Genomic DNA, 57671 nt, shown 5'->3' on the forward strand with positions numbered 1-57671 from the left:
GCCTTGCGGGCCTCCTCCTGGGCCTTGATCTCGGCCTCGGAGAGGGGCAGGAGCCGGTCGAGCCGGTGGCGGACGACCGTGGTGATCGCTTCCGCCTCCTGTCCGGCGTCCACCACCAGGTAGCGGGCCGGGTCGGCCGCCGCGAGGGTGAGGAAACCGGAACGGACCCGGTCGTGGAACTCGGCGGGCTCGGACTCCAGCCGGTCGGGCGCCTCGGTGAAGCGTTCCCGTGCCGTCTGCGGATCCACGTCCAGAAGCACCGTCAGATGCGGTACGAGCCCACTCGTCGCCCAGCGCGAGATCCTGGCGATCTCGGTCGGGGCGAGGTCCCGGCCGGCACCCTGGTAGGCGACGGACGAGTCGATGTAGCGGTCCGAGATGACGATCGCGCCGCGCTCCAGCGCCGGCCGGACGACCGAGTCCACGTGCTCCGCCCGGTCGGCGGCGTACAGCAGCGCCTCCGCGCGGTTGGACAGGCCGGCCGACGAGACGTCCAGCAGGATCGAACGCAGCCGCTTGCCGATCGGGGTGGCCCCCGGCTCGCGCGTCACGACGACCTCGTGGCCCTTGGCACGGATCCATTCGGCGATCGCCTCGACCTGGGTGGACTTGCCGGCTCCGTCGCCACCCTCCAGGACGAGGAAGAAACCGTTCGCCGCGGGGGTGACCGCGGGGTCGCCGCCGCGCAGCGCCTCACGCAGGTCGCGGCGCAGCGGGACACCGGAACGGTCGTCGGTCTTCGCGAGGACGATCACCGCGACGGGAAGCAGGAGCGCGCCGATGAGCATCAGCGCGAAGGCGGCGCCTCCGTGCGCGAAGACGAAGTCGCCGGATCCCAGCCGGTGCCGGCCGATCGCGGCGGCGAGCAGCGGGCCGCCCACCGCGCCGAGCGCGACCAGAACCCGGACGACCGCCTGGAGGTGCTCGGTGTTCCTGGCCTGCCGGGAGGCCTCCGTCTCCTGGGCGATGACGGCGTGCCCGATGTGAGCGGCGACCCCTGCGGCGTAACCGGCGAGCAGCGCGATCAGCAGCCCGGTGGCCGTGTCCGGTACCAGGCCGAGCGCGAGCAGCGCCACGCCCGTGACGGCGACCGCCAGAGCGAGCAGGCGGCGCCGCGACAGGGCGGGCAGCACCTTCCGCGCGGTACGGATACCGAGGGCGGTGCCCCCGCTCAGGGCCAGGATCAGCAGGGCGAACGTGGCCGGTCCGCCGCCGAGGTCGGAGGCGTGGAGCACGGAGACGGCGGCCGCGGCGGCGATGGCGCCCGCGACCGCGGAACACGCGGCGACGACCAGCGGGATGGTGCCGGTGCGGCCCTTGTCGGTGCCCGCTCCGGCGGTCGGCCGGCGCAGACCCTCCAGGGGCGAGCGCGGGCGGGGCGTCCGGGTGGCCGGGAACTGGAGGAAGTACAGGGTCGAGACGGAGGCGGAGAAGAGTCCCGCCGCGATGTAGGAGCCGAGGGCTGCCTGGTGGAAGGAGAACCAGTCGAAGCCGGTACCCAGAAGTTCACCGATCAGCGCGGCGACCACCAGCACGGCCGCGGCCGCGGGCACCGCCAGGAAGTTCGTCCGCAGGGAGAGCCTGCGGAAGGCGTCGAGGTGATCCGGCAGGGGGCGCACGGCGGCACCCTCCGGGGGCGGGGCGGGGAGCAGCGCGGGAGCGGCGCTCTCCTTGGCGATCGCCCACAGGCGTTCACCGGCACCCGCCACGAAGACGGTGATGAGGATCATCATGAGTGCCTTGTCCGGCATCCAGTCGATCCACAGCGGCGCGACGACCAGCAGGGCGAGCCGCAGCCCGTCCGTCCCGATCATCAGCCACCGCCGGTCGACCGGACCGCCGGGCGCGGTGAGCGCCGTCAGAGGCCCCAGGAGTACGGCTCCGAAGAGCACGGTGGAAAGGATCCGGGCACCGAACACGGCGGCGACGGCAAAGGCCGCCCCGCGGTATCCGGCGCCGAGTGAGCCCTCGAGGACCGCCGCTTGCAGCGACAGCAGCACAAGCACGAGAAGGGCGAGTGAATCGCCGATACTGCCGACGAGCTGGGCGCTCCACAACCGCCGGAGCGGGGGAACACGCAACAGGGCTCGTACGGCGCGCTCGCGTGAGTCTGCGGCAAGTGTGTCGGAGGTGGGGCTCACGACCGGTGGCTGCTCGGCTCGCGTCATCCGCCCAGCCTATCGGCAGCGGCGCGGTGCCCGGGGGCCGCGTCCGAACATATGCCCACCGGGCACACGGGCCGCACGACGGGAACGCCGGAGGGGCCGGAAGGCCCGGGCAGGAGCCCGGCCCTTCCGGCGTTCCGTGTGTGTCCGCAGCCGCTGCCTCCGCCCGCACGGACGGTGGCAGCGGCGGCCGGTGATCCTCGCCGCCCGGCGGACGATCAGCTCACCGCGCAGGGCGGCCGCACGGCCGGACCGGGCCTCAGCCCTCGTCGGAGGAAGCCGTGGCGGTCTTCTTCGCCGCGGCCGTCGCCTTCTTCGCGGGCGCCTTCTTGGCGGTCGTCGTCTTCTTGGCGGCCGTCGTCTTGGTGGCCGCGGTCTTCTTGGCGGTCGCCTTCTTGGCCGTGGTCGCCTTCTTGGCCGTGGCCTTCTTGGCCGGAGCCTTCTTGGCGGTCTTCTTCTTCGCCGGCCCCTTGGCCCGCTTCTCGGCGAGCAGCTCGTAGCCGCGCTCCGGCGTGATGGCCTCGACACTGTCGTCGGTCCGCAGCGTCGCGTTGGTCTCACCGTCGGTGACGTACGCGCCGAACCGGCCGTCCTTGACGACCACCGGGGCGCCGCTCACGGGGTCCGTGCCCAGTTCCTTCAGCGGCGGCTTGGCGGCGGCCCGCCCGCGCTGCTTCGGCTGGGCGTAGATCGCGAGCGCCTCGTCGAGCGTGATGTCGAAGAGCTGCTCCTCGGACGTCAGCGAACGCGAGTCCGTGCCCTTCTTCAGGTACGGGCCGTAGCGGCCGTTCTGCGCGGTGATCTCGACACCTTCGGCGTCCTCGCCGACCACGCGCGGCAGCGACATCAGCTTGAGCGCGTCGGCGAGCGTCACCGTGTCGAGCGACATCGACTTGAAGAGGGACGCGGTCCGCGGCTTCACCGCGTTCTTGCCCGTCTTCGGCGTGCCCTCGGGCAGCACCTCGGTGACGTACGGACCGTAGCGCCCGTCCTTCGCGATGATCTGGTTTCCGCTGACCGGGTCGGCGCCGAGTTCGAAGTCTCCGCTCGGCTTGGCCAGCAGTTCCTCCGCGAGTTCCACGGACAGCTCGTCGGGCGCCAGGTCCTCCGGCACGTCGGCGCGCTGGTGGCCCTCGGAGTCCTTGTCGCCCCGCTCGATGTACGGGCCGTACCGGCCGACACGGAGCTTGATGTCGTTACCGACGGGGAACGAGGAGATCTCGCGGGCGTCGATCGCGCCCAGGTCGGTCACCAGCTCCTTCAGACCACCGAGGTGGTCACCGTCGCCGTTGCCCGCGTCGGAGGCCTTGCCGGCCCCGGCCGTGTCGTCGTCCGCGCCGAAGTAGAACCGCCGCAGCCACGGCACGGACTGGGCCTCACCCCGCGCGATGCGGTCGAGGTCGTCCTCCATGCGGGCGGTGAAGTCGTAGTCGACGAGCCGGCCGAAGTGCTTCTCCAGCAGGTTGACCACGGCGAACGAGAGGAACGACGGCACCAGGGCCGTGCCCTTCTTGAACACGTAGCCGCGGTCCAGGATGGTGCCGATGATCGAGGCGTACGTCGACGGACGGCCGATCTCGCGCTCTTCCAGCTCCTTGACCAGCGAGGCCTCGGTGTAGCGGGCCGGAGGCTTCGTCGCGTGACCGTCGACCGTGACCTCGTCGGCGGTCAGCGCGTCGCCCTCGGCGACCTGGGGCAGCCGGCGCTCACGGTCGTCCAGCTCGGCGTTGGGGTCGTCCGCGCCTTCGACGTACGCCTTCATGAAGCCGTGGAAGGTGATCGTCTTGCCGGACGCGGAGAACTCGGCGTCCCGGCCGTCGCTCGCCCGGCCACCGATCTTCACCGTGACGGAGTTACCCGTGGCGTCCTTCATCTGGGAGGCGACGGTCCGCTTCCAGATCAGTTCGTAGAGCCGGAACTGGTCACCGGTGAGACCGGTCTCCGCGGGGGTGCGGAAGCGGTCGCCGGAGGGGCGGATCGCCTCGTGCGCCTCCTGCGCGTTCTTGACCTTGCCGGCGTACGTGCGCGGCTTGTCGGGCAGGTAGTTCGCCCCGTACAGCTGCGTGACCTGCGCCCGGGCCGCGGAGACCGCGGTGTCCGAGAGGGTCGTGGAGTCCGTACGCATGTAGGTGATGAAGCCGTTCTCGTACAGCTTCTGCGCCACCTGCATCGTCGCCTTGGCCCCGAAGCCCAGCTTCCGGCTCGCCTCCTGCTGGAGGGTCGTCGTGCGGAAGGGCGCGTACGGCGAGCGGCGGTACGGCTTCGACTCGACCGAGCGGACCGCGAACGTGGAGTCGGCGAGCGCCGCGGCCAGGGCGCGGGCGTTCGTCTCGTCCAGGTGCAGCGTCTGGGCGGAGCCCTGTTTGAGCTGTCCGTCGGGGCCGAAGTCGCGGCCCTGGGCGATACGGCGCCCGTCGACCGCGCTGAGGCGGGCGGTGAGCGTCGAGGGGTCGGAGGCGTCACCGGTGCGGCCGGTGGCGAAGGTGCCGGTCAGGTCCCAGTACTCGGCGGAACGGAAGGCGATGCGTTCGCGCTCCCGCTCGACCACGAGACGGGTGGCGACGGACTGCACCCGGCCCGCGGACAGCCGCGGCATGACCTTCTTCCACAGGACCGGCGAGACCTCGTAGCCGTAGAGGCGGTCGAGGATGCGGCGGGTCTCCTGGGCGTCGACCATGCGCTGGTTGAGCTCGCGCGGGTTGGCGACGGCGGCACGGATCGCGTCCTTGGTGATCTCGTGGAAGACCATCCGGTGGACCGGGACCTTGGGCCGCAGGACTTCCTGGAGGTGCCACGCGATGGCTTCGCCCTCGCGGTCCTCATCGGTGGCGAGGAAGAGTTCGTCGGATTCGGCGAGGAGCTGCTTGAGCTTCCTGACCTGGGCCTTCTTGTCTGCGTTGACGACGTAGATCGGCTGGAAGTCGTTTTCGACGTCCACACCGAGGCGGCGTACCTCACCCGTGTACTCGTCCGGCACCTCGGCGGCGCCGTTCGGCAGGTCGCGGATGTGCCCGACGCTCGCCTCGACGACGTATCCGGGGCCGAGGTAGCCCTTGATCGTCTTCGCCTTGGCAGGCGACTCGACAATGACGAGTCGGCGGCCTGCGGTTTCGCTGGTCGGGGACAACTTCGCTCTTCTCTCCGGTCGGCACTCGTGGGCATCCGGGCAGCGTTCTGGCGCTGCCCGCGGTGCTGTCGCTGCGGAGTGTGACGGTACAACCCGCCCCCGTGTCAAACGGCAAAAGCCCGCAACGGCCACTCGAACGGTAACCCGACTTCCGCCATTCCTGCCGCCCGGACCGCCCGGCCCACCCCTCACAGGGCTGTGGCCCGCGGGCCCCTGAGGCTTGCCGGGGGAGCTGCCGGACTGCTGTCGGACGGCCACCGGACCTGCCGGACGGACGGATCAGACGCGGGTGAGGCACCACACGCCGAGAACGAGGAAGAGTACGCCGAAGAGCGTGGCCAGAACGGTGGAGGCGACGGGGCTCACACCGAGAGCCACCGGCGCGCGCTGGATGGTGCGCGCCCCGGTCCAGACGAGGAGGGCGGTGCCGAACAACGCGAATGCCGCACCGGCGAAGACCGCGGTGACGCTCTCCATGTCCGTACCCCTCACGCTCTTCCCCTCGGCTGCCGCCGCGGGCCCGTACGCCGCCGTGGCTCGCATGGCCCACATGGCCGTCGGACTGTGCGGACGGCTCGGCAGAGGGGAGGCTGCCAGCCCGGGACGTCGTGGGTACGAACCCGGGATGAACGCCGCACGGCGGCCCGGCGTACCGGCAGGAGCGGAACCCCCGCACGGCGCACCGGAGTCGCGAGGGGAGAAGGGCGAGAAGCAGCCGCCCGGACAGGAACCGGGGCCCCGCCCGAGCGGCCGGGCTCCTGGAACCGGAACCGGAACCGTCCCGGACACGCCGGGCAGCCGAAAGCGGAAACGGCCCGATCGACCGGGCAACCGGAAGCGGAACCGGTCCGAGCGGCCGGGCGCCCGGACGCGGAACCGGTCCGAGCGGCCGGGCGCCCGGATGCGGCCGGGAAGGCGTTCACGGCCGGCTGCGCCGTCTGATCACCGCACGGGCTCCAGAAAGCCTTCCTCGACCAGCAGCCGGATCGCCTGCGGGGTGCGGTCGCGCAGCAGCACCGGGTCCTCGGCCATCAACTGGGCGATGGCGTCCAGGATCCTGCCCGCGGGCAGCGAACCGTCACACACACCCGCGAACCCCGCGCCGACGGCGTCGACCTTGGTGGCCCGGCGCATTCCACGGTGCTGACGCAGCACCACATGCTCGGGGTCCTCGGCGCCCGGCAGCCCGACCTGCTCCTGCACGACCTCCTCGGCAAGGGTGAAGTGCGCGGAGAGGAGGGCCGCGTCGTCGTGCTCACGCAGGTAGTCCTGGCGTGCGAAATGCGCCTCCACGGCCGACCCGAGGGGCTGTTCCACCGCGTGCGGCCACTCCTCGGCCACGATCGAGGGATTCACGGCCGCGGCGGCGGACTTCCGGAGTGTGATCCATCCGAAGCCGACAGCCCTGGTGCTGCGGGCCTCGAACTCGTCCAGCCAGGCTTCGTACCGCTCGGCGTACAGGTCGGGATCCGTGCGGTGGTCGCCGCTGTCCCGCAGCCACAGCTCGGCGTACTGGGTGACGTCCTGCACCTCGCGCTGCACGATCCAGGCGTCGCAGCCGGCAGGCACCCAGGAGCGCACCCGGTCCTGCCATTCCTCACCCTCCACGTGCTGCCAGTTGGCGAGGAACTGCGCGTAACCGCCTTCGGCGAGGTGTTCCCCGGCCTGCTGCACGAGAGTCCGGCACAGATCGTCACCTCCCATGCCTCCGTCGCGGTACGTCAGTCTCGCGCCCGGCGAGATGACGAAGGGCGGGTTGGACACGATGAGGTCGAACGTCTCCGCACCGACGGGGTCGAAGAGGGACCCCTCCCGAAGGTCGGCGGGGGCCGCTCCGGACAGGGCAAGGGTCAGACGGGTGAATTCCAGAGCGCGCGGATTGACGTCCGTGGCGGTGACCCGGCCGGCGTGCGAGGCGGCGTGCAGGGCCTGGATCCCGGAACCCGTGCCGAGGTCGAGCGCCGAGGTGACGGGCTTGCGCACCGTGATCCCGGCGAGCGTGGTGGAGGCCCCGCCGACGCCGAGCACGACGCCCTCCTCGTGCGAGCCGATGCCACCGGCACCGCCGACGGCGCATCCCAGGTCGGAGACGATGAACCAGTCCTGCCCCTCGGGCCCGCCGTAAGGACGGACATCGACGGTGGCGCGGACCAGGTCTCCCTCGTGGACCACCCAGCCGTCGGCCACGCACTCCTCCAACGGGAGCGCCGCGGCGGCCGCGGCGGCCGGCACGGGGCGCTGCAGCAGGAACAGCCGCACCAGCGTGTCGAGCGGCGAGTCCCCGCGGGTGGCCCGGAGAGCCGGGACGGTCTCGCTTCGGGCGAGCGCGGCGTAGGCGGGCGCGCCGAGCCGTTCGAGGAGGCCATCGGCGGTGAACGCGGCGGCGGTCAGGGCTTCGCGGAGCCGGGCGGCGGATTCGGACGCGGGGAGGCTGGTCGTACTCACCCGACCATTGTGGCCGCTCCCGCCGACAACGGCAGCGGCCCGGCGCCCCACGAGGGGCGGCCGGGCCGCTGTGAGCGCGTCCACGCCGGGCCTGCTCGCCGCACTACGGCGTCCCGCTGCTGCGGCTTCCCGTCACCATGACTTCTCGCTGCTGCGGCTTCCCGTCGCTGTGCGTCCCGCCGCTACGACTTCCCGTCCCTGAGGGCCTCGCCGCTACGACTTCTCGCTCGGCGACGCGGACGGCGAGGCGGGCTCCGACGCCGGGGCGGACGGAGCGGACGCGGGCGGCGCCGAAGCGGTCGGCTTCTGGCAGCCCTTCTGCTTCGCCATCGCGGAGCCGACCTCGCCGGACTGGAGCTTCTTCAGCGCCTGGTCACCGTTGGTGCTGATCTTGTTCAGCTCGTCGGCGATGCCCTTGAGACCGTCGGCGAACTTCGCCTGGTCCTTCGTGTCGAGCGCGTCGACCTTGGTCTTCAGGCCCGCGTAGGCCACGGAGGAGGCGTTGAGCTCCTTCACGGCCTCCTTCTGGGTGGTCTCCCCGCCGTCCACCGGCGGCGCGCCCGCCGACTCCACGGCCGAACCAAGCGCCTTGTACGCCTGCGAGATCTGCTGGAAGGCCGCCGAGTCGGTCTTCTGGACGTCGGCGGGCTTGCTGTTGTCGGCCGTCTGCTGCTGGATCGCGGCGTTGGCGTTCGCGATCTTCTGCAACTGCGGCTGAACCTGGTCGCAGACCTTCTTCGCCCAGTCGTTCACCTTGTTGTCGCTGTCGTCGCTGCAACCCGACAGCGTCAGTACGAGTACCGCACCGCCGGACAGTGCGGCTGCAAGCTTCTTGTTCACCGGATGGGGTCCCTTCCAAGGCTCTCGGCCCCGGAACTTACACGGCAAGTGGACGACAATCAGGCGCCGGGTATCCGATATGTAATCTTTTGAAGCCATTTGCACCAAGAGAAGTGAGGGAGATACCACTCACCCATTCACTCGGACACCTGTACGGATCCATTCCGTGGCCGCCGCCCTCCGGGACCTGGGAACGGCGGACACCACGTCAGAGCATGGCGCCCACCGTTCCTCTGATCGGACGTCACCCGGAAGGAACTCCTGCCGGGACCGACGGGATCACCGGAGAGCAGCGGGCCCGGTGGACGTGGCAGGGCCGTCACCAGCACCCGCGCCACCGCCACCGCCGGTCGGACCGTCGCTGTCACCCACGGCGATTCCCCGTCGCTTGGACACGTGGACCGCGCCGACGACGACCACCACGGCGATGACGGCGACCAGGGCTCTGACGCCCGGGCTCGCGTCCTCCCCGTAACTGAACTGCACCACCGCCGGGGCGATCAGCAGCGCCACGAGATTCATCACCTTCAGGAGCGGGTTGATGGCCGGGCCCGCCGTGTCCTTGAAGGGGTCGCCGACCGTGTCACCGATGACCGTCGCCGCATGGGCGTCACTTCCCTTGCCCCCGTGGTGACCGTCCTCGACGAGCTTCTTGGCGTTGTCCCACGCGCCACCGGAGTTGGCGAGGAAGACCGCCATAAGGGTCCCGGTGGCGATGGCACCCGCGAGAAACGAACCGAGGGCCCCGACCCCCAGGGTGAACCCCACCGCGATGGGTGCGAGGACGGCGAGCAGGCCGGGTGTGGCCAGCTCGCGCAGAGCATCCTTGGTGCAGATGTCGACCACGCGTCCGTACTCGGGTTTCTCCGTGCGGTCCATGATCCCCGGGTGCTCCCGGAACTGCCGGCGAACCTCGTGGACCACGGCTCCCGCCGAACGGGAGACCGCGTTGATGGCCAGCCCGGAGAAGAGGAAGACGACCGCGGCTCCGACGATGAGGCCGACCATGTTGTTCGGCTGCGAGATGTCCAGACTCAGCCCGAGCTCCCCCGCCCCTGCTCCCACGTCGTCGACCGCGGTGGCGATGGCGTCCCGGTACGAGCCGAAGAGCGCGGCCGCCGCCAGCACCGCCGTGGCGATCGCGATGCCCTTGGTGATGGCCTTGGTGGTGTTGCCGACGGCGTCCAGATCCGTGAGGACCTGGGCTCCCGCTCCTGTGACGTCCCCTGACATCTCAGCGATGCCCTGGGCGTTGTCGGAGACCGGGCCGAACGTGTCCATCGCGACGATGACGCCCACGGTGGTGAGCAGCCCGGTGCCGGCCAGGGCCACCGCGAAGAGCGCCAGCATGATCGACGTGCCGCCGAGCAGGAACGCCCCGTAGACGCCGAGCCCGATCAGGAGGGCGGTGTAGACCGCCGACTCCAGGCCGATGGAGATGCCCGCCAGCACGACGGTCGCCGGCCCGGTCAGCGAGGATTTCCCGATGTCCCGCACCGGACGCCGACCGGTCTCGGTGAAGTAGCCGGTGAGCTGCTGGATCAGAGCGGCCAGCACGATCCCGATGGCCACGGCGACCAGTGCGAAGACACGCGGATCTCCGCCGTGCGAGGTGATGGCCCCGTCCGTGACGCCGTCGAGCTCGGCGTAGGAGGACGGCAGATGGACGAAGACGGCCACTGCCACGAGGGCGAGCGAGATCACCGCCGACACGAAGAACCCGCGGTTGATGGCGCTCATCCCACTGCGGTCCGCACGCCGGGGAGCGACGGCGAAGATCCCGATCATCGCCGTGACCACCCCGATCGCAGGCACGATCAGCGGGAAGGCGAGCCCCGCGTCCCCGAAGGCCGCCTTGCCCAGGATGAGCGCGGCCACGAGGGTCACGGCGTACGACTCGAAGAGGTCCGCGGCCATGCCCGCGCAGTCGCCGACGTTGTCACCCACGTTGTCGGCGATGGTGGCGGCATTGCGCGGATCGTCCTCGGGGATTCCCTGCTCCACCTTGCCCACGAGGTCTGCGCCCACATCGGCGGCCTTGGTGAAGATGCCCCCGCCGACCCTCATGAACATGGCGATCAACGCGGCGCCGAGGCCGAACCCTTCCAGCACCTTGGGCGCGTCGGCGGCGTAGACGAGCACCACGCAGGACGCACCGAGCAGACCGAGGCCCACCGTGATCATGCCGACCACACCACCGGTACGAAAAGCGATCTTCATCGCCCGGTGCGAAACCGTGGTGAGATCTCTTTCCGGTTCACCCTGCGCGGGAGTCGCCTCCCGCGCGGCTGCTGCCACGCGCACATTGCTGCGGACGGCGAGCCTCATGCCGATGTATCCGGTGGCCGCCGAGAAAAGCGCCCCCACCAGGAAGAACAGCGAGCGCCCCGCGCGCTGCGACCAGTTGTCGGCCGGAAGCAGCAGAAGCAGGAAGAAGACGACCACGGCGAAAATGCCGACGGTACGCAACTGTCGGGCCAGATAGGCGTTCGCGCCTTCCTGGACGGCTGCCGCGATCTCTTTCATGCGTTCGGTACCCTCACCGGCAGCCAGCACCTGGCGCGCCAGCAGCCGGGCCACGACCAGCGCGGCAAGGGCGACGACCGCGATGACGACGACGATCATCCGGTTGCCGTCGGTGAGTACTGCGGATGCGAGTGAGGTGGACCGGCCGGAAGGTACGGAAACGTACGTCAGTTCTGCGAGTGGGGTGTTGACGAACTCCGCCATACGTCCTCCTTGACGCTGAGCGCTCAAGACGTGGACGGATTGTAGGGAGAAGAATCCGATCAAAACAGCGGGTGGTCAATGAAATCGTTTTTCGTCCACCCAATGGCAAATGATCTCGCACACCCTTGGGCCCGAATGCAGTAATGGGACCGGCACATGACACACAAGGAATTCCCGGAGATCACCGATCAGGCGCGAAGGAGCTTGGGCGGCAGGGGCCCCACCCACCGGACCCGAAAGCGGCAGTGCGCGAGGCCGGGCGACGGAGGTCGGGCACGGGGTGTGGGGGGGTTCGGGTTCGGATGCCGACCAGCGGGTGCCGGGTGCCGGACGGACGGTGCCTGAAGGATTGTGCCTGCGGATCAGGGCCTGCGGATCAAGCTTGAGGATCAGGCCTAAATGCTCAAGCCTCAGCGGCCTCGTCCGCCTCGATCTCGTCTCGTCGCGTCGCGAGAGGCCCGCATGATGCGGGTCGTGCAGGGCGGGCGGTCCCGTGCAGGACGGACGCGTCCGGGCAGTGCGAGCGCGTCCGAGGGTCGCGGCGCCCGGTGATCGTGAATCAAGCAGGGGCCGCAGCGGGCTGGTGCATCACGCCGGGCTTGAACGACAGCGCCGGGCGGGGTGAGTCAGGGAAGCATCACGGCCGGAGTCGTCGGCCAAGTCATACGGATCACTCCGCCGTCCGCACCCGTACGGACTTCCACGTCGTCGACCAGGCCACTGATGACCGCGAGGCCCATCTCGTCCTCGCTGTCCGCTTCGGTCTCCGCGACATCCGGGTTTCCGCCACCAGGCGCTCCCGGTGCCGAGGCGTCGCTCCCCGTGGCGAGATGCCCGTCCCCGACCTCGATGGAGAACGCCTTCTCGTCCTCGGTCAGAACGACCGTGACAGGGGCGGCGATGCCATGGCTCCGATGCAGCCCTACGGCGCGGCTGCACGCCTCGCCGACCGCGAGTCTGACCTCGTCGAGCACCGCCTCGTCCACGCCGGCCCGGCGCGCCACTGCGGCTGCCACGAGGCGGGCCGTCCTGACGTGTTCGGGCTGAGCGCTGAAGCGGAGTTCAACGGTTGGCATGCCATCCCCCTCGAACGTATGGACGTGCTTCTCAGGGGCCCGGGCATGGCGCCCGGTACCCCTGCTCTCATTCTCCCCCGGGAACCGACGAAGCCGGCAGCCGACCATGTGGTCGACCGCCTGCTCATGGCGGCCCGACTGCTGCCGCCTGCCGGTCCGTCACCGCCATGCCTGCCGACCCTGGCGGGGCCGGCCTGCACCGACTCAGTCGGTGGCCGCGACAGCCTCGTCGACCGTGGTGTGAATGGGAAACACCTTGGTCAGGCCTGTGATCCGGAAAATCTTGAGAATGCGCTCCTGGTTGCACACCAGGCGCAGCGAGCCCTCATGGGCCCGCACACGCTTCAAGCCGCCCACAAGCACGCCGAGGCCGGTGGAGTCGAGGAAGTCGACGCCTTCCATGTCGACAACCAGGTGGTAGCTGCCGTCATTCACCAACTCGACCAACTGCTCGCGCAGCTTGGGCGCGGTATACACATCAATCTCGCCACCGACCTCGACGACCGTACGGTCGCCACCAGGCCCGGACACATTGCGAGTCGACAGGGACAGGTCCACGGATCCTCCAGCACCTTGCTATCGAGCGGTCGCCCCTCGGTCTCCCCGACGGAGGCCAGGGGACGGATCGCCAGCCGCGATGGCATTCAATCACTTACCAGCAGCCATGCACGACGCCTTGGGACCATTGTCCGTCACGCCAGTGACACACTCGGTGCCGATGGCCAAGAATCACCGCCCCAGTCGACCACCCGGGAACGCAGGCTCGCGCCCCTCTCCCGCAGTGGTTCTCGACCGGCTCGCCGCATCGGCGGGCCGGGCAGCGCGCATCACTCATACGGAGCACTTGCCCCCGCGTGCGGGAACCCATGCCACCTGGCCTGATCGCATCCGGCCAGAAGTGATCTCCGCAATCGGTCAGGCCGGAATCGACCATCCGTGGACCCACCAGGCCGCCGCAGCCGAACACGCGCTGGACGGCGAGTCAGTCGTGATCTCCACCGGGACGGCGTCGGGAAAGTCCCTGGCCTACCTGGCTCCGGTACTGAGTACCCTCCTCGACGGCTCCCATGCCCCGAACGGCCGAGGCACCACCGCCCTGTACCTCGCCCCCACCAAGGCTCTGGCTGCCGACCAGCGCCGGTCGGTGAAGGCACTCGCGACGCCGCTCGGCTCGGCGATCCGGCCTGCGGTCTACGACGGGGACACGCCGGTCGAAGAACGCGAATGGGTGCGTCAGTACGCCAATTACGTGCTGACCAACCCCGACATGCTGCATCGAGGCATCCTTCCTTCCCACCCCCGGTGGGCCTCGTTCCTGCGCGCCCTCCGCTTCGTGGTCATCGACGAGTGCCACACCTACCGGGGCGTCTTCGGCTCCCACGTCGCCCAGGTGCTGCGCCGGCTACGCCGCCTCTGCGCCCGCTACGGCTCCGATCCCGTCTTTCTCCTCGCCTCCGCCACCGCCGCGCATCCCTCCGTCGCCGCAGGGCGTCTCACAGGCCTGCCCGTCAAGGAGGTCGCCGACGACGCGTCGCCCAGAGGGGAAATGGTCTTCGCACTCTGGGAACCGCCGCTGACCGATCTGCACGGCGAGAGGGGGGCTCCGGTGCGCCGTACGGCCACCGCCGAGACCGCCGACCTCCTGACCGACCTCACCGTTCAGGGTGTGCGCTCGGTCGCCTTCGTGCGCTCCAGGCGGGGCGCCGAGCTCATCTCCGTCATCGCCAAGGAGCGACTCGCCGAGGTGGACCGCTCGCTCCCCGGACGGGTCGCCGCCTACCGCGGCGGATACCTGCCGGAGGAACGCCGGGCCCTGGAAAGAGCCCTGCACTCCGGTGACCTGCTCGGACTGGCCGCCACGACAGCGCTGGAGCTGGGCATCGACGTCTCGGGCCTGGACGCCGTCGTCATCGCCGGCTACCCGGGGACCCGGGCCTCGCTCTGGCAGCAGGCGGGGCGCGCCGGGCGCTCGGGGCAGGGCGCCCTCGCCGTCCTCGTGGCCAGGGACGATCCGCTGGACACATTCCTCGTCCACCATCCCGAGGCGCTGTTCGACCAGCCGGTGGAGTCGACCGTCCTGGACCCGGACAACCCCTATGTCCTCGCGCCGCACCTGTGCGCCGCGGCTGCGGAGATCCCCCTCACGGAAGACGACATCGCGCTCTTCGGCCCCACGGTGCCCGAGCTTCTGCCGCAGCTGGAGGCCGCGAAGCTGCTGCGCAGACGGACGACTGGCTGGCACTGGACGCGCCGTGAACGCGCAGCCGACCTGACCGACATCCGAGGCGCGGGCGGCCGTCCGGTCCAGATCGTCGAGGCGGACACCGGCCGGCTGCTGGGGACCGTCGACGAAGCGGCCGCGCACACCTCCGTCCACGAGGGCGCCGTCCACCTGCACCAGGGCCGGACCTACCTGGTCCGAGCCCTCGATCTGGAGGATTCGGTGGCCTTGGTGGAGGAAGCCGTCCCCCCTTACTCCACCAACGCCCGCGACACGACAGCGATCTCCGTGCTGGAGACCGACACCGAGATTCCGTGGGGTGACGGGCGGCTCTGCTTCGGCTCCGTCGAGGTCACCAACCAGGTCGTCTCCTTCCTGCGCCGCAAGCTGATCACCGGAGAGGTCCTGGGTGAGACCAAGCTCGACCTGCCGCCGCGCACCCTGCGCACCCGCGCCGTGTGGTGGACGGTCACCGAGGACCAGCTGGACGCGGCCCGGATCAGCCCGGAGATCCTCGGAGGTGCCCTGCACGCGGCAGAACACGCCTCCATCGGGATGCTGCCGCTCTTCGCCACCTGCGACCGTTGGGACATCGGCGGTGTCTCCGTGCCCCTGCACCCCGACACGCTCCTGCCCACGGTGTTCGTCTACGACGGCCACCCCGGTGGTGCCGGTTTCTCGGAACGCGCCTTCCACACGGCCCGCACCTGGCTCACCGCGACGCGGCAGGCCATCGCGTCCTGCGAGTGCGAGGCGGGCTGTCCGTCCTGCATCCAGTCCCCCAAGTGCGGCAACGGCAACGACCCACTGCACAAACGAGGCGCTGTGCGACTCCTGACCGAGCTGCTCAGGACGGCGCCGCCCGATCCCGGGGAGACGCCCTCGGCGGAGAGCACGGAGGGCCCACGACCGGACGGCGCCGGCTGAGGAACGCACCGCGCGGTTCCACTTCCCGGGCGGAGACAACGGCACCGACGGCACCGCCGGACGGCGAGGCCTGTGGTGGCCCCGCCCTCGACCTGACCTCGGGTGCGTAGGGTCCGAAGCGTGCACGAGCCGTTACGTCGGCGATCTCGCCCCTGACTCCGCAGCGCACGATCTCCGCGCCCTGGGCCGCGGCAACCCTCGTGGCCTCCCCGCAGGCCGCCTCCACACCCCGGAGTGCCTGATCGGCCGCGGCAAGCGCCGCCAGGTCCGCGGCGCCACCGGCCCTGTGACGGGCCGCCACGGCCTGCCCGAGCGCGAGCACCGTCGCAAACACCGCGCAGAGCGTCGCAGTCGTGACTGCCACCCAGACAGTCGCCAGCCCTCGGTCTTCAGCACCTTCTCCGCTCCCTCTCCTCCTCACGGCTCCGCCCCCACGCCCTCCTCCATCCCCATTCCGTCCACCGTCCCTGAAGCGGTGTCCTCCATCCCCACGGATCCGTCCTCCGTCCCCACGGTGTCCTCGGCCAGGGCGACCGCCTCGGCGCTCAGGGTCAGGGCCAGTGCCCCCGGCCCCGGCGTCGGTGCCTCCACCCTGACCCGCCACAGTCCCCCCGCACGCTCCACAGCGACCCGAGCCCTGTCCGGCGCCGACTCCCGGGCAACGGCACGCACCGCGGCCTCGGGCTCGGACCGGGCCGCCGCCCGTGCTCCGGCGCGGGCGGCATCCACACAGCGGATCTGGTCCGCCGCAGCCACCAGCGCCCAGACGAGAGCGAAGACGAACGCCACAAGCACGGTGAGGGCCATGGCGGCCTCCGCCGTCACCGCACCCCGGTCGGCGCTCCTGCGCCCGGCGGCCCCCTCAGAACTTCGCATCAAGGGCGCCCTTGATCAGCGACTGCAACGCCGACAGCACGGCTCCGCTGGTCACCACCTTGTAGAGCACCGCAGCGAATGCGCAGGCGGCGATGGTCCCCACCGCGTACTCGGACGTTGTCATCCCCCGGTCAAGGCCCCCGCAGCCGGCACGCCTGCCGAACCTGGCGCGCCACACACCACGCAGAACACTCAGCGACCGCTCCATGAACTTCCCGCCGATTTCGAGCACGATTTCCAACCCCCATGTCTCGGACGTCATGTTGTTCCACCCAGAACTCTTGATCCGGCGCTACCGGCCGGCATGGAGCCGGCCGGACTCCCGCCTCACGCTCGGGAACCATCGGCCGTCCGGCTCCGGCGCCCAGTCGTGGTCATGCATCGGACCCACGCGTGAGCTCGGCCCGGACCGCTGCCCGACCGCCGGATCGCCCCGCATAGGCGAACGCCCCGACCACGTCGGACGCCCCGCGTCAGCCAAACGACCCCACGCCATCGGATCGCCCCCGCGCGCCGGCACGGGCCGGGGCCGAGCGCCTGCCGAGGCTCAGCCGCTTCGCGAGAGCCCCGTCGCCAGCCCGATCACCACCGGTGCCACTCCCACCGCCAGAAAGGCGGGCAGGAAGCAGAGCCCCACCGGCGCGGTGATCAGCACGCCGGCCCGCTGAGCACGCGCCACGGCCGCACTCGCCCGCTCGGCGCGTATCTCGTCGGCCAGCCCGGAGACAGGCTCCGCCGCGGGCGCACCCGTCGACGAGGCTCGTGCCATGCAGCGGGCGAGTGGCGCCGCACCTGGCAACTCCCCGAACCGGCGCCACGCCTCGTCCGGTTCGCCGCCGAGGAGAATCACTGCTGCCGTACGAGCCAGCCGCTCCCCGACCGGACCTGCGACGGATTCCCCGACCGCCTCCGCCGCCTCCCGCGGCCCGGCTCCCGCCGAGAGGCAGGAGGCCAAGAGATCCGCGGTCATCGGCAGCTGCCGGGCGATCAGAGCGACATCAGCCTCTTGACCGGCTGCGGCACACCCCTTGCCGGAGCGCCGCCACCGCCGCACTCCGTACGCCGCCAGAAGGCCGACCCCGCATCCCGCGATCCCACCGACAAGCACCCAGCCAACCGCCCAGACACCCAGGAACATCGCCCACAGGCGGGCAGGACCACGGCTCGCGCCACGCAGGTCCAGCAACCCCCGTCTCCGCCTGCTCACACCGGACTTGGTCAGCCCGTCCCCCCGCCTGCGTACGCGCAGCTCGCTGCGTCTGCCGGTCATCGTGAGAGTGAGGTACGCGATTGTGCCCAGAGCAGCCCCGACCAGCCCGGCCGTGGTCGGCCAATCCCCCGGGACGGACATCGGACTCATGCCGCCTCCCCCGCCCGTACGATCCGTGAGGCCCAGAACAGACCTGCGGCCTCCAGAGCGCCGCCTGTCACCAGGCAGACAAGCCCGCCCGGGGTGTGCAGGAGAACCCTCAGCGGGTCCGCTCCGAGCGCCGCCCCCAGTCCCAGCCCCAGCATCGGCAGCAACGCCAGTACCACCACCGTCGACCACGCGCCGGCAAGCTGCGCACGTAGCTCCTCCCGCCGCCGCCTCTCCCCCCGCAGCGCGCCCTCCAGCCGGGCCAGGCCTGCCCCGAGTCCGGCTCCGCCATTCACAGCGACCCGCCAGCAGGCCGCCATCCCGGCGAGACCGTCGAGACCCGGGCCGGCCGAGGCCTGTAGCAGGGCGGCCGGGACATCGCCGCCGAACCGAGCTGCGGCCAACACGGCGGGCCCGGAAGTGCCCAGTGCGTCGGCATCACGCGCGGCGATGAGCAAGGCCTGCCCGGGCTCACGTCCAGCCCGTAACTCTCCGATCACCGCCCCGCAGAGCACCGTCACCGAGTGGGCCGCCTTCTCTCGCGCGCGCCGCCGCTCCCTCCGTTCCAGCCAGCGCCTCGCGAGAGGGACCGCCACAGCGCCGGCGAGCAACGGCAGCACCGATTCCCCCACCAAGGCCGGCAAGGCCGCCACAGGGACACACAGCCATTCCCGCCGCCGCTCGAGCAGGGGGCGGACCGCAGCCCATACGGCCGGCCACCGCTGCGTCTGCCACCGTCGACCAGTCAAGGCTCTGGCCCGCCGCGCTCCGGTGTCCCGTGCCACGGCCAACCCGCCGGCCAGACCCGTGAAGCCCGCCATCACGCACTCCGGTACACGCATCAGCTCGTGGAAGCCGGTCGCCGTCACAGCTGCTCCCCGACCAGCAGGCCGAGCCGCTCCCAACCCCGCTCCGGAACGAACCCTCGGGCGCTCCAACTCAGGGCGGGCACAGTGACGACCAGGCCCGCGGAATCGCGTTCGAGTACATGGACCTCGGACAGGCGCCGCTGCCCGTTCCTGTCCCGGACAAGGTGGACGACTACGGAGAGCGCCGCGGCCAGCTGACTGTGCAGAGCCGCCCGGTCGAGGCCAGCAGCCGTCCCCAGAGCCTCCAGACGTGCCGGAACATGCTCGGCCGCGTTCGCATGCACCGTGCCGCATCCGCCTTCGTGTCCGGTGTTGAGGGCAGCCAGGAGCTCCGTCACCTCGGCGCCCCGGACCTCCCCCACCACCAGGCGGTCAGGACGCATGCGCAGCGCCTGACGCACAAGATCCCGCAGCGTCACCCGTCCGGCACCTTCCTGGTTGGCGGGACGCGATTCCAGTCGCACGACATGCGGGTGATCGGGCCGAAGTTCCGCCGAGTCCTCGGCCAGCACGATGCGTTCCCGCTCACCGACAACACCCAGCAGGCTTGACAGCAGGGTCGTCTTCCCAGCTCCGGTTCCTCCGCTGATCAGATACGAGACCCTGGCCTCTACCAGCGCCTTGAGCAACCGGTCTCCGCCGGGCGGAACCGTCCCCGCCGCCACAAGCTCCGCCAGCGTGAAGGCCTTGGGCCGCACCACACGCAGGGAGAGGCACGTCGAGCCGACGGACACCGGTGGCAGGACCGCGTGCATGCGCGTTCCGTCCGGCAGCCTGGCGTCCACCCACGGCCGGGCGTCGTCCAGCCGGCGCCCCGCCACCGCGGCAAGCCTCTGAGCCAGCCGCCGGACGGCGGCCGCATCCTGGAAGACGACCCGGGTCAGCTCGAGTCCACCACCGCGGTCCACCCACACCCGGTCCGGAGCCGACACCAGCACATCGGTCACCGCAGGGTCGGCCAGCAGCCGCTCCAGCACCCCGGTGCCGACAAGCTCGCCCCTCAGTTCCTCGGCCGCGCCGAGGACTTCCGCGTCACCGAGCAGCCGGCCCTGTTCCCTGAGGGCGGCTGCCACCCCCGCGGGAGTGGGCGCCACACCGCTACGGGCCAGTCGCTGGCGCACGGCATCGAACAACGCGTCGGTCATCGCGTCTCTCCCACCCGAGGCCGGGACAGAGCGCCGTCCGAGCGTGCCGGAGTGTCCGCCAGCTCCCAGAAGGCGTTGCAGAAACGAGCAAGCGTCCCGCGGGAACTCGTGCCCGGGGGCGAGCCGCTGTCCTGGGCCGCGGACAACCCGGTCTCCGGGGGCAGATCGCCGACGAGCGGCAGTCCCAGAGCCTTCGCCACCCAGTGCTCGTCCAGCCCGGCCGAGTAGGGTCCCCGGGCGACGATCCGCAGATCCTCCAGGACCATGCGGACGGACGACGCCACGCGCTGCGCCGCCGCGACAGCTCTCAGCTCCCCGGGCACGACCAGCAGTCCGACATCCAGCTGAGCCAGCGCCTCCGCCACGCTCTGGTCGACCCTCCGCGGCAGATCGACGACCACCACACCGCCGAGTCGACGCGCTGCGGCGAGCACCGATCGCATGGCCTGCGGCGGAACGACCACCTCGTCGTCCCTGCCCCAGCTGAGCACGCGCAGCCCGTGCAACGCCGGCAAGGACTCCTCCAGCGCCCCTCCACCCACTCTCCCCTTCGAACGGGCGAAATCCGGCCACCGCAGGCCCTCGGACATCTCGCCGCCCAGCAACACGTCGATCCCGCCACCCAGAGGATCCCCGTCGATGAGCATGGTCCGCCGACCTGACCTCGCCGCTGTCACGGCGAGCGCACAGGCCAGCGTGGACGCACCGGAACCACCACGTCCTCCGATCACTCCGACGGTGAGCGCCGATCTGCCCACGCCTTCCGCCGCATTGGCGATCTGGTCGACGAGCCACCCTTCGGAATCGGGCAGCCTCAGCACGTACTCGGCACCGATCTCCACCGCGCGGCGCCATACATCAGGATCGTCCTGATCCCTGCCGACGAGCATGACGCCAGGCCTGCGGGCAATCCCACGGCATGCTCCCGCCGCGTCGTCGCCCACCAGAACCATCGGGGCCCTTTCCCAGCCGCCCCTCTCGCCCGGAGGTCCGTGATGGACCTCGGGAACCGCTCCTGCCGCCGCGCACAACCTGAGCAGATCGTCCAGCAGCTCGGCGTCCTCGGTCACGATCAGCGGTCCGCTCCGGCACCCTTCGATGCTCGACGGGCCTTCGCCCATGAAAGATCCAGCCACGATCTCCGCCCCTCCCACTGCCCCTCAGTGCGGTTTCGCGGCGATCTCGAACGCTTCCGAGAGACGCGATTCCGGAACCCGCGGACTTCACGGGTGGAATCACCATGCGACTCCACGGAAAAACATGTGGATCTTGCCCAGAAACTGTGGACACCTCCGACGTTGTGAATAACTCGGTAGCTCGTACAGGGGACTTTCACAGCGCAGCACTTCCGCTACGCAAAGTGACCATGGATGATCGAGTGCGTCGCCGCCAGAAGTGGTCGGTGGAGGCTGACAGGGGAGAGAGTGCCTCGATCCACTGTCTGAAAACCCGTCCGGACATGCGACGACCCCCGCCGGGGGGGAGAGCGGGGGTCGTCCCCACGGCCGACTCGGGGGGGGAGGAGTCGGACCGGGTTAGCACGGTCGCGAACGATCCGTGACTTCCATGGTGTACCCGAGCACCTTCTCAAGCAAACCCACCCACCGGACTTTACGCCGAATGGCGGGCCCCTATGCTCACCTTTGTGGAAAACTGCTTCTCGCCGCGTACAGCAGCCTTCTTTGACCTGGACAAGACGGTCATTGCGAAGTCATCGACACTGACCTTCAGCAAGTCCTTCTACCAAGGCGGGCTGATCAACCGACGCGCTGTACTGCGCACCGCGTACACACAGTTCGTGTTCCTCGCCGGAGGTGCCGATCACGACCAGATGGAGCGGATGCGTGAATACCTCTCAGCGCTCTGCAAGGGATGGAACGTCCAGCAGGTCAAGGACCTCGTCGCCGAGACCCTGCACGATCTGATCGACCCGATCATCTACGACGAGGCGGCGACCCTCATCGAGGAGCACCACACCGCCGGGCGCGACGTGGTCATCGTTTCGACCTCGGGCGCCGAGGTCGTCGAACCGGTCGGAGAACTGCTCGGTGCGGACAGAGTGGTGGCGACCCGGATGGTCGTGGGTGACGACGGCTGCTACACAGGCGAAATCGAGTACTACGCCTACGGCCCCACCAAGGCCGAGGCGATCAAGGCTCTCGCCGAATCAGAGGGTTACGACCTCTCACGCTGCTATGCGTACAGCGACTCGGCAACCGACGTACCGATGCTCGAGTCCGTCGGGCACCCGCACGCCGTCAACCCGGACCGGACCCTGCGACGCGAGGCAGCCCTCAGGGAGTGGCCGATTCTCGTCTTCGACCGCCCCGTTCGTCTCAAGCAGCGTCTGCCCGCGTTCTCGATGCCACCACGCCCCGCACTGGTGGCCGCGGCCGCACTGGGCGCGGCTGCCGTGACCGCCGGACTGGTCTGGTACACCAACCGGCGCCGGGCCTCGACGCTCGCCACCTGACAGACGTGCGGCCGGGCCGACCTCACCCCCGAGCCCGGCAGTGCGGCTCACCACCGCGCAGCCGCCCCCTCGGCAATACTCGTAGTCGCCTGCATTTGAATGCAAAAGTAAAGAAAAGCGGCAGAACCTTCCACTCCCTCTGGTCCAGGAGTACAAAGGATTCAACGGCCCGCGAGACCAGGGACATCCGCGAGGATCACCTTTTACGCACATGAGGCCCCACGGACCGAGCACGGAAGTCGAGCACCCACGCGACGTCGACCCGTCGATTACGGGCCAGCCGCACCAGGTGACGGGCAAAGAACCCGACCTGATGGGCACATATCGAGGACGCTTGGTAACTGGGCGGACGTGCCAGCGGCGGTACCGGAAACGGTACCGCCGCAACCCTTTCCGAAGCCTCTTGACCCACAGGCCCAATCCCTCACACGCGCGGCCCCCAGCCCCCGGAGGAGCGGCACCTACGCCGCGCCGCGTTGCAGCGCCTCACACACCGCCGTCGACTCCCTGACACCCAGTCCGACCGAGCGGCCGCAGTGCGCGATCCATGCGGCCATCCCCTCAGGGCTTCCCGAGACGTATCCCTCGAACGCTGCGACATAGGCCGCGCGTCCCTGCTCCGCATGACCGACCTCGGCGGGACAGATCGACTTCGGGTCGAGGCCGCTACCGATCAGCACGATGCGCTCGGCGGTCCGGGCGACGAGACCGTTGTGCGACGCGAAGGGGCGCAGCGCCAGCAGTTCACCGTGCACCACCGAGGCCGTGACCAGAGCGGGCGCGGAGCCGCCGGCGATGATCAGCTGCGACAGCCCCTCAAGACGTCCGGACACCTCGTCCGCGTCGGGGACGGGCGCCTCGATCAGTGGCTCGTCGACCGGCTCACCGGCCAGCCGGGGCCTGCCGACCGTGTCGTCGGGAGTTGCACCGCCTGCTGCGACAAGATGAAGCCGGGCCAGGACCCGAAGCGGTGACTGCCGCCAGATCGAGAGCAACTGCCCTGCCTCCGCGGTGAGCCTCAGAGCGGCTCCGACGATGCGGGCCTCATCCTCGCCGCTGAAGTCCGTGCGTCGGCGCACTTCCTCGAGATTCCAGTCGGCCCCGGAGAGAGATGCCGAACCGCGGGCTCCACGCAGGGCCGCCTCGGCTGTGACCTCGTTGCTGCGGCGCCGCATGACCCGGTGTCCGTAGACCCTGTCCACGGCCTTGCGTACGGAGTCCACCGCGTCGGCGACCCCCGGCAGGTCCCCCAGGGCGGCAAGCGGGTCCGAAGGAGTCGTACTCATAAGTAGGGAGGCTACGCGCCTAGGGCCCCGATACCGCCAGGGAGTGGCGTTCTTCACGAAGAACGACAGCAGCGAGCGACTATGCGGCTACCCTAGGTGAACATGAAGATCGCTTTCGTGGGGAAGGGCGGCAGCGGAAAGACAACGCTGTCCTCGCTCTTCATCCGCCACCTCGCTGCCAATGAAGCCCACGTCGTAGCTGTGGACGCCGACATCAACCAGCATCTGGGCGCCGCCTTGGGTCTGGACGAGAACGAGGCCGCCGCGCTGCCCGCCATGGGTGCGCAGCTGCCACTCATCAAGGACTACCTCCGCGGGACCAATCCCCGGATCTCCTCCGCCGCGACGATGATCAAGACGACGCCCCCCGGAGAGGGGTCCCGGCTCCTGCGCGTCCGGGAGGACAACCCCGTCTACGACGCATGCGCCCGCACGGTCCGGCTCGACGACGGGGAGATCAAGCTGATGGCCACCGGGCCGTTCACCGAGACCGATCTCGGGGTCGCCTGCTACCACTCGAAGGTCGGGGCGGTGGAGCTGTGCCTCAACCACCTCGTCGACGGCCAGGACGAGTACGTGGTGGTCGACATGACGGCGGGGTCGGACTCGTTCGCGTCGGGCATGTTCACCCGCTTCGACATGACGTTCCTGGTTGCCGAGCCGACCCGGAAGGGTGTCTCCGTCTACCGCCAGTACAAGGACTACGCACGGGACTTCGGCGTCGCGCTGAAGGTGGTGGGCAACAAGGTGCAGGGCGAGGACGATCTCGACTTCCTGCGCTCCGAGGTGGGTGACGACCTTCTGGTCGGAATCGGCCAGTCCGACTGGGTCAGGACGATGGAGAAGGGCCGTCCGGCGCCGTTCGAGCTGCTCGAGGCGGACAACCGGATGGCGCTGCAGGCCCTGCAGAACGCCGCGGAGGACTCGTACGAGCTGCGCGACTGGGAGCGTTACACGCGGCAGATGGTCCACTTCCATCTGAAGAACGCGGAGAGCTGGGGCAACGAGAAGACGGGCGCCGACCTGGCTGCCCAGGTCGACCCCGCCTTCGTCCTGCATGAACACCTCTCGGAACCGAGCGCCGCACAACCGGCCTGAGCCGGAGGGACGGTGCCGCAGGGTGGCCCCTAGTCCGCGCTGCCGTCGGCCGCCCTGCCTGCCGGCTGGTCGGCCGGCCTGGCGGGCACGGGGCTACCCGCGGGCTTCTGGGCCGGAGCGGTCCCTGCGAGGAACGCGCCCCAGCCCGGTTTCGGCGCCTGCCCCACCTTCAGGGTCCCGAGCTTGTCGAGCGTCGCGGGGTCCTGAGCGTCCAGCCAGTCGGCGAGCTGGCGGAAGGAAACGCACTGCACGTCCCGCTGGGTGCAGACCGTCTTGATCGTCTCCTCGATCGCACGCATGTAGGTGCCACCGTTCCAGGATTCGAAGTGGTTGCCGATGATCAGTGGAGCCCTGTTGCCGTTGTAGGCGCGACTGAACGCCTGGAGCAGCCCGTCTCGCATCTGGTTGCCCCAGTACTCGTGCTGCGCCGGATCCCCCTGAGTCGTGCCGGACTGGTTGAACATGAAGTTGTAGTCCATCGAGAGAGTCTCGAAGGCTCGTCCCGGCACCGGGACGAGCTGCAGGGGAAGGTCCCAGAGGCCATCCTTCTTGGCCGGCCAGACCTGGTTGCCGACGCCGCTCGAGTCGTAACGGAATCCCATGGTCCGCGCGGCCGCGACCATGTTCTTCTGCCCCTCCAGACACGGGGTGCGGGCTCCGATCAGCTCCTTGTCGTAGTCGAAGGGGAGCGGTGCCTCACCCTTGAGGGCCGGGGTGTTGGTCTTCCAGCTCTTCACGAACGACTTCGCCTGGCTGATCTCGCTCTTCCACTCTTCGACCGACCAGGTCCCGACTCCCCCCTCCGGTCCGCAGAAGTGCCCGTTGAAGTGGGTGCCGATCTCGTTGCCGTCCTGCCACGCCGCCCGCAGCTCCGTGAGCGTGTGGCGGATCCCCTCGGTGTCGTTGAAACCGATGTCGGAGCGGCCCGCGGAGTGCTGGGGCGGGTCGTAGAGCCCCTTCTTCTCCTCCGGAAGGAGGTACACGCCACTGAGGAAGTACGTCATCCTCGCGTCGTACTTCTTCGCGACCGCACGGAAATGCGAGAAGAGTTTCTGACTGTCCTCACCTGCCCCGTCCCACGAGAACACCACGAACTGCGGGGGCTTCTGACCGGGCCTGAGGCGTTTGGCGACGGGGAGTTTCGGCTGGGCCCCCGTGAACGCGGTCGAACCGTCACCGATGAGGTTGACCGGCCCCTTCGGCGCCGCGGCGGGAGAGTTGCCCTCCGCGCCGGGGGCTGACTTCTCGCCCGCATCGGGAACGGTCCCGGGGCCGGCGTCCGAGCAACCGGCCAGGCCGGCGACGAGTGCCGCGACCACGGCACCCAGTGCGATCCGCTTCGTGGCGGCCATCATCCGTCCACCCTCTTCCTTGCAGGATTCGTGCGTTGAAGTGCCGACACGGCGCCGTCAACCTCACACGCGGCCCCACCGGAATCAGTACGACAAGCCGAATGAAAAGCTGCTTATTCACTTGAAGGGGTGACGCTCTGGGCTATTTGCTCGAAAACATGGACACCATTCTTTACTCTCCATTACGATTCGTTTACGGAGAGTTGGAAATCCCGCCGCTGTGCCCCACCGCTGCACGCCGTGCTCAACGGCCGCCGTCACACACCTACCGCGACCGCGCTGCCCCGGAGGAGACGGGAAAATGTCTGCCTGCGTCCCTACCCGCAACAACCACTCGTCCCGCAGTTCGCGCCCCTCGAGCGACTCGGGAATCAAGCGTCCGCACAGTCCGCCGCCTCCTCACCGCCGGCGCTTCCGCGTCTCGGGTGCGGACCTGTCCGCATCGATCACTGTCTTCCTGATCGCCGTCCCCATGTCTCTCGGTCTCGCCGTGGCCATGGACGCCCCACTCGCCGCCGGCCTCGTCTCGGCCGCGGTCGGCGGAATCGTCGCTGGGCTCCTGGGCGGAACGCCCCTCCAGGTCAGCGGCCCCTCCGCAGGACTGACCGTCGTGACAGCCGAGTTGATCCAGGTCTACGGCTGGCGCACCACGTGCGCGATCACCGTCGGTGCGGGCCTCCTGCAGATCCTGCTGGGATCGCTGAGAGCAGCCCGCAGCGCACTCGCCGTCAGCCCGGCCATCGTTCACGGCACGCTCGCGGGTATCGGCGTGGCCATCGCCCTCGCCCAGTTGCACATCGTGCTCGGCGGGGCACCGGAGAGCTCGGCCCTGGACAATGCGCTGTCGCTGCCCTCGCACCTGGCCCGGTCCGAGCCGGCTGCCCTCGTCATCGGCGCGCTCACGATCCTTCTCCTCATCGTGTGGCCACGCCTGCCCGGACGGATCGGTGGGTCGCTCAGCAGAATTCCTGCGGCGCTGGCCGCAGTGGCCCTCACCACGACTGTCGCAGCTGTGGCCACACCTCGAATCGACCGCGTGGACCTGCCCTCCTGGCGCTCGCACGCAATGCCCGAGCTGCCGCACGGCCCGGTGGCGGCGCTCGCCGCAGCGGTGTTCACGGTGATGCTCGTCGCCAGTCTGGAATCCCTGCTCGCCGCGGTCTCCGTGGACAAGCTCGCCGCCGACCGGTCGACAACGACGGCCAAGGACGGGACCCCGCCTCCCCCACCGGTCAGACGAGCCGACCTGGACCGTGAGCTCCGGGCCCAGGGCATCGCCAACGCGGTGTCGGGACTGGTCGGAGGCCTCGCCGTGTCCGGTGGCGCCGTCCGCAGTTCGGCGAACGTGCGTGCCGGCGCGGAGAGCCGTGCCTCCACCGTGCTGCACGGAGTCTGGGTACTACTGGCCGCCTTGCTGCTGGTCACAGCCCTTGAGTGGATCCCCCTGGCCGCGCTCGCCGCCCTGGTGATGGTGGTCGGCATCCAGATGGTCAACTTCGCCCACATCCGGAAGGTCCACAGGCACCGGGAGTTCCTGGTGTACGGCGCGACCATCAGCGGGGTGATCCTCGCCGGGGTGCTCGAGGGCGTGGCGATCGGCATCGTCGTGGCGGTCGCCGTCGCGCTGCACCGGCTCGCCCGCACCAGGATCACCGTGACGGAACAGGACGGCCGCTACCTGGTGACCGCTCGAGGGCAGCTGACCTTCCTGGCCGTCCCCCGGCTCAGCCGCCTGCTCGGAAGACTCCCCCACGGAGTGGACGCCGTGGTCGAGTTGGACGGCTTCTTCATGGACCACGCCGCGTACGAGACGATCCAGGACTGGTACGCGGCGCAGACCGCGATGGGCGGTCACATCGAGTTCACCGGGCGCTCCGGCGGCCGGATCGCCGAACCGGCGTCGGCGGCCCACTCGTGCTGCCGTCCTTGGACACCGTGGCGCAACCACCACTGCCACGACGGTGGACAGGACACCACAACGACCGTGGCCGCTCCGCCCTCGGACGTCATTCCCAGGATCACCCCCGCCACCACACCCCCGGCAGGCTCATCGAGCCGTCGGCACGGGTCCCATCGACTCCTCAGCGGGCTCAGTTCGTTCCAGCGCACCACCGCGCCTCTCGTCCGTGAGGAGCTGGCCCGCCTCGCCGCCGAAGGGCAGCGGCCGTCACAGCTCTTCCTCACCTGCGCCGACTCCCGCCTCGTCACCAGCATGATCACCGCGAGCGGCCCCGGCGATCTCTTCACGGTGCGCAATGTCGGCAATCTGGTGCCACCGCCGGACACCGAGGGGGCGACGGGTAACGACGACTCCGTGGCTGCCGCGATCGAATACGCGGTGGACGTGCTGGAAGTCGAATCCATCACCGTCTGCGGCCACTCGGGATGCGGCGCCATGCAGGCCCTGTTGGGCGCAGAGCCGCAAACGCCCCGGACACCTCTGTGGCGCTGGCTGCGGCACGGACTGCCGAGCCTGGAGCGCATGCGCTCCCGTCACCACTCCTGGGCGCGCATCGCCGGCCGACTGCCCACCGACGCGGTGGAGCAGCTCTGTCTGACCAACGTCGTCCAGCAGTTGGAACACCTGCGTGCCCATGAGTCGGTGGCACGCAGACTGGCAGCAGGCACCCTGCAGCTGCACGGCATGTACTTCCATGTCGGCGAAGCCCAGGCCTACCTCCTGACCGAGGGCGCCAGTTCAGGAACCGGGCCCGACGAGGTCTTCGCCCGAGTCGCACCCGGTGCGGTATGGGGTGTGGAGTCCGAAGCCGAAGCACTGGAAGCAGCCCCCGGCACCACGGTCGGTGCCTGAACCACTCCCTCATCCGGTCCGTGAGACCTTGTGGTCCCGCTTTCGCACCGCGCAGCGCTGTCTGCGGAAGCGGGACCCGTGAGTTCCGCCGCGCGGGACACAGGTCTAAACCAATTTCCGGCAGACACTTGTCACCTGGCCCGCGGCCTGATGAGCTGTCCCCCGGGACACAACGGACACCCTGGGAATGGGAGATGTCGTGAGCAACGAAAGCTTGGCCAATCTGCTCAAGGAGGAGCGGCGGTTCGCACCGCCTGCCGATCTGGCCGCGAACGCCAACGTGACGGTGGAGGCGTACGAGCAGGCCGAAGCGGACAGGCTGGGCTTCTGGGCCGAGCAGGCCCGCCGCCTCAGCTGGGCCACCGAGCCGACGGAGACGCTCGACTGGAGCAATCCGCCCTTCGCCAAGTGGTTCGCCGACGGCAAGCTCAACGTCGCGTACAACTGCGTGGACCGCCACGTCGAGGCGGGCAACGGCGACCGGGTCGCGATCCATTTCGAGGGCGAGCCCGGCGACAGCCGTGCGATCACCTATGCCGAGCTGAAGGACGAGGTCTCCCGCGCGGCGAACGCACTCACCGAACTCGGCGTGGGCAAGGGAGACCGGGTCGCGGTCTACCTGCCGATGATCCCTGAGGCCGCCGTGGCGATGCTGGCCTGCGCCCGTATCGGGGCAGCGCATTCGGTGGTCTTCGGCGGCTTCTCCGCGGATGCCATCGCAGCCCGCATCCAGGACGCCGACGCCAAGGTCGTCATCACCTCGGACGGCGGCTACCGGCGCGGCAAGCCCTCGGCACTGAAGCCGGCCGTGGACGACGCCGTTTCCCGTATCGACAGCGTCGAGCACGTCCTGGTGGTCCGTCGCACCGGTCAGGACACCGCCTGGACCGAGGGCCGAGACGTGTGGTGGCACGAGATCACCGGCCGGCAGTCGGCCGAGCACACTCCCGAGGCCTTCGAAGCGGAGCAGCCGCTCTTCATCCTGTACACCTCGGGGACCACGGGTAAGCCCAAGGGCATCCTGCACACCTCCGGGGGTTACCTCACCCAGGCGGCGTACACGCACCATGCGGTCTTCGACCTGAAGCCCGAGACCGACGTGTACTGGTGCACCGCGGACATCGGCTGGGTGACCGGCCACTCCTACATCGTCTACGGTCCGCTGGCCAACGGTGCGACGCAGGTCATGTACGAGGGCACACCCGACACGCCCCACCAGGGACGCTTCTGGGAAATCGTCCAGAAGTACGGCGTCACGATCCTCTACACCGCGCCGACCGCGATCCGTACGTTCATGAAGTGGGGAGACGACATCCCCGCGAAGTTCGACCTGACGTCCCTGCGTGTCCTCGGCTCGGTCGGTGAGCCGATCAACCCGGAAGCCTGGATCTGGTACCGCAAGAACATCGGCGCCGACACCTGTCCCATCGTGGACACCTGGTGGCAGACCGAGACCGGCGCCATGATGATCTCGCCCCTCCCGGGAGTCACGCCGACCAAGCCCGGTTCGGCCCAGCGGGCCCTGCCCGGCATCTCCGCAACCGTGGTCGACGACGAGGCCAACGAGGTACCGAACGGCGGGGGCGGCTATCTCGTCCTCACGGAGCCGTGGCCGTCGATGCTCCGCACCATCTGGGGGGACGACCAGCGCTTCATCGACACCTACTGGTCCCGCTTCGAGGGCAAGTACTTCGCGGGCGACGGCGCCAAGAAGGACGAGGACGGTGACATCTGGCTGCTCGGCCGGGTCGACGACGTCATGCTCGTGTCCGGGCACAACATCTCGACCACCGAGGTCGAGTCGGCTCTCGTGTCGCACCCCGCGGTCGCCGAGGCTGCCGTGGTCGGCGCCAACGACGAGACGACGGGTCAGGCCATCGTGGCCTTCGTGATCCTGCGTGGCACCGCCACAGCGTCCGAGGAACTGGTCGCCGAGCTGCGTAATCACGTCGGCACCACGCTCGGTCCGATCGCGAAGCCCAAGCGCGTCCTTCCGGTGGCCGAGCTGCCGAAGACCCGGTCCGGCAAGATCATGCGCCGCCTGCTCCGGGATGTCGCCGAGAACCGCGAGCTGGGCGATGTCACGACGCTCACCGATTCCTCGGTCATGGCTCTCATCCAGACACAGCTGCCCTCGGCTTCGTCCGACGACTAGAGCGAGACGAACAAGCAGGACCGGCGGGACCTGCAAGGACGAACGGACCAGAGGTCCGGACGGCCAGGTCGAAGTGCCCGTCCGCACACCGTCGAGGGGCACCCGGAGCAACCGGGTGCCCCTCCGCGCTGTCCTGGGCGGGGCCCCGCCGAAAGCTGTCGGAGGCCGGGCGTCGCGCGCGGAGAGACAGAGGCGGACGACTCCGGGAACCCCCGCCGAGCGGCGGGCAGCGGATCCGGATACGTTCCCCGTACCCCGGGTACAGTGGTGATCACGTCGAGCAGTACGCGTCCGCAGTCCGGCCACCCGGCGGCTCACGGGCACGTTCACGCCGGTACGTGCCGCCGGTCCGCAGGCAGGTGCGAGGACTCGGCGACAACCGCATAGAAATGTTCACAGGGGCGCCGGGAAGTCTGGTCGGCATGTGTATCCGCCATGCCACCACTGCCGTCATCCGACCCGGAGGTCTCCCTCGTGGTCCCGCCCTCTTCCCCTTCCGGCCGCCGTACCCTGCTCGGCCGGCTATCCCTCCCCGAACGCAACTACGTCGCCGAGGCCCTGCGCACCGAGACGGTGGGCGGCGTCATCCTGCTGGTCGCCGCCGTCACCGCGCTGATCTGGGCCAACACCTTCGGCGCCGCCTACACCTCCGTCAGCGATTTCCACTTCGGCCCGGAAGCGCTGGGACTGCATCTCTCGGTGTCCCACTGGGCCGCCGACGGACTGCTCGCCGTGTTCTTCTTCGTGGCGGGGGTCGAACTCAAACGTGAGCTGGTCGCCGGGGAGCTCCGCGACCCCCGGGCCGCCGCCCTGCCCGTCGCGGCGGCACTCTGCGGCATGGCCGTCCCCGCAGTCGTCTACACGGTCACCACGGTGCTGGGTGACGGGTCCCTGGCCGGCTGGGCCGTGCCCACCGCCACCGACATCGCGTTCGCACTGGCCGTCCTCGCAGTCATCGGTACGTCGCTCCCCGCAGCGCTGCGTGCCTTCCTGCTGACCCTCGCAGTCGTCGACGACCTGTTCGCCATCCTCATCATCGCGGTCTTCTTCACCGAGGACATCGACCTCCTGGCGCTCGGCGGCGCGTTCCTCGGCCTCGCCGTGTTCTACGTACTGCTGCGCACGGGTGTGCGTGGCTGGTACGTCTACGTACCGCTCGCCCTGGTCATCTGGGCCCTCATGTACAACAGCGGGGTCCACGCGACGATCGCGGGTGTGGCAATGGGCCTCATGCTTCGCTGCACCCGGCGCGAGGGAGAGACGCATTCCCCCGGGGAACACATCGAGCACCTCGTGCGCCCTCTGTCGGCGGGCGTCGCGGTCCCGCTGTTCGCCCTGTTCTCCGCGGGCGTCACCCTCAAGGGCGATGCTCTGGCAGGCGTCTTCACCCGGCCCGAAACGCTCGGTGTGGTTCTCGGTCTGGTCGTCGGCAAGACCGTCGGCATCTTCGGCGGTACCTGGCTCGTCACCCGCTTCACCAGGGCCGAGCTGAACAAGGACCTCGCCTGGGCCGATGTCTTCGCGGTGGCCACGCTGGCCGGCATCGGCTTCACCGTCTCGCTGCTCATCGGGGAGCTCGCCTTCGCCGGCGACGACGACATGATCAACGAGGTCAAGGCCGCGGTCCTCATCGGATCCCTGATTGCGGCCGTACTCTCCGGTGTACTGCTCAAACTGCGGGTACGCAGATACAGGGCGCTGTACGAGGCCGAGGAACTCGACGCGGACGCGTCGGGAGTTCCCGACGTCTACGAACAGGACGACCCGGAGTACCACCTGCGCATGGCCGCGATCCACGAACGGAAGGCGGCCGAGCACCGCCGCCTTGCCGAACGGGCGGGGGCAACGAGCAGCAAGCCGGACAGTCCGGCATGATCTGACATCGGATGTACGGAAGAGGAGAGGGAGTCAGGGATGAGCGACCCCGGCAACTACGCGGGCAGCACCGACCGTAGTCTCGGACAGCTGTTCGCTTCGGCGACCGCTGAGATGTCCGCGCTGGTGCACGACGAGATCGCACTGGCCAAGGCCGAGGTGCGTCAGGACGTCAAGCGCGGCGTGATCGGCAGTGTGGCGTTCATCGTCACGGGTGTGCTGATCCTCTTCGCGATCCCCGTGCTGAGTTTCGCCGCGGCATACGGGATCCACAATCTCGGGCTCGGACTGGCCTGGTCGTTCCTGATCGTGGGCGGTGCGTTCATCCTGCTGGGGATTCTGATCGCCCTCTTCGGGCTCGCCAAGTTCAAGAAGGTCAAGCCGCCGGAGAAGTCCATCGCCTCGGCCAAGCAGACCGCGGCGGTCCTGCAGGGCGTCAAGCCGCACCCGCGCCCCGCCGGGGTGCTCGCGATCGAGCAGGCGCAGGGCAGCACGCTCTCGGACAGGGCCATCGAGAACCGTCCTGTCCAGGACAAGGCGGTCTCTGTGACACGCTCGTCCACATGACCGACCCCGATTTCAGCACATCCGGCCCGGTGGGCCCGCTGGGGCCGGCCGCCGGTTCCGGCGGCCCTGTCCGCATCGACGGACCGTGGACTCACCGCGATGTGGCAGCCAACGGCGCACGCTTCCACATCGCCGAGCTGGGCGACGGGCCGCTGGTTCTGCTGCTGCACGGCTTCCCGCAGTTCTGGTGGACCTGGCGCCATCAGCTGACCGCCCTGGCCGACGCCGGTTACCGCGCCGTCGCGATGGACCTCCGCGGAGTCGGCGGCAGCGACCGTACGCCCCGGGGTTACGATCCCGCGAACCTCGCACTCGACGTCACCGGCGTGATCCGTTCCCTCGGCGAACCGGACGCGGCGCTCGTGGGGCACGACATGGGCGGATATCTCGCCTGGACGGCTGCCGTGATGCGGCCGAAACTGGTGCGACGGCTCGTGGTGTCCTCGATGCCGCATCCGCGCCGCTGGCGTTCCTCGATGCTCTCGGACCTCGCTCAGTCCCGGGCAGGTTCGCACATCTGGGGTTTCCAGCGCCCCTGGGTACCGGAGCGTCAGCTCGTCGCGGACGAGGCGGCGTTGGTCGCCCGGATGATCCGCGACTGGTCGGGCCCCCGCACCCAGGAGTTCCCGGACGACGCGACGGTGGACGTCTACCGCCGCGCGATGTGCATCCCGTCGACGGCTCATTGCTCGATCGAGCCGTACCGCTGGATGGTGCGTTCACTGGCGCGTCCCGACGGTGTCCAGTTCAACCGGCGGATGAAGCGCCCCGTCCGGGTGCCGACGCTGCATCTTCACGGATCGCTCGATCCGGCCGTAAGGACACGCAGTTCCGCGGGATCCGGCGAGTACGTCGAAGCGCCGTACAGATGGCGACTTTTCGACGGTCTGGGGCACTTCCCGCACGAGGAGGATCCGGTCGGCTTCTCGACCGAACTCATCAACTGGCTCAAGGACCCCGAGCCCGACCGGTAGTCGAGAGGCACACACGTCCGACGAACAGCCAATTGCCTTCCGCATAAGCCAATTGGCTGACTCGCTCACGATTACCGACCTTGGGTCGGGGGCAGACGTCGGGGTATGGGCTGGACGCGCGACTTCAATGACGCAGCACGCAACCGCCGCTCGACCGCTCCTGCCGGTCCGAGCATTCACGAGGGGGGCGGCTCGCTGAGCCGGGTGCACGATGTGAGCGATTTCCATGAACTCCGGCTGGGCATTCCGCGTATCCTCCACCGCCGTGCCCGCTGGGTCTCGGCGCGCCTGCGCCATCCCCGCGGATGACGCGGAGGCCGTCGGACGACACTCCACACGCCGGGAACCGGATCCGTCGAGGCCCGGTACCCGGCTCCCGCACTCCGTGAATCCGCCTGTACGCGAGATCGACACGGCACAGCGGCAGTCGGTGGCCCGGAGCCACGGCCCCCGCGCCGGCCGGCCACTCCGCATGACAGTGGCCGGCTCGTGACGGTCGCGTCCGGCTGACGGCCTCAGCCACCCGGGGCCGCCCTGCGCGGGCCACGGGTCGGCGGCGTCCGGACGGCGCCCTCGGCGAGCGTCCGGACGCAAGGCGTCAGAGCGCGCACCCCTGGCTGTCGACCTCCTGCGCGGAGGCCCTGCCCAGTTCGATGTCCTCGCGGATCTCGTCGGCCGTCAGCGCGTAACCCGTGTCCGGATCGTCGAGCGACTTGGCGAACACCACTCCGTACACCTTCCCGTCCGGAGTGAGCAGCGGGCCGCCGGAGTTGCCCTGCCGGACGGTCGCGAACAGCGAGTACACGTCGCGCCGCACGGTGCCCCGGTGGTAGATGTCCGGGCCGTTGGCATCGATGCGGCCCCGGATACGCGCGGATCGCACGTCGTAGGCACCGTTCTCCGGGAAGCCCGCGACGATGGCGCTGTCGCCGCTCCCCGCGTCCTTGTCCGCGTCGGTGAAGCGCAGCGGCTGGGCGTCCAGGTCCGGGACGTCCAGCACGGCGATGTCCCGCTGCCAGTCGTAGAGGACGACCTTGGCGTCGTACAGCCGGCCCTCGCCACCGATCTGGACCGTGGGTTCGTCGACGCCGCCGACCACATGGGCGTTGGTCATCACCCGGCGGTCGGAGAAGACGAAACCGGTCCCTTCGAGGACCTTGCCGCAGCCGGGGGCCATCCCGACCACCTTGACGATGGACTTCTTGGCGCGGGCGGCGACGGGGCTTCCGGCCAGCGCCGGATCCGGCGGCTCGACCTCGGTGATGGGCTCGTTGGCGAAGGGGCTGAAGACCTGCGGGAAGCCGTTCTGGGCGAGGACGGAGGAGAAGTCCGTGAACCAGTTGGAAGCCTGAGCGGGCATCACCCGGGACACCCCGAGCAGGACGGAGGAACTCCGGACCTCCTTGCCCAGCGTCGGCAGCGACGTCCCCGCCAGCGCCGATCCGATCAGCCACGCCACCAGGAGCATGGCCACCACGTTGACCAAGGAGCCGCCCGTGGCGTCCAGCGCGCGCGCCGGCGACCACGTGATGTACCGGCGGAGCTTGTTGCCGAGGTGGGTGGTGAACGCCTGCCCCACGGAGGCGCACACGATCACGATCACGACCGCGACGATGGCGGCGGTCGAGGAGACTTCTGATCCGTCGGTCGCCTTGTCCCAGATGGTCGGCAGCAGGTAGACGGCCACGAGGCCACCGCCCACGAACCCGATCACGGACAGGATGCCGACGACGAAGCCCTGGCGGTACCCGATGACCGCGAACCACACGGCGCCGACGAGCAGCAGGATGTCCAGCACGTTCACCGTCTATAGCCTCGCAGATTCGTCACCTGGCCCGTCCGGTTCGACGGGGTCCGGGCCAGGCCCGGAACAGCGCAGCACGGGAGTCAGCCTGTCATGCGCGCCAGTCGAGCGGCACCTGCCTGGTCCTGTCCCAGGGGCGTTCCCACCCGGCGTAGTGCACAATCCTGTCGATCACACCGGCTGTGAATCCCCAGACCAGCGCGGATTCGACCAGGAACGCGGGACCTGGATGGCCGCTCGGGTGGACGACCGTGACACGGTTGGCCGGATCCGTGAGATCCGCCACGGAGGCGGTGAAGACCCGGGCCGTCTCGGCGGGGTCGACGGCGCCCACCGGGCTCGGCGTCCGCCACCAGCCCAGGACGGGAGTGACGACGAAGCCGCTCACCGGGATGTAGAGCCGGGGCAGCACCCCGAAGAGCTGGACACCGCTCGGATCGAGTCCCGTCTCCTCCTCGGCCTCCCGCAGGGCGGCCCTGAGCGGTCCGGTGGTCATGTGGTCGCCGTCCTCGGGGTCGAGGGAGCCTCCGGGGAAGGACGGCTGGCCGGCGTGGGAGCGGAGGGAACCGGAACGCTCCATGAGGAGCAGCTCGGGGCCGCGCTCACCCTCGCCGAAGAGGATCAGGACGGCGGACTGCCGTCCGGCCCCGCTCTCGGGCGGCAGGAAACGGCTGAGCTGCTGCGCCTTCACGGTCCGCGAGGCCCTGGCAACGGGCTCGAGCCAGCCGGGCAGGCCGTGGGCGGTGACGGTGAGCGCGCCGTCGTGGGGCTCGCCCGTCCCGCTGCCCGCCGCGTCCCTCGCGGCCCGTGTGCTCTGTACGTGCGTCATGGGCACCCCCGTCGTTCCAACGCCTGTCGTCGGCGATTTCGTTCCGCGCGGCCGGCCCTTCACCCGGCTCCCAGGGGCGGTGCGGGGCTGCCCGGGTAGTCCGGGGGCGGGCTCAGGCGCTGCCCAGGCCGGCCGCCCATCTCGTACTTCAGGAGCTTCTTCGCCTTCTCGGGATCGGTCTCCCCCTCCCCGTAGGCCGGGCAGAGGCCGGCGATCGGGCAGGCTCCGCAGGCCGGCTTGCGGGAGTGGCAGATGCGGCGGCCGTGGAAGACGACGCGGTGGGAGAGCATCGTCCACTCGCTCTTCGGGAAGATCGCGGCGATCTCGGCCTCGACCTTCTCCGGATCCTCCTGCTCGGTCCACTTCCAGCGCCGGACCAAGCGGCCGAAGTGGGTGTCGACCGTGATGCCGGGCACGCCGAACGCGTTGCCGAGGACGACGTTGGCCGTCTTGCGCCCCACACCCGGCAGCTTCACGAGATCGGCCAGCCGGCCGGGGACCTCCCCGCCGAAATCGTCCCTCAGTGCGGCGGACAGCCCTATGAGGGACCGCGCCTTGGCCCGGAAGAAGCCGGTGGGCCGAATGATCTCCTCGAGCTTCTCGGGGACGGCGGCGGCCATGTCCTCGGGTGTCGGATAGGCCGCGAAGAGCGCCGGGGTGGTCTGGTTGACCCTCAGGTCGGTGGTCTGGGCGGAGAGGACCGTGGCCACCAGAAGCTCGAAGGGATTGCGGAAATCCAGCTCGGGGTGGGCGTACGGGTAGACCTCGGCGAGCTCGCGGTTGATCCTCCGGGCGCGACGGACCATCGCGAGGTGCGACTCCTGCTTCGCAGGCTTGGCCGGCCGCTTCGCGGGTGCGCCGGACCTCTTCCCGGGCCCGGCCGCCGCATTTCCCGCCGCCGCGCCTGTCGCGCGCTTTGCGGCTTTTTCCTTACTCCGTGCACCCTGTTCGCCCACAGCGGAATCCCTGTCTCCCGACACCCCATCAGCCCCCTCGGCCTGCGCTCTCACCGGCGTTCCGGACACCCGGCCAGCCTAGAGCCAGGGGCTGACATCCGCCCCGGTCACCATGCGTCCACGCCCGATCGGCCCCCTGCCGTAGGGTCCGGCACGCCCGTGCGTCAAACTGGTTTGTGATCGATCGCACTGTTTTACCGTCCGGCATCATGGAAACGACGCTTCCCTGAACAGGCCGACAAGGAGAGAACTCGTGGACGACGTTCTGCGGCGCGCCCCGCTTTTCGCGGCGCTCGATGACGAGCAGGCCGCGGAGCTCCGCGCCTCGATGAGTGAGGTGACCCTCGCACGCGGCGACGCGTTGTTCCACGAGGGGGACCCGGGCGACCGCCTGTACGTGGTCACCGAGGGCAAGGTGAAGCTCCACCGCACGTCCCCCGACGGGCGGGAGAACATGCTGGCCGTACTCGGCCCCGGCGAGCTGATCGGGGAGCTGTCGCTCTTCGACCCGGGCCCGCGCACCGCGACCGCGACCGCGCTCACCGAGGTCAAGCTCCTCGGGCTCGGCCACGGAGACCTCCAGCCGTGGCTGAACGCGCGACCCGAGGTGGCCACCGCCCTGCTGCGCGCCGTCGCCCGGCGCCTGCGCAAGACGAACGACCAGATGTCCGACCTGGTCTTCTCCGATGTGCCGGGACGCGTCGCCCGCGCGCTCCTCGACCTGTCGCGCCGCTTCGGTGTGCAGTCGGAGGAGGGCATCCACGTCGTGCACGACCTGACCCAGGAAGAGCTGGCCCAGTTGGTCGGCGCCTCCCGTGAGACGGTCAACAAGGCGCTCGCGGACTTCGCCGGCCGCGGCTGGCTGCGGCTCGAGGCCCGCGCCGTGATCCTGCTGGACGTGGAGCGACTGGCGAAGCGCTCCCGCTGACCGGCACCGTGCGAGCGGCCGCCGTGCGGCCGTGACCGGCCGCCGACAGGCTCAGCCGTCGAAAAGGCCCCACCGCCCGGTGGGGCCTTTCGCGTGCGCACGGCCGCCGGGCCGGATCAGATCAGGCCGTGTTCGGTCAGGTACTCCATCTGCGCCCGTACCGAGAGCTCCGCCGCAGGCCGGAGGGAACGGTCGACATCCGCGTACACCGCCGCCACGACCTCGGCGGGGGTCCGGTGACCCGCCTCCACGGCCGTCTCGACCTGGGCCAGGCGGTGGGCGCGGTGGGCGAGGTAGAACTCGACAGCGCCCTGTGCGTCCTCCAGCACCGGCCCGTGGCCCGGGAGCACCGTGTGCACCCCGTCGTCGACCGTCAGCGAACGCAGCCGCCGCAGGGTGTCCAGGTAGTCGCCGAGGCGGCCGTCCGGGTGGGCGACGACCGTGGTGCCGCGCCCGAGGATCGTGTCGCCCGTCAGCACGGCCCGGTCGGCGGGCAGATGGAAGGAGAGCGAGTCCGCGGTGTGCCCCGGCGTGGGGACCACCCGGAGTTCGAGCCCGCCGGTGGTGATCACGTCGCCTGCCGTGAGCCCCTCGTCGCCCAGGCGCAGTGCCACGTCCAGGGCCCGCACCTTCGTCCGCGTGAGTTCGGCGAAGCGGGAGGCGCCCTCCGCGTGGTCGGGGTGCCCATGGGTGAGCAGCGTGAGCCCGACGCGCCGGCCCGCCTTCTCCACGGTCTCGACGACGGCCCGCAGATGTGACTCGTCGAGCGGCCCCGGGTCGATCACGACCGCGAGGTCGGAGCCCGGTTCCGCGACGATCCAGGTGTTCGTGCCGTCCAGCGTCATCGCCGAGGCGTTCGGCGCCAGGACGTTGACCGTACGGGCGGTGGCGGGCCCGGAGAGGACCTCGCCGCGGGGCTGCCCGGGCAGTGCGGCCGCGTCGCTCATGCGGGGCTCCCGTCCGTGCCGTCGTCCGCGGCGGGAGCGGTGGAGCCACCGGCCGCGGGGACGTGCTTGGTGAACTCGTCGTGCCCGGGCCAGCTCAGCACCAGTTCGTCGCCCTCCATACGGGCCTCAGCCAGCACGGGGACGAGGCTCTGGGAATCCGCCGCCTCCAGCGCCTTTGAAGCCGTCCCGTACGGCCTCAGCGCCCGCAGGGTGGCCACGGTGGGCGGCATCATCAGCAGTTCGCCCCGGTCGTAGCCGTCGGCGGCGTCGCCGGGCCGGATCCACACCGTCCGGTCCGCCTCGGTGGACACGTTCCGGGTGCGCTGTCCCTCCGGGAGCACGGCCACGAAGAACCAGGTGTCGTAGCGCCGCGGTTCGAACGCCGGAGTGATCCAGCGTGCCCACGCGGCCAGCAGGTCGGAGCGCAGCACCAGGCCACGGCGGTCCAGGAACCCGGCGAAGGACAGATCCCGGGCGACGAGCGCCTCCCGGTCGGCCTCCCAGTCCGCACCCGTGGTGTCGCTCACGACGGTGTCGGCGCTCGGCCCGGCGAGCAGGACGCCCGCCTCCTCGTACGTCTCACGGACCGCCGCGCAGACGACGGCCTGCGCCTCCGCGGGCGTGGCGACCCCCAGACGGTCGGCCCAGATCTCCAGGGACGGCCCCGCCCAGCCCACGAGGTGGTCGTCGTCCCGCGGGTCCACCCCGCCACCCGGATAGGCGTACGCGCCCCCGGCAAAAGCCATGGAGGTCCGCCGGCGCAGCATGTGGACACAAGGGCCGACGGCTCCCGGCTCCGAGGGGTCGTCCCGCAGCAGCATCACCGTGGCCGCGCGCCTGGGGGTCACGGCCGTCAGCTCGCCGCTGTCGAGGGCCCGGATCCGGGCCGGCCATTCCGGTGGGTACCACTGACCGTTGGGCATGGCCGGAGGCTATCCGGAACCGAGCCGATGTTCGAGGGGTCCCCGACTCGATGCCTGCCCCGTACATACAAAATCCCGCCCGGTCGCGGGACCGGGCGGGATCAGGGACGTACGGGATCAGGCGTCGACGAGCTCCACCTGGACCTCGACCTCCACCGGGGCGTCCAGCGGCAGCACCGCGACGCCCACGGCGCTGCGGGCGTGCACGCCCTTGTCGCCCAGGACCGCCCCCAGCAGCTCGCTGGCGCCGTTGACGACCCCCGGCTGCCCGGTGAAGTCCGAGGCGGAGGCGACGAAGCCCACCACCTTCACGACCCGGGCGATCCGGTCCAGGTCACCGGCGACGGACTTCACCGCCGCCAGTGCGTTCAGCGCACAGGTCTTGGCGAGCTCCTTGGCCTCGTCCGCCGTGACCTCGGCGCCGACCTTGCCGGTCACCGCGAGTTTGCCGTCCACCATCGGGAGCTGGCCCGAGGTGTATACGTACACCCCGGACCGCACGGCCGGCTGGTAGGAGGCCAGCGGCGGTACGACGTCCGGGAGCGTCAGGCCGAGCTCGGCGAGCTTCGCCTCGACGGCGCCCGCCACTACGGCTTCACCCGCTTCAGGTAGGCCACGAGCTGCTCGGGGTTGTTCGGGCCGGGAACGACCTGGACCAGCTCCCAGCCGTCCTCGCCCCAGGTGTCCAGAATCTGCTTGGTCGCGTGCACGAGAAGGGGCACGGTCGCGTATTCCCACTTGGTCATGGAGCCGACTGTAATGCCTGGCACACACGGCCTCGTGCGTAGGCTGCCCGCCGACTGGTTAGGCTCGAAGGCGTGAGCAGGTTCCAGGTCGTCAGCGGCAAGGGCGGGACCGGTAAGACCACGGTCGCCGCCGCACTCGCGCTCGCCCTCGCGACCGAGGGCAGGCGCACGCTCCTCGTCGAGGTCGAGGGCAGGCAGGGCATCGCCCAGCTCTTCGAGTCCGATGCCCTCCCCTACGAGGAACGCAGGATCGCCGTGGCCCCCGGCGGCGGCGAGGTCCACGCGCTGGCGATCGACGCCGAGCGCGCCCTCCTGGACTACCTGCAGATGTTCTACAAGCTGGGCAGCGCGGGCCGGGCGCTGAAGAAGCTCGGCGCGATCGACTTCGCGACCACCATCGCACCGGGCGTCCGGGACGTCCTGCTCACCGGCAAGGCGTGCGAGGCCGTGCGCCGCAAGGACAAGCAGGGAAGGTTCGTCTACGACTACGTGATCATGGACGCACCCCCCACCGGCCGCATCACCCGCTTCCTCAACGTGAACGACGAGGTTGCGGGACTGGCCCGGATCGGCCCGATACACAATCAGGCGCAGGCCGTGATGCGCGTGCTCAAGTCCCCCGAGACCGCGGTCCACCTGGTGACGCTCCTGGAGGAGATGCCGGTCCAGGAGACCGCCGACGGCATCGCCGAGCTGCGGGCCGCCGAACTGCCCGTGGGCCGGGTCGTGGTGAACATGGTCCGGCCCCACCTGCTGGACGAGGACGCGCTGCGCACCGCTTCGGGGGGCCGCCGCAAGGAGATCGCGAAGACGCTCACCCGGGCCGGGGTCAAGGGTTCCGCGGCGCTGGTCCGACCGCTCGTGGAGCAGGCCGCCGAGCACGCCCAGCGGGTCGGCCTGGAACGCGAGCAGCGCGCGGTGCTGGCGGGACTCGGGCTGCCCCTGGCCGAGCTCCCCCTGATCAGCGAGGGAGTGACTCCGGCGGCACTGAACGAGCTGGCGGAGGAGTTCCGCAAACAAGGGGTCGGCGACGAGAGCGCGGACGCGGCGGGGCAGACGCCCGGAGGCGGGAACCGGCGCGGCTCCGCAGGAGGGGTGGTGGGGTCATGACACCGATCACGGACGTCATGCCGGGGCTGGAGACGGACGCGCTCCTGGACGACCCCGGCATCCGCATCGTCGTGTGCTGCGGTTCCGGTGGCGTGGGCAAGACCACGACCGCGGCCGCACTCGGGGTGCGGGCGGCCGAGCGGGGCCGCAAGGTCGTCGTCCTCACCATCGACCCGGCCCGCCGGCTCGCCCAGTCCATGGGCATCGACCGGCTGGACAACGTCCCGCGCCGGGTCGAGGGCATCGAGGGCGAGGGCGAGCTGCACGCCATGATGCTCGACATGAAGCGCACCTTCGACGAGACCGTCGAGGCGCACACGGATGCCGAGCGGGCCCGCGCGATCCTGGAGAACCCCTTCTACCAGTCGCTGTCGGCCGGGTTCGCGGGCACGCAGGAGTACATGGCGATGGAGAAGCTCGGGCAGCTGCGGGCCCGGGACGAATGGGACCTGATCGTCGTGGACACCCCTCCGTCCCGCTCCGCGCTGGACTTCCTGGACGCGCCGAAACGTCTCGGCTCCTTCCTGGACGGAAAGTTCATCCGACTGCTGATCGCACCGGCGAAGATCGGCGGACGGGCAGGGATGAAGTTCCTCAACGTCGGCATGTCGATGATGACGGGGACGCTCGGGAAGCTGCTCGGCGGTCAGTTCCTTCGTGACGTGCAGACCTTCGTCGCGGCCATGGACTCCATGTTCGGCGGATTCCGTACCCGGGCCGACGCCACGTACAAGCTGCTGCAGGCGCCCGGTACGGCGTTCCTCGTGGTGGCGACGCCGGAACGGGACGCGCTGCGCGAGGCGGCGTACTTCGTGGAGCGGCTGGCCGCCGAGGAGATGCCGCTCGCCGGCCTGGTCCTCAACCGGGTGCACGGCAGTGAGGCGGCGAGGCTCTCCGAGGAGCGGGCGCTGGCGGCAGCAGAAAATCTTGAAGCCGTCGGCATTGTGGATCAGACCGCAGGGAAGGCTGGCCTTGGTGACCCGGCGGACCCGGTGGCCGCCACCTCTCCCGAAGCCCCGGAGTCGCGCCTCTCCCCCGAGCGCAGCAACGACCCCGCACCCGAGCCGCCCCAGCAGGAGCCGCCCTCGCACGACCGGACGTCGCGCAGCCCAGAGCCGCACAGCAGTGGCCGTAAGTCGGCCAACCTTTCCGTGCCGCCGACACAGACGGAGGCGGACACCGATGTCGCGTCCGTCGCGGACGAGACGTCCGCGGACGTGTCCGTCGAGCAGCTGACCGCGGGCCTGCTGCGACTGCACGCCGAGCGGATGCAGGTCGTGGCGCGTGAGCAGCACACGCGCGACCGGTTCACCGCGCACCACCCCGAGGTCCCTGTGACCGAGGTGGCCGCGCTGCCCGGTGACGTGCACGACCTCTCGGGCCTCAGGGCCGTCGGAGAGCTGCTGGCGACCGGCTCCGCCCAGGCCTGAGCCGCGTAGTGGCGCTCGGGGGCCTCCCCACAGGCTGCCCACCAGGCATCACCCCACGGCGGCGAACCTCTCGTGCAGCTCGTCGTCGTGCAGACCGTCGTCCAGCCCCACCGCTGCGGGCAGCATGCCCGTGGACCGCTCGTACTCACTCCGCGCGGTCTCCAGCAGGCGACGCCAGGACGTCACGGTGGGCCGTCGGCGCAGCAGCGCGCGGCGTTCCCGCTCCGTCATCCCGCCCCACACGCCGAACTCGACGCGATTGTCCAGCGCGTCGGCCAGGCACTCGGTACGCACCGGGCATCCGGTGCACACCGCCTTGGCCCTGTTCTGCGCTGCCCCTTGTACGAACAATTCATCCGGATCGGTAGTGCGGCAGGCTGCCTGCGCACTCCAGTCGGTTACCCAGCCCATGCCGGCGCCGTCCTCTCCCGAATCGAGGCTCCCCCACGGCGGTAGCGGCATATTCACCGCTGCCAGTTGAGGACGTTACGGAAGGTGGCGACAGCACAACACCCCCTTCGGGCCCAATCTTGAATGGCCCGAACGGACTATGCGTACGCGGCAGATCACCCAGAGGAGTGACGCAGGGACATAACTGACCGACCCGACTGGATCGGGATGAAAACCCCCATACGCAACGGACATTCAATGACGTACAAGGCGAATTCGGGAACGCCTTGACGCTTGGCTGAATTCCGCTGAGAGCCCTGCAGAGGGGTTGATACACAATCGGACTGCTGTGACAGTTGAGAGCAGCTTAGGCCAAGGCCTGTACGTGTGTCCGGCGAATGAGAACGTAGGCTGCCCCCATGCCAAAGAAGCGCTCAGGCGGGGGTCTGACGACGACCCAGCAGGCCGCCAAGTTCCTCGGTGTCGCCGCGCTCTCCGGAGCTGTGCTGGCGGGCATCGCGCTGCCGGCCGCCGGCGCACTCGGGCTCGCGGCCAAGGGAACGGTCGAGGGATTCGACGAGATCCCCTCCAACCTCAAGACCCCGCCGCTGAGCCAGCGGACCACGATCCTGGACAACGAGGGCGGCGCGATCGCCACGGTCTACTCGCGTGACCGCACCGTCGTCCCGCTCAAGAACATCTCGCCGTACATGCAGGACGCGATCGTCGCGATCGAGGACTCGCGCTTCTACGAGCACGGCGCGATCGACCTCAAGGGCATCCTGCGCGCGATGAACCGCAACGTGCAGGAGGGCGGCGCCGCGCAGGGTGCCTCGACCCTCACCCAGCAGTACGTGAAGAACGTCTTCGTCGAGGAGGCGGGCGACGACCCGGAGAAGGTCGCCGAAGCCACCCAGCAGACCATCGGCCGCAAGGTCCGGGAGCTGAAGTACGCGATCCAGGTCGAGGAAGAACTCGGCAAGAAGAAGATCCTGGAGAACTACCTCAACATCACCTTCTTCGGGCAGCAGGCCTACGGCGTCGAGGCGGCGTCGCAGCGCTACTTCTCCAAGCACGCCAAGGACCTGAAGCTGGAGGAGGCCGCCATGCTGGCCGGCCTCGTGCAGTCGCCGACCCGCTACGACCCGGTCAACGACGCGGAGGAGGCGACCAAGCGCCGCAACACCGTGCTGACGCGCATGGCCGCCGTCGGCAGCATCTCCCAGGGCGAGGCCGACAAGGCCATCGCCACCCCCATCAAGCTGAAGGTCAGCAAGCCGAAGAACGGCTGCATCACGGCCGTCAGCGGCGCCGGGTTCTTCTGCGACTACGTGCGCAAGACCATCCTGTCCGACACCGCCTTCGGGAAGACCGCGGAGGACCGGACCAAGCTGTGGAACCTCGGCGGCCTGACCATCAGGACCACCTTGTCGCCGCGCGCCCAGCAGGCGGCCAACGAGGCGGCGACGTCGAAGGTCAACAAGGACGACAAGGTCGCCGCGTCGGTGGTCCAGGTCGAGCCCGGCACCGGCAAGATCCTCTCGATGGGCCAGTCCCGCCCGTACGGCCTCGACCAGACCCAGCACGAGACGGTGCTCAACCTCGCCGTCAGCAACGAGCTGGGCGGCAGCACCTACGGCTTCCAGGTCGGTTCGACGTTCAAGCCGATCACGGCCGCGGCGGCACTGGAGAAGGGCATCGACCCGGCGCAGAGCTACAGCTCCGACTGGAAGATCTCGGTGCCCATGAACTCCTACCGCAACTGCGCGGGTTCGCCCGTCGGAAGCGGGAACTGGGACCTCCAGAACGAGCTGGAGTCCGAGAAGGGCGCCTACGACATGACGAGCGCGCTCGGCAAGTCGATCAACACCTACTTCGCCAAGCTGGAGCAGCAGGCCGGACTCTGCGAGACGGTCACCATGGCGAAGAAGCTCGGCTACGAGCGCGGTGACGGCAAGCCCCTCTCGGACAACCACCCCTCGATCACCCTGGGCGGCACGGAGAGCACCCCGCTCGGCATGGCCTCCACGTACGCGGCGTTCGCCAACCGCGGCACCTTCTGCACGCCGATCGCCATCGAGGCCATCAAGGACGCGAACGGCAAGAAGGTCGACGTGCCCAAGTCCTCGTGCTCGCGGGCGATGAGCGAGAAGACGGCCGACACCATCAACCAGATGCTCAAGGGCGTCGTGGAGGACGGAACCGGCACCCAGGCGGGCCTGATGGACCGCGACAACGCGGGCAAGACCGGTACCACCAACGACCGCGTGGACGCCTGGTTCGTCGGTTACACGCCGAACCTGTCCACGGCCGTGTGGGTGGGTGCGGACGTCGGCAAGAAGGTGCCGATGTACAACATCACCATCGGTGGCCAGTACTACGACAAGGTCTGCGGCGGCTGTCTCCCCGGTCCCATCTGGAAGACGGCGATGACCGGCGCGCTGAGCGCCTCGGAGACCCCTTCCTTCAACCCGATCTCGGTGCCGCGCGCCAAGGAGAAGGAGAAGGACAAGGGCCGTGGCGACAACAACGGCGGCGGCAACGAGGACTCCGACGCCGACCCCATCGGCGGCATCACCATCCCGCCCGGCTTCATCGGCGGGAACAACGGCGGCGGCAACGACGGCGGCCGGAACGGCCGCAACGGCCCCTGACCGTCCGGGACGCACGACCACGTCATGAAAGGAGGAGGGGCGCCCCGGTCCGGGGCGCCCCTCCTCCTTCGTGTGTACGGCCCCTCAGCCGGCGAGCAGCCTCTTCACCGCGGCGGCGACCCTGCCTCCGTCGGCGAGCCCGGCCACCTTCGGGTTGACGATCTTCATGACGGCGCCCATGGCCCGCGGCCCCTCGGCACCCGCGCCCTTCGCCTCCTGGACGGCCTGCGCGACGATCACGTCCAGCTCGTCGTCGGTCAGCTGCTTGGGCAGGTAGGTGTCCAGCAGTTCGCCCTCCGCCCGCTCACGCTCGGCCTGCTCCGTCCGGCCGCCCTGGGCGAAGGCCTCGGCCGCCTCGCGACGCTTCTTCGCCTCCTTGGCGATCACCTTCTGGACCTCGTCGTCGGAGAGCTCGCGCGACGTCGTGCCGCTGACCTCCTCCTTGGTGATCGCGGTCAGGGTGAGCCTGAGGGTGGACGAGGTGAGCTCGTCACGCGCCTTCATGGCCGTGGTGAGGTCTTCCTTGAGCTTGGACTTGAGCGTGGTCATGGGGAGATTGTGACAGGTACGGAGCACCTGCCGCCCTCCTGTTTTCGTCCCACCGCACCGTTTCTGCGACGATGGGCCCATGCGCGCACGCTACGGAGTACCCCTGAAAGTCACGGCAGTCGGCGCAGCGGTCGGCGCCGCCGGCCTCGTGTACGCGGCCGGATTCGAGGCCCGCTCGTTCCGCCTCCGCCGGATCACCATTCCTGTACTCCCGCACGGGGCACGCCCGTTGCGTGTGCTCCAGGTCTCCGACATCCACATGGTGAGCGGCCAGCGCAAGAAGCGCGCCTGGCTGCAGTCGCTGGCGGGCCTGCGCCCGGACTTCGTGGTGAACACGGGCGACAACCTCTCCGACCCGGAAGCCGTGCCGGAGCTGCTCGACGCGCTCGGCCCGCTGATGGAGTTCCCCGGGGTCTATGTCTTCGGCTCGAACGACTACTACGGGCCGAAGCTCCGCAACCCGGTCCGCTACCTCCTGGAGAAGACCCAGGGCAAGCACGGGCTCAACGGGAACGCCCCGGCCGTCGACGTCGTCCACAACCCGTGGGAGCCGATGCGGGACGCCTTCGACGAGGCCGGCTGGCTGAACCTCTCCAACACCCGGGGCCGGATCAAGGCGGACGGGCTCGAGATCGCCTTCACGGGCCTGGACGACCCCCACATCAAGCGGGACCGCTACGCCGAGGTCGCCGGTGGGCCCGAGACGGGCGCGGACCTGTCGATCGGGGTGGTCCACGCTCCGTACCTGCGCTCCCTGGACGCCTTCACGGCGGACGGCTACCCGCTGATCCTGGCCGGTCACACCCACGGCGGGCAGCTCTGCATCCCCTTCTACGGCGCCCTGGTCACCAACTGCGACCTGGACACCGACCGGGTGAAGGGCCTCTCCGGGCACACGGTCGGCGAACAGCGCTCCTACCTCCACGTCTCCGCGGGCTGCGGCACGAACCGCTACACCCCCGTCCGCTTCGCCTGCCCGCCCGAGGCGACCCTGCTGACGCTGACGCCGCGGGACTGATCCCTCCGCCTCGATCCGGCCGGAGCCCGGTCCCCTGCCCCCGCTCCGCACAAAACCGGATTTCGCCTCCGGGCGCGGGTGGGCTAAAGTAATCGATGTCGCCGGGAGACCGGTGGGCATCGGGGTGTAGCGCAGCTTGGCAGCGCGCTTCGTTCGGGACGAAGAGGTCGTGGGTTCAAATCCCGCCACCCCGACAGCTGAAACACCAGGTCAGAGGCCAGGTCCTAAATTCAGGACCTGGCCTCTGTCGTTTCCGGAGGTTGAGGCCCCGAGCCGTCCGGCGGGGCTGCCTCTCAGCCCGCCCCGGAGAGCGGCCGGGCCGTGTCCTTGCCCGTGGAGCCCTTGAGGGACGGCAGGCCGGTCAGTCCGATGAAGACCAGCGAGAAGACACCCGCCGCCGCGAAGACCGTGAAGCCTGTTGTGGTCGAGCCGGTCGCGAGCAGTTGGCCGCCGAGCCAGGGGCCGAAGAGGCGAGGGCAGCCGCTGGGAGACGCCGTGGACCAGCAGGAGCCCGCCGAAGGAGGCCACGGTTCCGCATGGCCGACACGGGCGATGTCACCGGGAGGGGGAGTCGTCTGCGGCTCCTGACGGGGAGGGGGCGGATGTCGGAGCTGTCCGATCGGACCGGGGGTAGACGGTGCCGTCGAAGATCCTTCGTGCGGTCCGCACCACCGCGGTACGCCTGACGACGGGCGAACCGTCCGTACCGGCCTCGACGCCTGCCTCGATGTCGAGGAACCCGGTGGGGTGTTCGATGCGCAGCCGGTCACCGTGGGCGGGCAGCCGGGCGACGCCCTCGGCGACGCTGCCCGCGATGCGCAGCCCGGCGGCGACACCCGCGGCGCCGAGGACCCCGATGGAGGTGTGGCAGCGGTGCGGGATGAAGGTACGGGTCGTCACGGCGCCGTCGTCCACGGGCGGGGCCAGCAGGCTGAGCTTGGGCACGGTGGTGTCGCGGACGTCGCCGAGCCCCATGAGAGGGCCGGCCTCCAGCCGGATCCCTTCGAGTCGGTCGCGCAGCGCGGTGTCCGCCTCCAGCTCCTGCGGTGTCTCGTAACCCGTGAGACCGAGCGACCGCGCCGGGATGAGCACGGTGGGCATGCCGTTGTCGACGCAGGTCACCGTCGTGCCGGCGACGTCCTCCCGTGCCCGGCCGGTGGGCAGCAACGGAGCCGCGCTCCGCGCGAACTCGATCACCACCGGTGCGGCGGTCCCGGGCACCCCGGAGATCCGGGCCGCCCCCGTGTAGTCGACGCACCCGCCAGGAGTGGGGAACGTCGCGGTGGCCAGGTCGCCGGTGTTGACCATCCGGATGCGTACCGAGGTGTGCCCGTCCTCGGCGGGGACCAGGCCGCGCTCCACGGCGAAGGGGCCGACGCCGGCGAGCAGGTTGCCGCAGTTCTGGCGGTCGGAGACCTCCGCGCCGTCGACGGCGACCTGGAGGAAGAGGTAGTCGACGTCGACGTCCGGGTCGTCCGGCACGGAGACGACCGCGACCTTGCTGGTGAGCGGGTGCGCGCCGCCCAGGCCGTCGATCTGGCGCGGGTCGGGGCTGCCCATGATCCGCAGCAGCAGGCCGTCGCGGGCCGTCGGGTCCCGAGGCAGGTCGCTGGCCAGGAAATAGGCGCCCTTGGACGTGCCGCCCCGCATCAGGAGGCAGCGGACGCCGCTCATACCGGCCGCTCCGTGACGCGCGCCGTATCGGTTGTCATGACTGAGCTCTCCTTGCTGGACAGGGCTACGGACCCACCAGCGGGACGCGCAGGACATCGATCAGGCGCCGCACGTCACCCGCGCAGTGCCTCGACCACGCTCGCCAGGTGGGAGCGGACGGCCGACTCGGCCGCCTGCGGATCCCTGGCCCTGATCGCGTCGATCACGGCCAGGTGTTCACTCAGGGACTGCTGAGCGCGTCCGGGCCTCAGGGCGAGCCGGAACCTGTGACGCACCAGCTGAGCGTTCAGCCGCTCCAGGAGGGACACGGCCGTCTGCTGACCGGAGAACTCCCTGACCATGGCGTGAAGTCGGTGATTGAGGTCGGAGTAGAGCATCGGATCGCCGTCGGCGACGGCCTTGGTCATGGCCTCGCCGACCTCCGCGAGCCGGTCAAGGCGCTCGTCGTCGGCCACGACGGCCGCCTTGGCCGCGCAGAGGCCCTCCAGGGCCATCCGGCACTCGGTGATGGCGACGGCTTCGTCGACGGTCACCACGCGCACCCTGGATCCGCGGTTATCCGCTCGACCAGCCCCTCCGCCTCCAGTTCGATCAGCGCCGCCCTGACGCCGGCCCGTGTCACACCGAACTGCTCGGCGAGATCGTTCTCCACCAGCCGCTGGGCCGGCACCATCTCACCGCGCAGAATCGCCTGCCTCAGCCGGGTCAGAGCCAGCTGCCTGGCCTGCTCCCCACTGATCGGACCGGCTTGCTTCGGCATCATTGCCCCCTGAGTGAGTGCCTGTCGAACGTAAATCCAGGGGCACAGGATTGTCAACGATTCTGTTTTGCATATTGCTGATACTTGGAGCCTCCCCCAGCGCCCCGGCCGTGAACGCGCGTGAGCCCGGTCCCCCTTCGAGAAGAGGGACCGGGCTCACAAGCGTCAGGCAGACGGTCAGGCGGCGACCGTGGTGCCCTCGACGACCTGGCGGAGCACCTCGGTCAGCGAGGTGACGACCTCGGCGTCGTCCGCCGGGTGGAGCTCGGCGAAGCGGGTCACGGAGCCGGGGATGGAGAGCTTGACGTCCGCGAGGACGGCTCCGCCGGCGATGCCGGCGGCCTTACGGGCGTCGTCCTGGGCCCACACGCCACCGAACTGGCCGAAGGCGGTGCCGACCACGGCGACCGGCTTGGCGGTGAGCGCGCCGGCGCCGTACGGGCGGGACAGCCAGTCGATGGCGTTCTTCAGCACGGCCGGCATGGTGCCGTTGTACTCGGGCGAGAACAGCAGGAACGCGTCGGAGCCGCCGGCCACGGCGCGCAGCTCCGCGGCCGCGGCCGGGACGCTCCCCTCGACGTCGATGTCCTCGTTGTAGAACGGGAGATCGGCGAGCCCCTCGAACAGCTCGACCTCGACACCCTCGGGCGCGTGCTTGGCTGCGGCCTCGGCGAGCTGACGGTTGTGGGAGCCGGCGCGGAGGCTGCCGACGAGGGCGAGGATGCGTACAGACATGGGGGAAGCTCCCGGGAGACGGAGAGTGCAGAGGTAGCGGACCACGGTCCGTTTAAAGTTGTACCACCTAAACGGACCGTGGTCCACTTATGGCCGTCCGGGGCTACCCTGAAGCCATGACCGCTCCCCTTTCCCCGCCGCCCGGGCCACCCGACCCCGGGGAGGCGCGCACGAGCCTCACGCTCGCCGCCGCCGACGGGCCGGAGGCGCTGAGGGCGGACGCGGCCCGCAATCGGGTGCTCCTGCTGGACGCCGCCTCGCGCCTCCTGGCCGACTGCGGGGCGGCCGACCTGACCATGGAATCCGTGGCCGCGGCCGCCGGGGTCGGCAAGGGCACCGTCTTCCGGCGCTTCAAGGACCGGACCGGCCTGCTCATCGCGCTGCTCGACCACCGGGAGTCCCTGCTGCAGGCCGCCTTCCTCTCGGGGCCGCCCCCCATGGGTCCCGACGCCCCGGCAGCCGAGCGTCTGCATGCCTTCGGCCCCGCCGTGATGCGCCACGAACGCGATCACCACGAGCTGATCCTGGCGTCCCGCACCGACCCGCTGCGCACCTTCTCCGTCCCCGCACAGCGTCTGAGACTCAGCCATGTCACCCTGCTGCTGCGCCAGGCGCACGCGGCCGGCCGGCCGGATCTGCTCGCGCACACCCTGCTGGGTTCGATCGACGCCCCCCTCGTCCACCATCTGACGTGCGAACGCGGCATGCCGGTCGAGCGGTTGGAGGAGGGCTGGCACGACCTGCTCATCCGCTACGGGGTGGAGCACTGACGGCGGCGCCTAGGGCCGCACCTGGATCAGGGCGTGCGTGCCGCTGGTACGCCACGCGTGACCGGACCGCTCCAGTTCCTCGAGGGCCCGCGGCTCCAGCCCCACGACGACATCGGACTTGAGCGTCCGCAGCGCTGCGACGGGCCCGGGGAAGTACGCCGTGAGCTCCGTGAACGACGTGGTCCCGGGCCACAGCCGGTCACCCACCAGGCGCCGGTAGTTGAGGTCGCCCTTCAGGATCGTGAGCGCCGCCGAAGCGAGTTCCTCCCTCAGATCCCCGGGCATCCGTCCGTACGGGAACGGGGCGCAGAAGAACGCGTGGGCACGCACGTCGAGGCGTCCGGCACCCATGGCCTCCCGGATCCGCCCGCCGATGGCGCCCGCCTCACCGGAAGCTCCGGCCAGCCGCCGCACACAGTCGGCGACATCGGCCGTCATGGCGTCGGAGACGTAGTACGGGCCGGGTTTCACATGCAGCACCACCCGGTCGGCGTGGCCGTGCCGGAGCAGGTGGTCGACGAGGACGAGATCGGGGATCAGCTCGCGCCCGGTGTTGTCGGCGATCACGGCGACGGTGGCACGGGCCCCCGGCGGCAGGAGGCTCCACAGCGCCGCGCCGTCGTCGGCGACCAGGCCGCCGGCCGGCGTTCCGCCCGCCGGTTCGGGTGCGCCCCCCGGCCCGCGGAAGCCGAGGTCGGCCCGGTTGCCCCAGAGCGAGGCGTGGAGGAGCGCGGACGCCCGCTCGGCCGCGGGCAGGTGGACGAGGTCGTCCAGGGCCCGGAGTTCCTCCTCGACCGTGCCACCACTCAGTTCGGCGCGCTTGAACGGGGCGAAGGGGTCGACGCCCCGCCACGGCCCCTCGCCGAAGTAGCCGACCGCGTCCAGGAGTCTGCGGTAGAAGTAGCTCTCACCCCAGAGGAACGGGGTGTCGAACCACGGGCGTCCGAGGTGCTCGCGCCCCCACTCCAGCCAGAGGTCGCGGTCGGGACTCCCGTGGTCGAGTGGCTCGACGACGCCGTGGGCGATCTCGTGCAGCAGGGCGTCCAGGGCCCGGAGCTGCCGCGGGCCGTACGGGAAGGCGTCGCGCACCTGCTGGATCAACGCGGGGTGGCGCTCCGCCATGACGCTCCGGGCGAAGCTGCCCGGCTCCCGGAACGTGATCACAGGGGGGAGGCCGGGGCCCTGCCCGGTCTCGTCAGCCGTTCGCGTATCGCCCATGCGCCCAGTCTGCCCGGTGGGAGGGCACGCGTCGTGCGGCGGTGCGCGTGTCCGTCGAGGGCGGGACACCGGACGGCCAACGGCCCTGGCGGAACCGGCACATGAACGGCCCGGGCCGTGGCTACGATATACAGCGACTCAGATGACTTACCCCAGGAAAGGGACCCCGCACCCATGCCGGCCGAGACATTCGAGTTTCAGGTAGAAGCGCGCCAGCTCCTGCAGATGATGATCCATTCGATTTACTCGAACAAGGACGTATTCCTGCGTGAGCTCATTTCCAATTCCTCTGACGCGTTGGACAAGCTGCGACTTGAGACTCTCCGTGACGACTCGCTCCAGGCGGACACGTCCGACCTCCATATCGCCATCGAGGCCGACCAGGAGAAGCGCACACTGACCGTGCGCGACAACGGCATCGGAATGTCGCACGACGAGGTCGTGCAGCTGATCGGGACGATCGCAAATTCCGGTACGGCGAAATTCCTCCAGGAACTGAAGGACGCCAAGGACGCCACCGCTTCCGAGGAGCTCATCGGACAGTTCGGTGTCGGGTTCTATTCGAGCTTCATGGTCGCCGACGAGGTCACCCTGCTGACCCGGCGAACGGGCGAGAACACCGGTACGCGCTGGCAGTCCAGCGGTGAGGGCACCTACACCGTCGAGTCCGTCGAGGACGCGCCGCAGGGCACCTCGGTCACCCTGCGGCTCAAGCCCGAGGACACCGAGGACAAGCTCTTCGACTACACCTCTCCCTGGAAGATCAGGGAAATCGTCAAGCGGTACTCGGACTTCATCACCTGGCCCATCCGCATGGCGGCGACAGGTGCCGAGGAGGGCGAGGAGCCCGGGACCGAGACGGTCAACTCGATGAAGGCCCTGTGGGCCCGGTCGAAGGACTCCGTGACCGATGAGGAGTACAGCGAGCTGTACAAGCACATCAGTCACGACTGGACCGACCCGCTCGAAACCATCCGCATGCAGGCGGAGGGGACGTTCGAATACCAGGCACTGCTGTTCCTGCCGTCCCACGCGCCGCAGGACCTGTTCATGCAGGACCACAAGCGCGGAGTGCAGCTCTATGTGAAGCGCGTGTTCATCATGGACGACTGCGAAGCGCTCATGCCGACGTATCTGCGCTTCGTGAAGGGCGTGGTCGACGCCCAGGACCTCTCGCTCAACGTGTCACGCGAGATCCTGCAGCAGGACCGCCAGATCGAGATGATGCGGCGCCGGCTGGTCAAGAAGGTGCTCTCGACGGTCAAGGACATGCGGTCCGGCAGCCCCGAGAAGTACGACACCTTCTGGAAGGAATTCGGCCGCGTCCTCAAGGAGGGCCTGTTCCAGGACTTCGAGAACCGCGACGCGATCCTGGAGATCTCCTCGTTCGCCTCGACCCAGGACGAGGAGGGGCTGACCACCCTGCGCTCGTACGTCGAGCGGATGAAGGAGGGCCAGGAGCAGATCTACTACATGACCGGCGAGTCGCGCGCGGCCATGGAGAGCTCTCCTCACATGGAGGCCTTCCGCGCCAAGGGCTTCGAGGTCCTGCTGCTCACCGACCCCGTCGACGAGGTCTGGGTCCAGTCCGTCCCCGAGTTCGACGGCAAGCCTCTCCAGTCCATCTCCAAGGGCGAGGTCGACCTGGACACCGACGAGGAGAAGAAGGAGGTCGAGGCCGAGCGCGAGAAGCAGCAGCAGGACTACGCCGGTCTGCTGACCTGGATGACGGAGCAGCTCGGCGACACCGTGAAGGAGGTGCGTCTCTCCTCGCGGCTCACCGTCTCGCCCGCCTGCATCGTCTCGGACACGCACGATGTCACTCCGGCGCTGGAGAACATGTACCGCGCCATGGGCCAGGAGGTGCCGCAGATCAAGCGCATCCTCGAACTCAACCCCTCGCACGCCCTCATCAGCGGACTGAAGAAGGCGTACACCGAGCGGAAGGACGAGGAGGGCGCCGGGACCGAACTCGCGGAGACGGCCGAGCTCGTCCACGGGCTGGCGCTGCTCTCCGACGGCGGCGAGCTGAGTGACCCCTCGCGCTTCAGCAGGCTGATGGCGGACCGCCTGGAGCGCACGCTCTGACGTCTCCCGCCCTCCCTGCACCGCGGCCGCCAGGCTTCCTGGCGGCCGCGGTCGCATGCGGCGCCGAAGGGCTCGGAGGCGGTACGAGGACGGCCGGTGCCCGAACATCCGAACAGACGGTGTTCCCCTCAAGGTGACGCAGAGGAGTCGTGCGGGCCGTCTTCATGCCCCGTAACTTCACCGTTTCGAGGGCCTGTCGGAGGTTTATCTACGCGCGGAGCATCGACGACCGAACGATCCTTCGGGCATATCAGACGACTTTTCGCGCGGCCATTACCGCCGGGTACCGGAAGCTGCTAAAAACGTGCTCGCCCCACGAACTTCCCCCTCGTCCCCCACATTTCGAAGGGCTGGCAGCCATGTCAGTACGAACCTTCCGGGCGTCCGTCTTCACCCTCGCGATCGCCGCAGTGGCCGCGCTCGGCGTCGCACAACCGGCATCCGCCGCCGGCGAGAACTATGTCGCTCTCGGTGACTCCTACTCCTCCGGAGTGGGCGCCGGGAGCTACACGTCGGAGAGCGGCGACTGCAAGCGCAGCACCAACGCCTACCCCTACCTCTGGAAGAACGCGAACGCCCCGTCGTCGTTCGCGTTCGTCGCCTGTTCGGGCGCCACGACGGCCTCCGTGTCCAGCGGCCAGCTGGGCGCGCTCAGTTCGTCGACCACGCTCGTCAGCGTCACGGCGGGAGGCAACGACGTCGGGTTCGCGGACGTCATGCAGACATGCGTCCTGCAGAGCGAGGCAACCTGTGTGAGCCGGGTGAACACGGCGGTCTCCGCGATCCAGAACTCGCTGCCGGGCAAGCTCGACTCCCTCTACACGGGCATCCGTTCGCGGGCTCCGCAGGCCCATGTGGTGGTGCTCGGATACCCCCGCTTCTACAAGCTGTCGGGTACCTGCATCGCCGGCCTCACCGAGGCCGAGCGGGGAGCGATCAACAACGCCTCGGACGTGCTCAACGGGGTGCTGGCCAAGCGGGCGGCCAACTCGGGGTTCACCTTCTCCAGCGTCGTGGACGAGTTCACCGGGCACGAGCTCTGCTCGGGTGACGCGTGGATCCACAGCGTGTCCATCCCGGTCACCAACTCGTACCACCCGAAGGCGATCGGGCAGTCGGGCGGCTATCTGCCGGCCTTCCGCTCCGCGGCGTAGCGCGCGTAGAACCGGCGCGCCCGGGCGGACACGGCGGCACCACCGGCCCGACCGGAGGTGCCGCCGTACGGCGGGCAGGCGCCGGGAAGCAGATCCCGGGCTCAGTAGCGCTCGACCAGGTGCTCACGGCCTGCGGGAGGCTCGCAGGACTCGGGCCAGAAGTCCGTGACCCCGTCGATCCTGCCGTCCTCGTCGAAGGTGAAGAAGTGGATGGCGTGCGTCTCCTCCGACCCGAGGGTGACCAGCGTCCTGGCGGCGGCCTGGCGCCCCTCCCCGTCGGTCACGATCCGCTCGATCCGGACCTGCCGGGCCCCCGGGTGCTCCCGGTTGAACCGGACGTAGCGCTCCTTGCCGAGTATGCGCTCGCGGCTCTGCGGCAGCTCGTACACCACGTCGTCGGCGAGGGTGGCGGCGAAGGCGGCCCAGTCCCGCGCCCCGGCCGCGGCCCAGTACGCCTCCACAGCGACCCGCTCCCGAGCCGCCCACCACGCCACACCCGTGCCACCACTCGTCCCAGTCATGCCACCGAGTGTGGCGCCCGCCACTGACATCCGCGGTGACGCCGGGCCTCAATCAGCCTCTGACCTGCCGCGACGCCTTGATCGAGTACATCATCGG

48 protein-coding genes, 1 tRNA gene and 1 pseudogene (2 of these 50 cut by a window edge) are annotated in these 57671 nt (G+C 69.8%); 18 read left to right on the forward strand and 32 right to left on the reverse strand.

Going from position 1 to position 57671, the window contains the following annotated elements:
• The 8 genes from tmk to IA22_RS0106050 form a co-directional block, all read right to left on the reverse strand.
• Nucleotides 1-2168 carry the 5' portion of a dTMP kinase gene (gene tmk / locus IA22_RS0106015; protein ID WP_030122937.1) on the reverse strand. It extends 943 nt beyond the left edge of the window, so only the first 2168 of its 3111 coding nucleotides appear in the window; its start codon is at nt 2166-2168; its stop codon lies off the left edge, out of view.
• Nucleotides 2169-2424: 256 nt separating this feature from the next.
• Nucleotides 2425-5292 carry a type I DNA topoisomerase gene (gene topA, locus IA22_RS0106020; protein ID WP_030122938.1) on the reverse strand — a complete coding sequence of 956 codons (2868 nt, stop codon included), beginning with the start codon at nt 5290-5292 and terminating at the stop codon, nt 2425-2427.
• 279 nt (nt 5293-5571) lie between these two features.
• Nucleotides 5572-5769, reverse strand: coding sequence for a hypothetical protein (locus IA22_RS0106025; protein ID WP_030122939.1), 198 nt, complete (start codon nt 5767-5769; stop codon nt 5572-5574).
• 465 nt (nt 5770-6234) lie between these two features.
• Nucleotides 6235-7737 (reverse strand): DUF7059 domain-containing protein, encoded by a 1503-nt coding sequence (locus IA22_RS0106030; protein ID WP_030122940.1) that lies wholly within the window; start codon nt 7735-7737, stop codon nt 6235-6237.
• Nucleotides 7738-7950: 213 nt separating this feature from the next.
• Entirely contained in the window at nt 7951-8577 is a 627-nt protein-coding gene (locus IA22_RS0106035; RefSeq protein WP_014155471.1) for a hypothetical protein, read from the reverse strand.
• Nucleotides 8578-8856: 279 nt separating this feature from the next.
• Nucleotides 8857-11307: a sodium-translocating pyrophosphatase gene (locus tag IA22_RS0106040; protein ID WP_014155470.1), complete on the reverse strand. Its 2451-nt coding sequence runs from the start codon at nt 11305-11307 to the stop codon at nt 8857-8859.
• A 626-nt stretch (nt 11308-11933) separates the two neighbouring features.
• Complete coding sequence (locus IA22_RS0106045; protein ID WP_014155469.1) at nt 11934-12383, reverse strand: ATP-binding protein; 450 nt, start codon at nt 12381-12383, stop codon at nt 11934-11936.
• Nucleotides 12384-12587: 204 nt separating this feature from the next.
• Nucleotides 12588-12941, reverse strand: a complete 354-nt coding sequence (locus IA22_RS0106050; protein ID WP_003967428.1) for an STAS domain-containing protein — start codon at nt 12939-12941, stop codon at nt 12588-12590.
• Nucleotides 12942-13020: 79 nt separating this feature from the next.
• Between IA22_RS0106050 and IA22_RS0106055 the strand changes: the two genes are divergently transcribed.
• Nucleotides 13021-15531 (forward strand): DEAD/DEAH box helicase, encoded by a 2511-nt coding sequence (locus tag IA22_RS0106055; protein WP_030122941.1) that lies wholly within the window; start codon nt 13021-13023, stop codon nt 15529-15531.
• Here the strand turns inward: IA22_RS0106055 and IA22_RS35055 are convergent.
• The 7 genes from IA22_RS35055 to ssd all read right to left on the reverse strand — a co-directional run bounded on the left by IA22_RS35055 (nt 15452) and on the right by ssd (nt 20899).
• On the reverse strand, nt 15452-15952 hold the full coding sequence (locus IA22_RS35055) for an Rv3654c family TadE-like protein (RefSeq protein WP_266371357.1): 501 nt from the start codon (nt 15950-15952) through the stop codon (nt 15452-15454). The two genes, IA22_RS0106055 and IA22_RS35055, sit on opposite strands and share 80 nt — an antisense overlap.
• Complete coding sequence (locus tag IA22_RS0106060) at nt 15949-16407, reverse strand: TadE family type IV pilus minor pilin (protein WP_030122942.1); 459 nt, start codon at nt 16405-16407, stop codon at nt 15949-15951. The genes IA22_RS35055 and IA22_RS0106060 overlap by 4 nt, the downstream gene beginning before the upstream one ends.
• A complete protein-coding gene (locus IA22_RS34720; protein WP_014155466.1) occupies nt 16394-16669 on the reverse strand; it encodes a DUF4244 domain-containing protein in 276 nt (91 codons plus the stop codon). The genes IA22_RS0106060 and IA22_RS34720 overlap by 14 nt, the downstream gene beginning before the upstream one ends.
• A 285-nt stretch (nt 16670-16954) precedes the next feature.
• Nucleotides 16955-17767 carry a type II secretion system F family protein gene (locus IA22_RS0106070; RefSeq protein ID WP_030122945.1) on the reverse strand — a complete coding sequence of 271 codons (813 nt, stop codon included), beginning with the start codon at nt 17765-17767 and terminating at the stop codon, nt 16955-16957.
• Entirely contained in the window at nt 17764-18606 is an 843-nt protein-coding gene (locus tag IA22_RS37475) for a type II secretion system F family protein (RefSeq protein ID WP_051694781.1), read from the reverse strand. The genes IA22_RS0106070 and IA22_RS37475 overlap by 4 nt, the downstream gene beginning before the upstream one ends.
• Before the next feature lie 23 nt (nt 18607-18629).
• The gene (locus IA22_RS0106080; protein WP_030122947.1) at nt 18630-19778 is read right to left on the reverse strand and encodes a TadA family conjugal transfer-associated ATPase; all 1149 of its coding nucleotides are present in this window, start codon (nt 19776-19778) and stop codon (nt 18630-18632) included.
• Complete coding sequence (gene ssd / locus IA22_RS0106085; RefSeq protein WP_037829545.1) at nt 19775-20899, reverse strand: septum site-determining protein Ssd; 1125 nt, start codon at nt 20897-20899, stop codon at nt 19775-19777. Before ssd ends, IA22_RS0106080 begins: the two co-directional genes overlap by 4 nt.
• A 512-nt stretch (nt 20900-21411) precedes the next feature.
• On the opposite strand from ssd, the gene IA22_RS0106090 reads away from it, so the two are divergent.
• Nucleotides 21412-22251, forward strand: coding sequence for an HAD family hydrolase (locus IA22_RS0106090; RefSeq protein WP_014155461.1), 840 nt, complete (start codon nt 21412-21414; stop codon nt 22249-22251).
• A gap of 461 nt (nt 22252-22712) precedes the next feature.
• Here the strand turns inward: IA22_RS0106090 and IA22_RS0106095 are convergent, their stop codons facing one another.
• Complete coding sequence (locus tag IA22_RS0106095; protein WP_015577745.1) at nt 22713-23537, reverse strand: Fic family protein; 825 nt, start codon at nt 23535-23537, stop codon at nt 22713-22715.
• A 102-nt stretch (nt 23538-23639) separates the two neighbouring features.
• Between IA22_RS0106095 and IA22_RS0106100 the strand changes: the two genes are divergently transcribed.
• Nucleotides 23640-24635, forward strand: coding sequence for an ATP-binding protein (locus tag IA22_RS0106100; RefSeq protein WP_014155459.1), 996 nt, complete (start codon nt 23640-23642; stop codon nt 24633-24635).
• 29 nt (nt 24636-24664) lie between these two features.
• On the opposite strand, the gene IA22_RS0106105 is transcribed toward IA22_RS0106100, so the two are convergent.
• A complete protein-coding gene (locus tag IA22_RS0106105) occupies nt 24665-25990 on the reverse strand; it encodes a polysaccharide deacetylase family protein (protein ID WP_015577747.1) in 1326 nt (441 codons plus the stop codon).
• Between the two features lie 298 nt (nt 25991-26288).
• Here IA22_RS0106105 and IA22_RS0106110 point away from each other — a divergent pair, with 298 nt between their 5' ends.
• The 6 genes from IA22_RS0106110 (at nt 26289) to IA22_RS37480 (ending at nt 34679) form a co-directional block, all read left to right on the forward strand.
• Nucleotides 26289-28799: a SulP family inorganic anion transporter gene (locus tag IA22_RS0106110; protein WP_030122949.1), complete on the forward strand. Its 2511-nt coding sequence runs from the start codon at nt 26289-26291 to the stop codon at nt 28797-28799.
• A gap of 187 nt (nt 28800-28986) precedes the next feature.
• Nucleotides 28987-30954, forward strand: coding sequence for an acetate--CoA ligase (gene acs / locus IA22_RS0106115; protein WP_014155456.1), 1968 nt, complete (start codon nt 28987-28989; stop codon nt 30952-30954).
• A 435-nt stretch (nt 30955-31389) separates the two neighbouring features.
• The gene (gene nhaA, locus IA22_RS0106120) at nt 31390-32829 is read left to right on the forward strand and encodes a Na+/H+ antiporter NhaA (RefSeq protein ID WP_051694776.1); all 1440 of its coding nucleotides are present in this window, start codon (nt 31390-31392) and stop codon (nt 32827-32829) included.
• A 39-nt stretch (nt 32830-32868) separates the two neighbouring features.
• Complete coding sequence (locus tag IA22_RS0106125; RefSeq protein WP_030122951.1) at nt 32869-33396, forward strand: phage holin family protein; 528 nt, start codon at nt 32869-32871, stop codon at nt 33394-33396.
• The gene (locus tag IA22_RS0106130) at nt 33393-34370 is read left to right on the forward strand and encodes an alpha/beta fold hydrolase (protein ID WP_014155453.1); all 978 of its coding nucleotides are present in this window, start codon (nt 33393-33395) and stop codon (nt 34368-34370) included. Before IA22_RS0106125 ends, IA22_RS0106130 begins: the two co-directional genes overlap by 4 nt.
• A 105-nt stretch (nt 34371-34475) precedes the next feature.
• Complete coding sequence (locus tag IA22_RS37480) at nt 34476-34679, forward strand: hypothetical protein (RefSeq protein WP_015577750.1); 204 nt, start codon at nt 34476-34478, stop codon at nt 34677-34679.
• A 289-nt stretch (nt 34680-34968) separates the two neighbouring features.
• On the opposite strand, the gene IA22_RS0106135 is transcribed toward IA22_RS37480, so the two are convergent.
• The 3 genes from IA22_RS0106135 to nth all read right to left on the reverse strand — a co-directional run bounded on the left by IA22_RS0106135 (nt 34969) and on the right by nth (nt 37959).
• A complete protein-coding gene (locus IA22_RS0106135) occupies nt 34969-36174 on the reverse strand; it encodes a MarP family serine protease (RefSeq protein WP_015577751.1) in 1206 nt (401 codons plus the stop codon).
• A 91-nt stretch (nt 36175-36265) separates the two neighbouring features.
• Entirely contained in the window at nt 36266-37003 is a 738-nt protein-coding gene (locus tag IA22_RS0106140) for an NUDIX hydrolase (RefSeq protein WP_014155451.1), read from the reverse strand.
• Between the two features lie 59 nt (nt 37004-37062).
• The gene (nth, locus tag IA22_RS0106145; RefSeq protein ID WP_030122952.1) at nt 37063-37959 is read right to left on the reverse strand and encodes an endonuclease III; all 897 of its coding nucleotides are present in this window, start codon (nt 37957-37959) and stop codon (nt 37063-37065) included.
• Between the two features lie 253 nt (nt 37960-38212).
• On the opposite strand from nth, the gene IA22_RS0106150 reads away from it, so the two are divergent.
• Nucleotides 38213-38887: a Crp/Fnr family transcriptional regulator gene (locus tag IA22_RS0106150; protein ID WP_014046869.1), complete on the forward strand. Its 675-nt coding sequence runs from the start codon at nt 38213-38215 to the stop codon at nt 38885-38887.
• 116 nt (nt 38888-39003) lie between these two features.
• On the opposite strand, the gene IA22_RS0106155 is transcribed toward IA22_RS0106150, so the two are convergent.
• From IA22_RS0106155 to IA22_RS36375, 4 genes are all read right to left on the reverse strand, one after another.
• The gene (locus tag IA22_RS0106155; RefSeq protein ID WP_014155449.1) at nt 39004-39834 is read right to left on the reverse strand and encodes an MBL fold metallo-hydrolase; all 831 of its coding nucleotides are present in this window, start codon (nt 39832-39834) and stop codon (nt 39004-39006) included.
• Nucleotides 39831-40757 (reverse strand): NUDIX hydrolase, encoded by a 927-nt coding sequence (locus IA22_RS0106160; RefSeq protein ID WP_030122953.1) that lies wholly within the window; start codon nt 40755-40757, stop codon nt 39831-39833. Before IA22_RS0106160 ends, IA22_RS0106155 begins: the two co-directional genes overlap by 4 nt.
• Before the next feature lie 117 nt (nt 40758-40874).
• Nucleotides 40875-41345 carry a RidA family protein gene (locus tag IA22_RS0106165; protein ID WP_014155447.1) on the reverse strand — a complete coding sequence of 157 codons (471 nt, stop codon included), beginning with the start codon at nt 41343-41345 and terminating at the stop codon, nt 40875-40877.
• Nucleotides 41345-41503 (reverse strand): Sp36 family protein, encoded by a 159-nt coding sequence (locus tag IA22_RS36375; RefSeq protein ID WP_014155446.1) that lies wholly within the window; start codon nt 41501-41503, stop codon nt 41345-41347. The genes IA22_RS0106165 and IA22_RS36375 overlap by 1 nt, the downstream gene beginning before the upstream one ends.
• Nucleotides 41504-41575: 72 nt before the next feature.
• Between IA22_RS36375 and bagA the strand changes: the two genes are divergently transcribed.
• On the forward strand, nt 41576-42613 hold the full coding sequence (bagA, locus tag IA22_RS0106175) for an ATPase BagA (RefSeq protein ID WP_014155445.1): 1038 nt from the start codon (nt 41576-41578) through the stop codon (nt 42611-42613).
• Nucleotides 42610-44043, forward strand: coding sequence for an ATPase BagB (bagB, locus tag IA22_RS0106180; RefSeq protein WP_030122954.1), 1434 nt, complete (start codon nt 42610-42612; stop codon nt 44041-44043). The genes bagA and bagB overlap by 4 nt, the downstream gene beginning before the upstream one ends.
• A gap of 48 nt (nt 44044-44091) precedes the next feature.
• Here bagB and IA22_RS0106185 read toward each other — a convergent pair whose 3' ends face one another.
• Nucleotides 44092-44454, reverse strand: a complete 363-nt coding sequence (locus IA22_RS0106185) for a WhiB family transcriptional regulator (RefSeq protein WP_030122955.1) — start codon at nt 44452-44454, stop codon at nt 44092-44094.
• Between the two features lie 398 nt (nt 44455-44852).
• On the opposite strand from IA22_RS0106185, the gene IA22_RS0106190 reads away from it, so the two are divergent.
• Nucleotides 44853-47087 carry a transglycosylase domain-containing protein gene (locus IA22_RS0106190; RefSeq protein ID WP_030122956.1) on the forward strand — a complete coding sequence of 745 codons (2235 nt, stop codon included), beginning with the start codon at nt 44853-44855 and terminating at the stop codon, nt 47085-47087.
• 84 nt (nt 47088-47171) lie between these two features.
• On the opposite strand, the gene IA22_RS0106195 is transcribed toward IA22_RS0106190, so the two are convergent.
• The gene (locus IA22_RS0106195) at nt 47172-47636 is read right to left on the reverse strand and encodes a GatB/YqeY domain-containing protein (RefSeq protein WP_030122957.1); all 465 of its coding nucleotides are present in this window, start codon (nt 47634-47636) and stop codon (nt 47172-47174) included.
• Nucleotides 47637-47715: 79 nt separating this feature from the next.
• Here IA22_RS0106195 and IA22_RS0106200 point away from each other — a divergent pair, with 79 nt between their 5' ends.
• Complete coding sequence (locus tag IA22_RS0106200; RefSeq protein WP_014155440.1) at nt 47716-48654, forward strand: metallophosphoesterase; 939 nt, start codon at nt 47716-47718, stop codon at nt 48652-48654.
• A 120-nt stretch (nt 48655-48774) separates the two neighbouring features.
• Nucleotides 48775-48848: transfer RNA gene (locus tag IA22_RS0106205), tRNA-Pro, on the forward strand.
• Between the two features lie 361 nt (nt 48849-49209).
• Here IA22_RS0106205 and IA22_RS0106210 read toward each other — a convergent pair.
• From IA22_RS0106210 to IA22_RS0106220, 3 genes and pseudogenes are all read right to left on the reverse strand, one after another.
• Nucleotides 49210-50328 carry a 4-oxalomesaconate tautomerase gene (locus IA22_RS0106210; RefSeq protein ID WP_030122958.1) on the reverse strand — a complete coding sequence of 373 codons (1119 nt, stop codon included), beginning with the start codon at nt 50326-50328 and terminating at the stop codon, nt 49210-49212.
• Between the two features lie 113 nt (nt 50329-50441).
• Nucleotides 50442-51088, reverse strand: a pseudogene (locus IA22_RS33980) (GntR family transcriptional regulator).
• Between the two features lie 177 nt (nt 51089-51265).
• Nucleotides 51266-51823 (reverse strand): NAD(P)H-dependent oxidoreductase, encoded by a 558-nt coding sequence (locus tag IA22_RS0106220; protein ID WP_014155437.1) that lies wholly within the window; start codon nt 51821-51823, stop codon nt 51266-51268.
• A 116-nt stretch (nt 51824-51939) separates the two neighbouring features.
• Here IA22_RS0106220 and IA22_RS0106225 point away from each other — a divergent pair, with 116 nt between their 5' ends.
• On the forward strand, nt 51940-52593 hold the full coding sequence (locus tag IA22_RS0106225; protein ID WP_030122959.1) for a TetR/AcrR family transcriptional regulator: 654 nt from the start codon (nt 51940-51942) through the stop codon (nt 52591-52593).
• Nucleotides 52594-52602: 9 nt separating this feature from the next.
• On the opposite strand, the gene IA22_RS0106230 is transcribed toward IA22_RS0106225, so the two are convergent.
• Nucleotides 52603-53811: a damage-control phosphatase ARMT1 family protein gene (locus tag IA22_RS0106230; RefSeq protein ID WP_014155435.1), complete on the reverse strand. Its 1209-nt coding sequence runs from the start codon at nt 53809-53811 to the stop codon at nt 52603-52605.
• A 174-nt stretch (nt 53812-53985) separates the two neighbouring features.
• Between IA22_RS0106230 and htpG the strand changes: the two genes are divergently transcribed.
• Both htpG and IA22_RS0106240 read left to right on the forward strand, forming a co-directional pair.
• Nucleotides 53986-55899, forward strand: a complete 1914-nt coding sequence (gene htpG / locus IA22_RS0106235; protein WP_015577761.1) for a molecular chaperone HtpG — start codon at nt 53986-53988, stop codon at nt 55897-55899.
• Nucleotides 55900-56258: 359 nt separating this feature from the next.
• Entirely contained in the window at nt 56259-57053 is a 795-nt protein-coding gene (locus tag IA22_RS0106240) for an SGNH/GDSL hydrolase family protein (RefSeq protein ID WP_015577763.1), read from the forward strand.
• Nucleotides 57054-57154: 101 nt separating this feature from the next.
• Here IA22_RS0106240 and IA22_RS0106245 read toward each other — a convergent pair whose 3' ends face one another.
• Together IA22_RS0106245 and IA22_RS0106250 are read right to left on the reverse strand one after the other, a co-directional pair.
• Entirely contained in the window at nt 57155-57574 is a 420-nt protein-coding gene (locus IA22_RS0106245) for a nuclear transport factor 2 family protein (protein ID WP_078494715.1), read from the reverse strand.
• Nucleotides 57575-57626: 52 nt separating this feature from the next.
• Nucleotides 57627-57671, reverse strand: the 3' end of a protein-coding gene (locus tag IA22_RS0106250) for a class I SAM-dependent methyltransferase (RefSeq protein WP_030122961.1). 792 nt of this gene lie beyond the right edge of the window; 45 of the gene's 837 nt are visible here — the last part of the coding sequence; its start codon lies beyond the right edge, outside the window; the stop codon is at nt 57627-57629.

The sequence above is a fragment of the Kitasatospora papulosa genome (genome assembly GCF_000717245.1).
Taxonomy (GTDB): domain Bacteria; phylum Actinomycetota; class Actinomycetes; order Streptomycetales; family Streptomycetaceae; genus Streptomyces; species Streptomyces papulosus.

What these genes read in the sequence shown, in the direction of transcription:
- IA22_RS0106025 (WP_030122939.1), bottom strand. Translation starts at nt 5,769, where the DNA reads ATGGAGAGCGTCACCGCGGTCTTCGCCGGTGCGGCATTCGCGTTGTTC.
- IA22_RS0106040 (WP_014155470.1), bottom strand. Translation starts at nt 11,307, where the DNA reads ATGGCGGAGTTCGTCAACACCCCACTCGCAGAACTGACGTACGTTTCC.
- IA22_RS0106045 (WP_014155469.1), bottom strand. Translation starts at nt 12,383, where the DNA reads ATGCCAACCGTTGAACTCCGCTTCAGCGCTCAGCCCGAACACGTCAGG.
- IA22_RS0106055 (WP_030122941.1), top strand. Translation starts at nt 13,021, where the DNA reads ATGGCATTCAATCACTTACCAGCAGCCATGCACGACGCCTTGGGACCA.
- IA22_RS0106060 (WP_030122942.1), bottom strand. Translation starts at nt 16,407, where the DNA reads ATGCGAAGTTCTGAGGGGGCCGCCGGGCGCAGGAGCGCCGACCGGGGT.
- IA22_RS34720 (WP_014155466.1), bottom strand. Translation starts at nt 16,669, where the DNA reads ATGACGTCCGAGACATGGGGGTTGGAAATCGTGCTCGAAATCGGCGGG.
- IA22_RS0106070 (WP_030122945.1), bottom strand. Translation starts at nt 17,767, where the DNA reads ATGAGTCCGATGTCCGTCCCGGGGGATTGGCCGACCACGGCCGGGCTG.
- IA22_RS37475 (WP_051694781.1), bottom strand. Translation starts at nt 18,606, where the DNA reads ATGCGTGTACCGGAGTGCGTGATGGCGGGCTTCACGGGTCTGGCCGGC.
- IA22_RS0106080 (WP_030122947.1), bottom strand. Translation starts at nt 19,778, where the DNA reads ATGACCGACGCGTTGTTCGATGCCGTGCGCCAGCGACTGGCCCGTAGC.
- ssd (WP_037829545.1), bottom strand. Translation starts at nt 20,899, where the DNA reads ATGGGCGAAGGCCCGTCGAGCATCGAAGGGTGCCGGAGCGGACCGCTG.
- IA22_RS0106090 (WP_014155461.1), top strand. Translation starts at nt 21,412, where the DNA reads ATGCTCACCTTTGTGGAAAACTGCTTCTCGCCGCGTACAGCAGCCTTC.
- IA22_RS0106095 (WP_015577745.1), bottom strand. Translation starts at nt 23,537, where the DNA reads ATGAGTACGACTCCTTCGGACCCGCTTGCCGCCCTGGGGGACCTGCCG.
- IA22_RS0106100 (WP_014155459.1), top strand. Translation starts at nt 23,640, where the DNA reads ATGAAGATCGCTTTCGTGGGGAAGGGCGGCAGCGGAAAGACAACGCTG.
- IA22_RS0106105 (WP_015577747.1), bottom strand. Translation starts at nt 25,990, where the DNA reads ATGATGGCCGCCACGAAGCGGATCGCACTGGGTGCCGTGGTCGCGGCA.
- IA22_RS0106110 (WP_030122949.1), top strand. Translation starts at nt 26,289, where the DNA reads ATGTCTGCCTGCGTCCCTACCCGCAACAACCACTCGTCCCGCAGTTCG.
- acs (WP_014155456.1), top strand. Translation starts at nt 28,987, where the DNA reads ATGGGAGATGTCGTGAGCAACGAAAGCTTGGCCAATCTGCTCAAGGAG.
- nhaA (WP_051694776.1), top strand. Translation starts at nt 31,390, where the DNA reads ATGCCACCACTGCCGTCATCCGACCCGGAGGTCTCCCTCGTGGTCCCG.
- IA22_RS0106125 (WP_030122951.1), top strand. Translation starts at nt 32,869, where the DNA reads ATGAGCGACCCCGGCAACTACGCGGGCAGCACCGACCGTAGTCTCGGA.
- IA22_RS0106130 (WP_014155453.1), top strand. Translation starts at nt 33,393, where the DNA reads ATGACCGACCCCGATTTCAGCACATCCGGCCCGGTGGGCCCGCTGGGG.
- IA22_RS37480 (WP_015577750.1), top strand. Translation starts at nt 34,476, where the DNA reads ATGGGCTGGACGCGCGACTTCAATGACGCAGCACGCAACCGCCGCTCG.
- IA22_RS0106140 (WP_014155451.1), bottom strand. Translation starts at nt 37,003, where the DNA reads ATGACGCACGTACAGAGCACACGGGCCGCGAGGGACGCGGCGGGCAGC.
- IA22_RS0106155 (WP_014155449.1), bottom strand. Translation starts at nt 39,834, where the DNA reads ATGAGCGACGCGGCCGCACTGCCCGGGCAGCCCCGCGGCGAGGTCCTC.
- IA22_RS0106160 (WP_030122953.1), bottom strand. Translation starts at nt 40,757, where the DNA reads ATGCCCAACGGTCAGTGGTACCCACCGGAATGGCCGGCCCGGATCCGG.
- IA22_RS36375 (WP_014155446.1), bottom strand. Translation starts at nt 41,503, where the DNA reads ATGACCAAGTGGGAATACGCGACCGTGCCCCTTCTCGTGCACGCGACC.
- bagB (WP_030122954.1), top strand. Translation starts at nt 42,610, where the DNA reads ATGACACCGATCACGGACGTCATGCCGGGGCTGGAGACGGACGCGCTC.
- IA22_RS0106185 (WP_030122955.1), bottom strand. Translation starts at nt 44,454, where the DNA reads ATGGGCTGGGTAACCGACTGGAGTGCGCAGGCAGCCTGCCGCACTACC.
- IA22_RS0106190 (WP_030122956.1), top strand. Translation starts at nt 44,853, where the DNA reads ATGCCAAAGAAGCGCTCAGGCGGGGGTCTGACGACGACCCAGCAGGCC.
- IA22_RS0106195 (WP_030122957.1), bottom strand. Translation starts at nt 47,636, where the DNA reads ATGACCACGCTCAAGTCCAAGCTCAAGGAAGACCTCACCACGGCCATG.
- IA22_RS0106200 (WP_014155440.1), top strand. Translation starts at nt 47,716, where the DNA reads ATGCGCGCACGCTACGGAGTACCCCTGAAAGTCACGGCAGTCGGCGCA.
- IA22_RS0106210 (WP_030122958.1), bottom strand. Translation starts at nt 50,328, where the DNA reads ATGAGCGGCGTCCGCTGCCTCCTGATGCGGGGCGGCACGTCCAAGGGC.
- IA22_RS0106220 (WP_014155437.1), bottom strand. Translation starts at nt 51,823, where the DNA reads ATGTCTGTACGCATCCTCGCCCTCGTCGGCAGCCTCCGCGCCGGCTCC.
- IA22_RS0106225 (WP_030122959.1), top strand. Translation starts at nt 51,940, where the DNA reads ATGACCGCTCCCCTTTCCCCGCCGCCCGGGCCACCCGACCCCGGGGAG.
- IA22_RS0106230 (WP_014155435.1), bottom strand. Translation starts at nt 53,811, where the DNA reads ATGGGCGATACGCGAACGGCTGACGAGACCGGGCAGGGCCCCGGCCTC.
- htpG (WP_015577761.1), top strand. Translation starts at nt 53,986, where the DNA reads ATGCCGGCCGAGACATTCGAGTTTCAGGTAGAAGCGCGCCAGCTCCTG.
- IA22_RS0106240 (WP_015577763.1), top strand. Translation starts at nt 56,259, where the DNA reads ATGTCAGTACGAACCTTCCGGGCGTCCGTCTTCACCCTCGCGATCGCC.
- IA22_RS0106245 (WP_078494715.1), bottom strand. Translation starts at nt 57,574, where the DNA reads ATGACTGGGACGAGTGGTGGCACGGGTGTGGCGTGGTGGGCGGCTCGG.